At 68.2% G+C, this 57,671-nt stretch carries 47 protein-coding genes and 2 pseudogenes (1 of these 49 running past the window's edge); 18 read left to right on the forward strand and 31 right to left on the reverse strand.

Annotation, left to right across the window (positions count from 1 at the left end; translation table 11 throughout):
- From KY661_RS15750 to KY661_RS15825, 16 genes and pseudogenes are all read right to left on the reverse strand, one after another.
- Window positions 1-970 (reverse strand): tetratricopeptide repeat protein (locus KY661_RS15750; RefSeq protein WP_225410978.1); only part of this gene is annotated, 970 nt, incomplete at its 3' end.
- Between the two features lie 179 nt (window positions 971-1,149).
- A complete protein-coding gene (gene accC / locus KY661_RS15755; protein ID WP_075010561.1) occupies window positions 1,150-2,535 on the reverse strand; it encodes an acetyl-CoA carboxylase biotin carboxylase subunit in 1,386 nt (461 codons plus the stop codon).
- Window positions 2,536-2,591: 56 nt separating this feature from the next.
- Window positions 2,592-3,170, reverse strand: a complete 579-nt coding sequence (accB, locus tag KY661_RS15760; RefSeq protein WP_225410979.1) for an acetyl-CoA carboxylase biotin carboxyl carrier protein — start codon at window positions 3,168-3,170, stop codon at window positions 2,592-2,594.
- A gap of 30 nt (window positions 3,171-3,200) precedes the next feature.
- The gene (efp, locus tag KY661_RS15765) at window positions 3,201-3,779 is read right to left on the reverse strand and encodes an elongation factor P (RefSeq protein WP_075010559.1); all 579 of its coding nucleotides are present in this window, start codon (window positions 3,777-3,779) and stop codon (window positions 3,201-3,203) included.
- A 108-nt stretch (window positions 3,780-3,887) separates the two neighbouring features.
- Window positions 3,888-4,250, reverse strand: coding sequence for a roadblock/LC7 domain-containing protein (locus tag KY661_RS15770; protein WP_225410980.1), 363 nt, complete (start codon window positions 4,248-4,250; stop codon window positions 3,888-3,890).
- Between the two features lie 73 nt (window positions 4,251-4,323).
- Window positions 4,324-4,935 (reverse strand): hypothetical protein, encoded by a 612-nt coding sequence (locus tag KY661_RS15775; protein ID WP_225410981.1) that lies wholly within the window; start codon window positions 4,933-4,935, stop codon window positions 4,324-4,326.
- Window positions 4,936-4,965: 30 nt separating this feature from the next.
- Window positions 4,966-5,619: pseudogene (locus tag KY661_RS15780) on the reverse strand (type IV pilus secretin PilQ); the annotation flags it as partial.
- A gap of 243 nt (window positions 5,620-5,862) precedes the next feature.
- Complete coding sequence (locus tag KY661_RS15785) at window positions 5,863-6,510, reverse strand: hypothetical protein (protein WP_225410982.1); 648 nt, start codon at window positions 6,508-6,510, stop codon at window positions 5,863-5,865.
- 29 nt (window positions 6,511-6,539) lie between these two features.
- Window positions 6,540-9,227 (reverse strand): type IV pilus secretin PilQ, encoded by a 2,688-nt coding sequence (pilQ, locus tag KY661_RS15790; RefSeq protein WP_225410983.1) that lies wholly within the window; start codon window positions 9,225-9,227, stop codon window positions 6,540-6,542.
- 48 nt (window positions 9,228-9,275) lie between these two features.
- On the reverse strand, window positions 9,276-9,839 hold the full coding sequence (locus tag KY661_RS15795) for a pilus assembly protein PilP (protein ID WP_177241536.1): 564 nt from the start codon (window positions 9,837-9,839) through the stop codon (window positions 9,276-9,278).
- A 22-nt stretch (window positions 9,840-9,861) separates the two neighbouring features.
- The gene (gene pilO, locus KY661_RS15800) at window positions 9,862-10,491 is read right to left on the reverse strand and encodes a type IV pilus inner membrane component PilO (protein WP_075010554.1); all 630 of its coding nucleotides are present in this window, start codon (window positions 10,489-10,491) and stop codon (window positions 9,862-9,864) included.
- Between the two features lie 16 nt (window positions 10,492-10,507).
- Complete coding sequence (locus KY661_RS15805) at window positions 10,508-11,197, reverse strand: PilN domain-containing protein (protein WP_075010553.1); 690 nt, start codon at window positions 11,195-11,197, stop codon at window positions 10,508-10,510.
- 32 nt (window positions 11,198-11,229) lie between these two features.
- On the reverse strand, window positions 11,230-12,312 hold the full coding sequence (gene pilM / locus KY661_RS15810) for a type IV pilus assembly protein PilM (protein WP_075010552.1): 1,083 nt from the start codon (window positions 12,310-12,312) through the stop codon (window positions 11,230-11,232).
- A gap of 207 nt (window positions 12,313-12,519) precedes the next feature.
- Window positions 12,520-13,923, reverse strand: coding sequence for a sigma-54-dependent transcriptional regulator (locus KY661_RS15815; protein ID WP_225410984.1), 1,404 nt, complete (start codon window positions 13,921-13,923; stop codon window positions 12,520-12,522).
- A 49-nt stretch (window positions 13,924-13,972) separates the two neighbouring features.
- A complete protein-coding gene (locus tag KY661_RS15820; protein WP_225410985.1) occupies window positions 13,973-15,091 on the reverse strand; it encodes a sensor histidine kinase in 1,119 nt (372 codons plus the stop codon).
- A 16-nt stretch (window positions 15,092-15,107) separates the two neighbouring features.
- Entirely contained in the window at window positions 15,108-16,124 is a 1,017-nt protein-coding gene (locus KY661_RS15825; RefSeq protein WP_225410986.1) for a prepilin peptidase, read from the reverse strand.
- A gap of 220 nt (window positions 16,125-16,344) precedes the next feature.
- Here KY661_RS15825 and KY661_RS15830 point away from each other — a divergent pair, with 220 nt between their 5' ends.
- The 6 genes and pseudogenes from KY661_RS15830 to KY661_RS15850 all read left to right on the forward strand — a co-directional run bounded on the left by KY661_RS15830 (window position 16,345) and on the right by KY661_RS15850 (window position 20,464).
- Window positions 16,345-16,998, forward strand: coding sequence for a prepilin-type N-terminal cleavage/methylation domain-containing protein (locus tag KY661_RS15830; RefSeq protein WP_225410987.1), 654 nt, complete (start codon window positions 16,345-16,347; stop codon window positions 16,996-16,998).
- An 81-nt stretch (window positions 16,999-17,079) separates the two neighbouring features.
- Window positions 17,080-17,173, forward strand: a pseudogene (locus tag KY661_RS37725) (prepilin-type N-terminal cleavage/methylation domain-containing protein); the annotation flags it as partial.
- Entirely contained in the window at window positions 17,164-17,718 is a 555-nt protein-coding gene (locus KY661_RS15835) for a pilin (RefSeq protein WP_398577199.1), read from the forward strand. The pseudogene KY661_RS37725 and the gene KY661_RS15835, both read left to right, overlap by 10 nt.
- 81 nt (window positions 17,719-17,799) lie before the next feature.
- Window positions 17,800-18,729 (forward strand): pilus assembly protein, encoded by a 930-nt coding sequence (locus KY661_RS15840; protein ID WP_225410989.1) that lies wholly within the window; start codon window positions 17,800-17,802, stop codon window positions 18,727-18,729.
- Complete coding sequence (locus KY661_RS15845) at window positions 18,726-19,697, forward strand: ABC transporter ATP-binding protein (RefSeq protein WP_075010545.1); 972 nt, start codon at window positions 18,726-18,728, stop codon at window positions 19,695-19,697. Before KY661_RS15840 ends, KY661_RS15845 begins: the two co-directional genes overlap by 4 nt.
- A complete protein-coding gene (locus KY661_RS15850; protein WP_075010615.1) occupies window positions 19,697-20,464 on the forward strand; it encodes an ABC transporter permease in 768 nt (255 codons plus the stop codon). Before KY661_RS15845 ends, KY661_RS15850 begins: the two co-directional genes overlap by 1 nt.
- 44 nt (window positions 20,465-20,508) lie before the next feature.
- On the opposite strand, the gene KY661_RS15855 is transcribed toward KY661_RS15850, so the two are convergent.
- From KY661_RS15855 to KY661_RS15880, 6 genes are all read right to left on the reverse strand, one after another.
- Window positions 20,509-21,873 carry a sigma-54-dependent transcriptional regulator gene (locus KY661_RS15855; RefSeq protein ID WP_263437088.1) on the reverse strand — a complete coding sequence of 455 codons (1,365 nt, stop codon included), beginning with the start codon at window positions 21,871-21,873 and terminating at the stop codon, window positions 20,509-20,511.
- Window positions 21,874-21,883: 10 nt separating this feature from the next.
- A complete protein-coding gene (locus KY661_RS15860; RefSeq protein ID WP_225410991.1) occupies window positions 21,884-23,476 on the reverse strand; it encodes a two-component system sensor histidine kinase NtrB in 1,593 nt (530 codons plus the stop codon).
- 43 nt (window positions 23,477-23,519) lie between these two features.
- A complete protein-coding gene (locus KY661_RS15865; protein ID WP_225410992.1) occupies window positions 23,520-24,761 on the reverse strand; it encodes a type II secretion system F family protein in 1,242 nt (413 codons plus the stop codon).
- Window positions 24,762-24,814: 53 nt separating this feature from the next.
- Window positions 24,815-25,924 carry a type IV pilus twitching motility protein PilT gene (locus KY661_RS15870; RefSeq protein ID WP_075010543.1) on the reverse strand — a complete coding sequence of 370 codons (1,110 nt, stop codon included), beginning with the start codon at window positions 25,922-25,924 and terminating at the stop codon, window positions 24,815-24,817.
- Window positions 25,925-25,978: 54 nt separating this feature from the next.
- Entirely contained in the window at window positions 25,979-27,682 is a 1,704-nt protein-coding gene (gene pilB, locus KY661_RS15875; RefSeq protein WP_225410993.1) for a type IV-A pilus assembly ATPase PilB, read from the reverse strand.
- A 195-nt stretch (window positions 27,683-27,877) separates the two neighbouring features.
- Window positions 27,878-28,804: a bifunctional riboflavin kinase/FAD synthetase gene (locus KY661_RS15880; RefSeq protein WP_225410994.1), complete on the reverse strand. Its 927-nt coding sequence runs from the start codon at window positions 28,802-28,804 to the stop codon at window positions 27,878-27,880.
- Window positions 28,805-28,883: 79 nt separating this feature from the next.
- Here KY661_RS15880 and trmB point away from each other — a divergent pair, with 79 nt between their 5' ends.
- From trmB to KY661_RS15910, 6 genes are all read left to right on the forward strand, one after another.
- Window positions 28,884-29,504, forward strand: coding sequence for a tRNA (guanine(46)-N(7))-methyltransferase TrmB (trmB, locus tag KY661_RS15885; protein WP_225410995.1), 621 nt, complete (start codon window positions 28,884-28,886; stop codon window positions 29,502-29,504).
- Window positions 29,505-29,594: 90 nt separating this feature from the next.
- On the forward strand, window positions 29,595-30,635 hold the full coding sequence (locus tag KY661_RS15890) for a diguanylate cyclase (RefSeq protein WP_225410996.1): 1,041 nt from the start codon (window positions 29,595-29,597) through the stop codon (window positions 30,633-30,635).
- A gap of 47 nt (window positions 30,636-30,682) precedes the next feature.
- A complete protein-coding gene (locus KY661_RS15895; protein ID WP_225410997.1) occupies window positions 30,683-31,084 on the forward strand; it encodes a nuclear transport factor 2 family protein in 402 nt (133 codons plus the stop codon).
- A gap of 213 nt (window positions 31,085-31,297) precedes the next feature.
- Window positions 31,298-32,317: a hypothetical protein gene (locus tag KY661_RS15900; protein ID WP_225410998.1), complete on the forward strand. Its 1,020-nt coding sequence runs from the start codon at window positions 31,298-31,300 to the stop codon at window positions 32,315-32,317.
- An 8-nt stretch (window positions 32,318-32,325) separates the two neighbouring features.
- Window positions 32,326-32,754 (forward strand): cupredoxin domain-containing protein, encoded by a 429-nt coding sequence (locus KY661_RS15905; protein ID WP_225410999.1) that lies wholly within the window; start codon window positions 32,326-32,328, stop codon window positions 32,752-32,754.
- Between the two features lie 20 nt (window positions 32,755-32,774).
- Window positions 32,775-35,720: a helicase C-terminal domain-containing protein gene (locus tag KY661_RS15910; RefSeq protein WP_225411000.1), complete on the forward strand. Its 2,946-nt coding sequence runs from the start codon at window positions 32,775-32,777 to the stop codon at window positions 35,718-35,720.
- Between the two features lie 27 nt (window positions 35,721-35,747).
- Here KY661_RS15910 and KY661_RS15915 read toward each other — a convergent pair whose 3' ends face one another.
- Both KY661_RS15915 and KY661_RS15920 read right to left on the reverse strand, forming a co-directional pair.
- Window positions 35,748-36,476 carry a methyl-accepting chemotaxis protein gene (locus tag KY661_RS15915; protein ID WP_075010534.1) on the reverse strand — a complete coding sequence of 243 codons (729 nt, stop codon included), beginning with the start codon at window positions 36,474-36,476 and terminating at the stop codon, window positions 35,748-35,750.
- Window positions 36,477-36,479: 3 nt separating this feature from the next.
- Window positions 36,480-37,211 (reverse strand): HEAT repeat domain-containing protein, encoded by a 732-nt coding sequence (locus tag KY661_RS15920; protein ID WP_225411001.1) that lies wholly within the window; start codon window positions 37,209-37,211, stop codon window positions 36,480-36,482.
- A gap of 178 nt (window positions 37,212-37,389) precedes the next feature.
- Between KY661_RS15920 and alaS the strand changes: the two genes are divergently transcribed.
- Genes alaS through KY661_RS15945 form a run of 5 tightly spaced genes read left to right on the forward strand, consistent with a single transcriptional unit; the run spans window position 37,390 to window position 44,225 of the window.
- Complete coding sequence (gene alaS / locus KY661_RS15925) at window positions 37,390-40,083, forward strand: alanine--tRNA ligase (protein WP_225411002.1); 2,694 nt, start codon at window positions 37,390-37,392, stop codon at window positions 40,081-40,083.
- Window positions 40,080-40,718 carry a DUF4352 domain-containing protein gene (locus tag KY661_RS15930; RefSeq protein WP_225411003.1) on the forward strand — a complete coding sequence of 213 codons (639 nt, stop codon included), beginning with the start codon at window positions 40,080-40,082 and terminating at the stop codon, window positions 40,716-40,718. Before alaS ends, KY661_RS15930 begins: the two co-directional genes overlap by 4 nt.
- 21 nt (window positions 40,719-40,739) lie before the next feature.
- Entirely contained in the window at window positions 40,740-43,037 is a 2,298-nt protein-coding gene (locus tag KY661_RS15935; protein ID WP_225411004.1) for a TIGR02266 family protein, read from the forward strand.
- Window position 43,038: 1 nt separating this feature from the next.
- Window positions 43,039-44,037, forward strand: a complete 999-nt coding sequence (locus tag KY661_RS15940) for a coiled-coil domain-containing protein (protein ID WP_225411005.1) — start codon at window positions 43,039-43,041, stop codon at window positions 44,035-44,037.
- Window positions 44,034-44,225 carry a periplakin gene (locus KY661_RS15945; protein WP_225411006.1) on the forward strand — a complete coding sequence of 64 codons (192 nt, stop codon included), beginning with the start codon at window positions 44,034-44,036 and terminating at the stop codon, window positions 44,223-44,225. Before KY661_RS15940 ends, KY661_RS15945 begins: the two co-directional genes overlap by 4 nt.
- 61 nt (window positions 44,226-44,286) lie before the next feature.
- Here KY661_RS15945 and KY661_RS15950 read toward each other — a convergent pair whose 3' ends face one another.
- From KY661_RS15950 to KY661_RS15960, 3 genes are all read right to left on the reverse strand, one after another.
- Complete coding sequence (locus KY661_RS15950) at window positions 44,287-49,578, reverse strand: trifunctional serine/threonine-protein kinase/ATP-binding protein/sensor histidine kinase (protein WP_225411007.1); 5,292 nt, start codon at window positions 49,576-49,578, stop codon at window positions 44,287-44,289.
- A 215-nt stretch (window positions 49,579-49,793) separates the two neighbouring features.
- The gene (locus tag KY661_RS15955; RefSeq protein ID WP_225411008.1) at window positions 49,794-50,879 is read right to left on the reverse strand and encodes an aldo/keto reductase; all 1,086 of its coding nucleotides are present in this window, start codon (window positions 50,877-50,879) and stop codon (window positions 49,794-49,796) included.
- Window positions 50,880-50,934: 55 nt separating this feature from the next.
- On the reverse strand, window positions 50,935-51,771 hold the full coding sequence (locus KY661_RS15960) for a hypothetical protein (protein ID WP_225411009.1): 837 nt from the start codon (window positions 51,769-51,771) through the stop codon (window positions 50,935-50,937).
- A gap of 266 nt (window positions 51,772-52,037) precedes the next feature.
- Between KY661_RS15960 and KY661_RS15965 the strand changes: the two genes are divergently transcribed.
- Window positions 52,038-53,345 (forward strand): RCC1 domain-containing protein, encoded by a 1,308-nt coding sequence (locus KY661_RS15965; RefSeq protein ID WP_317987263.1) that lies wholly within the window; start codon window positions 52,038-52,040, stop codon window positions 53,343-53,345.
- Between the two features lie 304 nt (window positions 53,346-53,649).
- Here KY661_RS15965 and KY661_RS15970 read toward each other — a convergent pair whose 3' ends face one another.
- The 4 genes from KY661_RS15970 to KY661_RS15985 form a co-directional block, all read right to left on the reverse strand.
- The gene (locus tag KY661_RS15970; RefSeq protein WP_225411010.1) at window positions 53,650-54,405 is read right to left on the reverse strand and encodes a DUF5953 family protein; all 756 of its coding nucleotides are present in this window, start codon (window positions 54,403-54,405) and stop codon (window positions 53,650-53,652) included.
- A 4-nt stretch (window positions 54,406-54,409) separates the two neighbouring features.
- Window positions 54,410-54,985 carry a DUF6310 domain-containing protein gene (locus KY661_RS15975; protein ID WP_317987264.1) on the reverse strand — a complete coding sequence of 192 codons (576 nt, stop codon included), beginning with the start codon at window positions 54,983-54,985 and terminating at the stop codon, window positions 54,410-54,412.
- A 939-nt stretch (window positions 54,986-55,924) separates the two neighbouring features.
- Window positions 55,925-56,515 carry a hypothetical protein gene (locus KY661_RS15980; RefSeq protein ID WP_225411012.1) on the reverse strand — a complete coding sequence of 197 codons (591 nt, stop codon included), beginning with the start codon at window positions 56,513-56,515 and terminating at the stop codon, window positions 55,925-55,927.
- A gap of 24 nt (window positions 56,516-56,539) precedes the next feature.
- Window positions 56,540-57,671 carry the 3' portion of a glutamate--cysteine ligase gene (locus tag KY661_RS15985; protein WP_225411013.1) on the reverse strand. Its footprint extends 209 nt past the window's final position, so 1,132 of the gene's 1,341 nt are visible here — the last part of the coding sequence; its start codon lies beyond the right edge, outside the window; its stop codon occupies window positions 56,540-56,542.

Here is a 57,671-nt window from a genome sequence, read left to right on the forward strand (position 1 = left end):
CAGGCGCCGGGGTCGGCACGGGCGCGGGCGCGGCAGCGCGCGGGGGCGCACGGGCAGGCGCCGGGGCACGCGCGACGGCCGCGGCCTGGACACTCCTGGCGAGCAGCTCCGGATCCTGGGGATCCAGCTCGGCGATCTTGTCCCAGACGCCGTTGGCCTCCTGGGCGCTGCCATTGTCCTGATGGACCTTGGCCAGCTCCTTGTAGACGGAGATCGTCTTGGCGGTCTGCCCCAGGCCCTGGAACGCCTGGGCGAGCATGCTCAGCGTCTCGACGTCCCGGCCATCGGCCTTGAAGGCCACCTGGAGCTTGGCCAGGGCGCGCTTCTGGTCGCCCTTGGCGAGGTACCCGGAGGCCAGCTCCTTGGCGAGCGCGATGTTGTCGGGCTCCAGCGCGGACAGGCGCTCGGCCACGCGCTGGTAGTCATCCGCCCGGGCATTCTTCTTGAGGTACTCGGCAGCGCGGGTGAACTCCTGCACGGCCTCGGCCGTCATGTTCTCGCGCGCGTACAGCTCGGCCAGCTTGATCCTCGACGCCACGTTCTCGGGGTCGAGATCGACCATCCGCTTGAGCGTGTCGAGCGAGGCCTTGGTATCGCCCGCCTTGTCATAGTGATTGGCGACGATCTGGAAGTACGCCATCGCCTCGGACATCAGCCCGAGCTGCTGGTGGAGATCCGCCAGCTTCAGGTTCACGTCCAGCAGGTTCGGGTTGAGCTTGAGGACCTGCTTGTAGAGGGCGACGGCCTTCAGGAAGAAGCCATCCGAGGAGTAGCTCTCGGCGACCTTGGTGAAGAAGTGCGCGGCCTGAACGTTGTCGTTCTTCTTCTGGTACAGCTCGCCCATCTTCTGGAGGACCCGCACGTCCTTCGGGTCGGCCTCCAGGACCTTCTGGTACTCCTTGATGGCCTTGTCGTAGGCGCCCTTCGCGACGAGCTTCGCGGCGGCTTCGATGATCTTGTTCTTGTCCATCGAGCAGGGCTTCCGACCAGGCTAACCCCTTGAAACCACTTGGGGTTCCTGCACTCCAAGAGAATGAAAGGCGAGAGGAGAGGAGGCTATCGGAATCCTCCAACGCGGGTCAAGAAATCGAGCCTGCCTGCTCCAAGAAGGATCAGCAGGCTGCATGACGGGCGGGCAGGCAGGCACGCCTACGGTGTCTCCTCGATGGCCTTCTTGAGGCGGTGCGTGCCCGTCTCGCTCGCCAGGAGGCGCTCCACGAAGCGGGTGTCGTAGTTGCCCTCCTGGAAGGACTCCTCCGCCAGGGCGGCCCGGTGGAAAGGAATGTTGGTGCGGATGCCCTCCACCACGTACTCCGAGAGCGCCCGCTGCATCCGCCGGATGGCCGTGGGCCGGTCCTCGGCATGGACGATCAGCTTCGAGAGCAGGCTGTCGTAGTGCGGGAGCACCGTGTAGTTCTCGTACGCAGCGGAGTCTACCCGGACGCCGTAGCCCCCCGGGACGCTGTAGCCGGTAATCTTCCCGGGCCAGGGGGCGAAGGTGACCGGGTCCTCGGCGTTCACCCGGCACTCGATGGCCGCCCCGCGCATCTGGATGTCCTCCTGCTTGAAGCGCAGGGGGTGGCCATAGGCCATGCGGATCTGCTCGCGCACCAGGTCCACGCCCGTGACGAGCTCCGTCACCGGGTGTTCCACCTGGATGCGGGTGTTCATCTCCATGAAGTAGAACTGGCCGCGCTCATCCAGCAGGTACTCGATGGTGCCCACGTTGTTGTAGCGCAGCTTGCGCATCGCCTCGACGGAGACGCGCCCCATCTCCGCGCGCAGCTCCGGCGTGAGCGCCGGCGAGGGGCTCTCCTCGATGAGCTTCTGGTGCCGGCGCTGCACCGAGCACTCACGCTCACCCAGGTGGATGATGTTGCCGTGCTCGTCGGCGGCGATCTGGATCTCGATGTGGCGCGGCTTCTCCACGTACCGCTCGATGTAGAGATCGCCATTGTTGAAGCTGGCCACCGCCTCGGCCGCCGCGGTGGAGAACGCCTGCGCCAGCACGCTCGGCTCGCGGACGATCTTCATCCCCTTGCCGCCACCGCCCGCGGCCGCCTTGAGGATGACCGGAAAGCCGATCTCCTTGGCGAAGGCCTCCGCCTCCCGGGCGTCCTTCAGCACGTGGGGGCTGCCGGGCAGCAGCGGCATGCCCGCCTCGAGCGCGGCCTTGCGGGCCCGCACCTTGTTGCCCATGAGCCGGAGCATCTCCGGCCGGGGCCCGATGAAGCGAATCTTGCAGCTCTCGCACACCTCGGCGAACTCGGCGTTCTCCGAGAGGAAGCCGTAGCCCGGATGGATGGCGTCCGCCCGGGTGATTTCCGCCGCGGACAGCAGCTGGGGAATGTTGAGGTAGCTCTCCTTGGACGGCGGCGGCCCGATGCACACCGACTCGTCGGCGAAGCGCACGTGCAGCGCATTGCTATCCGCCGTGGAGTGCACCGCCACCGTGGCGATTCCCAGCTCCCGGCATGCACGGATGACCCGCAGGGCAATCTCCCCGCGATTGGCGATCAGCACTTTCTTGAACATGCTCAGGACTCCTCGCGGCTACGCAAGGACCGGCCCTCCGGGGCCGGTCCTGGGGGCTACGCTGGCTCGATGCGGAAGAGCGCTTGACCGAACTCGACGGGCTGCCCGTTCTCGACCAGGATCTCCGCCACCCGGCCCGCCGTCTCGGACTCGATCTCGTTCATCAACTTCATGGCCTCGACGATGCAGAGCACCTGGCCCTTCTTCACCACCGTGCCCACCTCCACGAAGGAGGGCTGGTCCGGGGCCGGGGTCCGGTAGAACGTCCCCACGAACGGGCTGGTGATGAGCTGGCCGGGCTTCTGCGCGGCCGCCGCAGGGGCGGCCGCCGCGGGCGCCGAAGCCTGGGCACGCGCGGGCGCGGACGACGGGTACTCCGCCGCGGGAACCGGGCTCACCGAGGGGCTCACCGGCGCCGCATGAACAATCGTGGGCGCGGGACCATGGCCCCGGCGGATGTACAGCCGCTCATCGCCCCGCTGCCACACCAACCGCGTCACGTCCGAGGCTTCCAGCATCTCCACGATCTGCCGGAGTGCCTCCACGTCCAGGGACGTCACCGCCCCTGCTTCTCGCTCCCCACCGGCAGGCGCGGCTCCACCCTCCGACCGGGACACCTTGCGCTTCGTCGCCATGAATCCCCTCCGTCCGGAACCGTGACCGGCTCAGCCCGCCGTGGCCACGCGCGTGAGGTACTTTCCATCACGCGTATCGATTTTCAGCACGTCGCCCTCGTTGATGAAGAGCGGAACGTTGACCGAGTAGCCCGTCTCCAGCTCCGCGGGCTTCAGCGCACCCGACACCGTGTCGCCGCGCACGCCCGGATCGCACTTGGTGACCTTCAGGTCCACCGAGTTGGGCAGCGTCACGCCGATGGCCTTGCCATTGTAGAAGAGCACCGAGGCGTTGATGTTCTCCTTCAGGAAGTTCTTGGACTCGCCGAGCACCTTCTCACTGAGGAAGGTCTGCTCGAAGCTCTTCGTGTCCATGAAGTAGTAGTCCTCGCCCTGGAGATACAGGTACTGCATCTCCTTCTCCTCGATGTCGGGCTTGCCCACCTTCTCACCGGACTTCAGGGTGGGCTGGAGAACCCGTCCCGTCAGCAGGCTGCGGATCGTCGTACGCACGAACGCGGAGCCCTTGCCGGGCTTGACGTGCTGGAACTCGACGATTTCGAACGGCTCGCCGTCGATCTCGATCTTGAGGCCCTTGCGGAACTCGGAGGTATCAATGACACCGGCCATGGGACAGCTCCTTCGGACTACTGAAAAAGTCCGGGGTGTCTAGCCGATGGCACTCCCCTTTGGAAAGGGGAAAGCAGTGGGGCAGCGCGTCGGCAGCCCGGCCGCCCCCTACAATTCGGCGCGGACCTTCGGCGCGGTGACCCGCAGCACGTAACGGCCCTTGCCGTAGTTCCCCTCGGCCCGGAGCGCCAGGATGAGGAAGTACTCCGGGGACACCATGCGGATGAGCGTCAGCACCTTGTCGCTGTTGACGCTCAGCTCCGTCACGGTGCCCGTCTTGAGCACCTCGGCGGCGTTCTTGAGCTGGGTGAGCAGGTTGGCGTACTCCACCCAGGCCCCTCCCAGCTCCAGCTCCGACGCATCATCCTTTTGATAGGTCTCGACCGAGATGCCGTCGAAGCCCATCACGCTGCACGCGAGGGCGCCATCGACCTGATTGACCACCGACTCCAGGTGTGCACGGAAGGACATGTCAGCAGACTTTCAGTGTTCGTGAACGGAGGAGGCCGCCCGGTTCAGGCGGCCTGCCCCCGGTGAAGGCCAATCAACACTGATTGGGGTTGGAACAGGCTCCGTCGCCAGCGGTCGGAGAGTTCTCGCAGACCCCGACGATCTGGATGGGATAGGTCGCCTCGTTCGACTCCACCGAGCCGCCCGCAGACGTCTTGCCCTTGAGCTTCACGGTCACGAACAGAGTGCTGCCCTCTTTCATGCCGGGGATCTCATCCTTGGGGGGGTTCTCTTGCCTTGGCACGCCTTTGATTTTCACCTTCGCGGCGTTGCCGATCACATCCAGGACGAGCACATTGCTGGCCCCTCCCACCGGAATGAAGAAGGAGATCGGCAGGCTCTCATCCTCGAAATTGATCGCGGGCTTCTGGTTCTCGGTCCGGTAGCTGAGGATGAGCTCTTCCCCATAGAAGTCATTGCGCTCACCGGACGCGCCGGTCTTGGCAGGCAGGGACGAGGCAATGTTGAAGCTCGTAATGAACGTGTCAGTGCCCACCACCAGGCGGCCGCTCAGCGGTACGGGCCCCGAGAGCGGGGCACAGTCGGGCCCCACCGGGGTTGTGCCCAGGATCATGATGGGCTCGTTCCCGTCGACACAAGCCGAGGCACCCATCGTGAGTGCCGCCATCAGCAACAAACGCTTCATCGAAGTGGACTCCATGAAGAGGGCTCCCATTTACAGCGACTGAGCAATGGTCTGCCGGTTGAGGATCCGGGGCGTAATGAAGATCAGCAACTCCTGCCGGTCGTCGCGCTCCGTGGTCTGCCGGAAGAAGAAGCCCAGCACTGGGATCTTCGAGAGGAAGGGGATCGACGCGGAGCTCGTACCACCCCGGCGCACGTAGATGCCGCCGATGACCGTCGTATCGCCGTCCTTGACGAGCACCTGCGTGTTGGCCTCCTTGCGCTGGATGGCAGGCTGGCCGTTGGCACCCGTGTTCGCCAGGTCCGGCTGGTTGTTCTGGGCAACGATGCTCATCAGGATGCTGCCGTCCTGGGTGATGTGCGGGGTGACTTCCAGCGACAGGCGCGCTTCCACGAAGGTCGTGTTCGCGCCGTTGGCGGAGGTCTGGCTGAAGGGAATGGACACACCCTGGCTGATGCGCGCGGTGTTGTTGTCGAGCGTCGTCACCTTGGGCGCGGAGATGGTCTTCACGAAACCATCGCTCTCTGCGGCGGACAGACGCAGGTTGAGTCCCAGCGCCCCACCGGCCGAGCCGAAGGTGAAGCCCAGCGCGCCACCCTGGCCCAGCGTCGTCGGCGCCGACAGGTTGACGGCGAAGCCCGGATCCCCGGAGAAGCCACCGGGGGCGCCGCCGCCCGCGGAGCCAAGCTGGGTGAGCAGGTTGGCGTACTCCACCCAGGCCCCGCCCAGCTCCAGCTCCGGCGCGTCATCCTTTTGATAGGTCTCGACCGAGATGCCGTCGAAGCCCATCACGCTGCACGCGAGGGCGCCATCGACCTGATTGACCACCGACTCCAGGTGTGCACGGAAGGACATGTCAGCAGACTTTCAGTGTTCGTGAACGGAAGAGGCCGCCCGGTTCAGGCGACCTGCCTCCAGGGGTGCCAATCAACACTGCTTGTCGTTAGAACAGAGTCCCACTCCACCGGAAGGAGTGCCCGCACATGTGTTGCTCTTCACGATCTCGATGGGATAGGTCGCCTCGTTCGACTCCACCGAGCTGCCCGCTGACGTCCTGCCCTTGAGCTTCACGGTCACGAACAGCGTGCTGCCAACCTTCATGTCGGGGACCTTACCCTTCGCGGCACTGGCGATCACATCCAGAGCAAGCACGCTGCTGCTCGCCCCCGACGCAATGAAGAAGGAGATTGGCATGCTCTCATCCTCGAAGATGAGCTTTTCCTCACGGCCACCGGCCTCCTCACCTTCCTCGGGCGCCTCACCTTCCTCGGGCTCCTCACCTTCCTCGGGCTCCTCACCTTCCTCGACCCGGTAGCTGAAGATCATTTCCTCCGCATAGAAATCATTGCGCTCACCGGACGTGCCAGCCTTGGCAGGCAGGGACGACACGATGTTGAAGCTCGTGAAATACGTACCAAAGCCTTGTTCCAAGCGACCTCTGACCGGGACGGGCCCCGAGAGCGGGGCACAGTCGGGCCCCACCGGGGTTGTGCCCAGGATCATGATGGGCTCGTTCCCATTGACACAGGCCGAGGCACCCATCGTGAGTGCCGCCATCAGCAACAAACGCTTCATCGAAGTGGATCCATGAAGAGGGCTCCCATTTACAGCGACTGAGCAATGGTCTGCCGGTTGAGGATCCGGGGCGTGATGAAGATCAGCAACTCCTGCCGGTCGTCACGCTCCGTGGTCTGCCGGAAGAAGAAGCCCAGCACTGGGATCTTCGAGAGGAAGGGGATCGACGCGGAGCTCGTACCACCCCGGCGCACGTAGATGCCGCCGATGACCGTCGTATCGCCGTCCTTGACGAGCACCTGCGTGTTGGCCTCCTTGCGCTGGATGGCAGGCTGGCCGTTGGCACCCGTGTTCGCCAGGTCCGGCTGGTTGTTCTGGGCAACGATGCTCATCAGGATGCTGCCGTCCTGGGTGATGTGCGGGGTGACTTCCAGCGACAGGCGCGCTTCCACGAAGGTCGTGTTCGCGCCGTTGGCGGAGGTCTGGCTGAAGGGAATGGACACACCCTGGCTGATGCGCGCGGTGTTGTTGTCGAGCGTCGTCACCTTGGGCGCGGAGATGGTCTTCACGAAGCCATCGCTCTCTGCGGCGGACAGACGCAGGTTGAGCCCCAGCGCTCCGCCGGCCGAGCCGAAGGTGAAGCCCAGCGCGCCACCCTGGCCCAGCGTCGTCGGCGCCGGCAGGTTGACGGCGAAGCCCGGATCTCCCGAGAAGCCACCGGGGGCGCCACCGCCCGCGGAGCCGAAGATGCCGAACGAGTTCGGGAAGACGAGGCCCGTGGCGTTGCCCGTGGCCGCGTTCGCCTGGCCCCGGCCACCCCACTGCACACCGATGGACCGGGTGAAGGAGGTCGTCGCCTCCACGATGCGGCTCTCGATCAGCACCTGCGGGGTCTGCGTGTCCAGGTTGCGCACGAGCGCCCGGGCCTTCTCGATGTTGGCGCGCACATCCTTCACGATGAGGACGTTGGTGCGGGCATCCACCGTCACCGAGCCCCGGTCCGACAGGATGTCCTTCACCCGCGCCTGCATGTCACCGGCCACGGCGTAGTTCACCGGGATGAGGTTGACGAGCAGGTCCTCCTGCTGCTGCATCGACTTGCGGCGCTCCTGCAGCAGCCGCGCCTCCTCCTCCAGCGTCTTCAGGGGGGCGATGCGGACGATGTTGCCGACCTCTTCCTTGCCCAGGCTCTTGGTGCGGAGGATGAGGTCCAACGCCTGATCCCAGGGCACGTTGCGCAGGCGGATCGTCACCTTGCCGCTCACGTCGTCGGCGACCACGATGTTCTTCTTGGAGATCTCCGCGATGACGCGCAGCAGGTTCTGGATCTCGATGTCCTTGAACTCGAAGGAGACCCGCTTGCCCCGGTAACGGGCCTGCTGGGGCGCGCCCTCGGCGGCGTAGGACGGGGCCTCGGCGGAGAAGCCCGCGGTGCGCTGGGACACGGCCACCTGCTCCGTCTTCACCCCCTGCACCGACAGGTTCCAGCTCAGCGTCCCCGAGCCCTGGGTCACCGACTCGTCAATGGCCCCATCGGCGGCCACCACCACGCGCACGCGGTGCCCGTCGCCGGGGACCGAGAAGGCGCTGATCATCTTCACCGGCGTCTCCAGCGCGCTGGTGTCCAGGCTGCGCTCCAGGCGGCGCGGAAGCTTCGCGTTCTCCAGCGTCAGCACCGCGCTGCGCGGATCCGGGCGGTCCACCTTCCACGTCACGGCGCTGGACAGCTTGAGCTGCACGCGGCCACCGGCGTCGCTCTCGTCGAAGGTGAGCTCCTTCACCTCGGCCACGGAGGCCTGGGCGGCCACCGGCGCCGAGGGGGCCGCCAGCAGGGGCGCGCTTTCGGCCACCCGCTCCTGGGGCTCTTGCGCGGCCGCAGGGGCCGGCTTGCGCGCGACCGCCGCGCCCAACACCACCTCCAGGCCGCGCGCGGCCCGGTCCACCCGGTAGGCCGGCATGCCCTGGCGGACATCCAGGACCAGGCGGACCTTCTCCGCGTGCGCACCCACGCGCACGCCCTTCAAGCTTCCGCCGCGCACGCGCGGGGCGCGGGCCTCCAGGCCCACCCCGTACACATCCACCGCCAGCCGCGGCGGATCCGCCAGCTCGAGCACCTCGTAGCGGGAGATCTCCCCGTCGGTGCGGATGGCCAGCGTGTCCCGGGCGAAGGTGATGCCGGTGATCGACCGGGCCGGATGGGCGACCTCACGCTCGTCGGCCTCGGCGGCCACCACGTTCTCGGCAAGCGCCGGGGCCTGGGGCTTGACCGGCTCCGCGGCGGGGGCGGGCGCGGGGGCTTGCGCCACGGCCGGGGCCGCCTGCGGGGCGGACGGCGCCGGGGCCACTTCGGCGGAGGCCTTCGGCTCCGAGGCCCCATCCACCGAGATGACGACGCGGTTGCCATCGGCGCGCACGTCGTACTGAGAGGCCTTGTCCAGGGCGACCAGGACGCGGCCCACGCTGGCGCGCTCGTCGGAGAATTGCGAGGCGACGATGCCCGTCACGGGCCCCGTGCCACTGTGGTGGCCCTTGATGCCGGTGGCGTCCGCCGAGGAGAGGTCCACCACCAGGCGCTCCGGCCCACTGAGCCGGAAGACCGTGAAGGTAGGGGGACGTGTCCCAGCAACGACCACCTGTGCTCCGGAACCTGTTTGAACGACCTTCAGGTCCCGAAGCGTGTTGAGTTCAGCGCCTTCGGCGTTGGCACCCGCGATGGCGGCCGACAGCACAGCCGCTATCACCCACTTGCCCCTCGTCACATCGCTCTTTCCGAGCATGCTACCCCTCTACAAGTTGTAATCGGGCCGAGCCGCCAGCCCGAAGTGCTACTCGCCCCAGTTTCTGCCCTGCATCAGGTCATACGCTGGGTCCCGCTTATTGTCCTGCTTGAGCTGGAGGCTCACCGGGTTGGGGATGACTTTCCCCTCCGTCGGGATGTACTCGGTCACCGTCACCGAGTCCCGGAGGATCTGCGTCACCCGTCCGCCCTGGCGGCCCATGCGCGCATTGCGCCGGACGATGTGGCCCCGGCCCACGGGGTCCTCCACCATGGCAATCGGATTGGCATCCCCGGTGACGACCGCCACCAGCTTGAGCTGGTCGAGATCAAACGCGCACAGCGGCTCGCTGCAGGCCGACACCTGCACGGTCTGCTGCGAAGGCCCCAGCTCCTCGAGGGGGCTGCGGAACGGATCCCGCTTGCCGACGGGGTTGTACGTATAAGTCACGGAGGACTCGACGACCGTCTCCTTCGGCGTCTCCGCCGCCGCGGCAGGCGCCGCCTTGGACGCGGTGGGCTTGGCGGCCTTGGGCGAGGCACTGCCTCCGCCACATGCCACCACCGTGAGCGCCAACGCAGCCGTGGTCATCTTGAACTTGAGAGTCTTCATCCTCTGGATCCTCGTTCTCGCCCTACTTCTTGGGCGACGCAACTTTCTTGCCCGTTTGCTTGGAATCGGCCGCTGCCTTCTGTTCCACGAACCGGAAGGTGGTGGCCACGAAGGAACTCTCGAGAATGACCTTCTCGTTCTTGATGGTCGGCTTATCGAGCTTGATGCCGTTCACGTTGACGATGCGGCGCATGTTCGCGATCTCCTGCATGAACATGGCGATCTCGTGGTAGTTGCCGCTCACCGTCATCTTGAGCGGAATCCGGGCGAAGAACTCGCCTCCGCCCACGGACTCCTTGCCCGGCTCCACGCGGGAGATCTCCAGGCCCGACTTCTTGCCGATGTCGTTGATCTGGGCGAGCAGCTCGTCCAGGTCGCGCTTCTCGGGCAGCTCCGTGAGGGCCTCGGCGAGCTTCTGATCCAGCACGTCGAGTTCACGCCGGCGCTCGTTGAGGTTCTGGGCGATCTCGCTCTTCTCGGCGAGGTCCAGATCGAGCTTCCGGCGCTGCTCCACCTGCTTCTTGATCTGGGCTTCGGTGGGCTGAACGAGCCCAAAGTAGTTGGCCACCGTGAGGAGCACCACCACACCGGCCAGGCCGCCGTACTTCACGCCCGCCGGGGCCTTCGCAATCTTGTCCAGGTACTGTTCCATGGATCGCTGGTCCTCTTCAGATGGCGTAGTTGGCCGTGAGCATGAGGTTGAACTTGACGGTGGTCAGCGGGCTCAGCTCGGTTCCGCCCACCTTCGACACCTGCTGCGTCGCGTCCTTCAGGTCGATGTTGGAGAAGAACGGCTTGATGGTGGCCACCGGGAACTCCTCGATGGTGGCATCCGGGGTGAGCAGCTCCACGCGCGACGTCTTGGCGTCCCGGCGCTGCTCCACCAGCCGGCCCATGCCCTTGGGCGTCCACACCATGCCGCCCAGGCTGCGCATGAACTCGGCCACCTCGTCGTGGCTCACCGCGCTGCCGACGATCTTCACCCCACCCTTCTCCTCGGAGAAGTTCTCCAGCCACAGCTTCTTGGGCATGGCCAGCGAGAGCGCGTCCAGCATGCGCACCGGCCCGGAGCGGCCGCGGCGCAGGTTGTCGAGCACCGCGAGCTTCTTCTCCACCTCGGCCTTGCGGTCGTTGATGGTGCTCACCTCACCGATGACCTTCTCCAGCTCGGTGATCTTCGTCTTCACGGCCGCGATACCGGTGGCGTTGGCGGAGACCTCGTCGGCCAGGCGCCCGTACCACATGTAGTTGCCCACGATGGCGGCCAGAATGACGGCGGCGAAGAGGACCAGGATCTGCCGGCCCATCTCCCGTTTCTTCGCCACCCGGACGGGCAGCAGGTTGATGCGGATCATCATATGCGTCGGTTCCTTCAGGGAGAGGGAGGGTATCAGCTCAGCTTGTCACCGGGCTTGCGCAGCGCCAGCCCCACCGCCACGGCTGCCACGGGGGCCACGTCCATGATGAACGCGGGGTCGAACTTGCGGTTGTCCACGTCGATCTTCCGGAACGGATTGAGGATCTCCACCGGCACGCCCACGCGGGCTTCGATGGTCTTGAACAGCGCGGGAATCTTCGCCGTTCCGCCCGACAGGAAAACCTTGCTGAAGTTCGCGTCCGCGGCGGTGCCCGCGTAGAAGTCCAGCGAGCGCTGGATTTCGCCGGCGACCTGCTCGGCCACGCTGAGCAGCACGCGCTCCACGTCCTGGGGCACCACGGCGTCCGCGTCCGTGCCGTTGCCGCCGAGCTTCAGCGCCTCCGCCTCCTCGTAGGAGACGTTGAGCTGCTTCTGGATCTCCTCGGTGAACTGGTTGCCGCCGATCGTCACGTCGCGCGTGAAGACGGTGATGCCGTTGGCGATGATGTTGATGTTCACCACCGAGGCGCCCGCGTTGATGAGCACCACGGTCTCCTTCTCCGGCACGTCGTAGTTCGTGGAGAACATGTTCTGGACGGCGAAGGCGTCCACGTCCACCACCACCGGCTGCAGCCCCGCCTCGGAGACCACCGTGGTGTAGTCGTTGATCATGTCCTTCTTGGCCGCCACCAGCAGCACATCCATCTGCCCGGTGGCGTCATTGGCGCCCGAGTCGAGGATCTGCGTGTCGATGTTCACGTCCTTCACGTCGAAGGGGATGTACTGCTCGGCCTCCCACTGGATGCTCTCCTCGAGCTCTTCCTGGCTCATGCGGGGCATCTGGATCTTCTTGATGATGACCGAGTGGCCGGAGACGCCGATGGCGACCTCCTTGGACTTCACCTTCAGCTCGTTCATCAGCTCCTGCACGGCCTGGACGATGGCCGTCGAGTTCATGAGCGCGCCATCGACGATGGCCTCGGGGGGCAGCGGCTTCATGCCGAAGCTCTGCAGCGCATAACCCACCTCGCCGCGCTTGCGCTGCTCCTTGAGGAGAATCATCTTCACCGAGGTCGATCCGATATCCAGACCGAGTGCCAGTTTGCCCTTCGCCATTCAGTACTCCCGTGCAGAGACGGCCAGCGTAGCACTGGCACGCAACCCCGCCTAAAAGTTGACCGGCGCCCGCCCGCTCCCCAGCCGCACGAGCGGTGGATCCGGGCCCTTCGTCCGCTCCCCTCGATGCCAGACAGCGCTGCCGGGGCCGATTTTCCGGCCTCGGGCGCTTCTCGTCAAATCCCCCCAGCACGCTCCGCCGCTTGCTTAGCCCTTTTCGGCCTCGGCATCCGGGTCGATTCCGTACTCCTTGATCTTGTACAGGAGCGCCCGATGGCTGATGTCCAGCACCTCGGCGGCCCGGGTCCGGTTTCCCCGGGTGCGGCGCAGGGCAGCCCGGATGTAGTTTTCCTCCAGCTCTCGCATGGCGCGCTTGAGCGACAGGTCGCTCCCAGGCTGTTGCCCGGGCACGGAGGCCTCCGTGGGTGAGGCATGCGCCCACAACCGCTCCGGCAGGCTGGAGGGCACCAGCTCCGCCCCCTCCACCAGGAGCACCGCGCGCTCCATGGCATTCTCCAGCTCGCGCACGTTGCCGGGCCAGGCGTAGGCGCACAGGAGCGCCTCGGCCTCGGGGCTGAAGCCCTGCACGGGCGGCTCGCGGTTGAACTCCCGGTTGAAGCGGGCGAGGAAGGCGCGCGCCAGCGGGAGGATGTCCTCGCGGCGCTCCCTCAAGGGCGGCACCCGCAGGTTCACCACGTTGAGGCGGTAGTAGAGGTCCTCCCGGAACTCCCCCCGCTCCACCAGCTTGCCCAGGTCCCTGAGGGTCGCGGCGATGACGCGCACGTCCACGGACTCCGGGCGGTTCTCGCCCACCGGGCGGATCTCTCCCTCCTGGAGCACGCGCAGCAGCTTCACCTGGGCCGGCAGGGGCAGCTCGCCCACCTCGTCCAGGAAGAGCGTGCCCCCGTCGGCCTCGCTGAACAGCCCCTGCTTCGCGGCCCGGGCATCGGTGAAGGCCCCCTTCGCATGGCCGAACAGCTCGCTCTCGATGAGCCCCGCGGGGATGGCCCCGCAGTTGACGGCGACGAAGGGCAGCGCCACCCGGCGGGAGCGCTCGTGGAGCGCCCGGGCGATGAGCTCCTTGCCCGTGCCGCTCTCCCCGGTGATGAGGACCGTGGTGTTCACCGGGGCGAGCCGGTCCACCTGGCGAAGCACCGCGCGCAGCCCCTCGCTCTCCCCGAGAATCCCGCCTGGCGGCACGGCGCCCGCGGTCCGCAGGCGCCGGTTCTCGCGCACCAGGCGCTCGCGCTCCTCCGCCTTGCGCAGGACGAAGACGATCTCCTCGGGCTTGAAGGGCTTCTGGACGTAGTCGTAGGCCCCCGCCCCCACCGCCTCGAGCGCCTGCTCCTGGGAGCCATAGGCGCTCATCACCAGCGCGGTGAGCCCCGGGTGCTCGGCGATCGCCTGGCGCAGCACCGACAGGCCATCCCGCCGGGGCATCCGCACATCGCACAGGAGCACGTCATAGCTGCGGGCGCTCAGCTCGCGCAGGGCCTCCTCGCCATCCGCCACGGCCCGCACCTCGTAGCCATGGTCGGTGAGCACCAGGGTGAGCACATGACGGATGGAGGGCTCGTCATCCGCGACGAGAATGGAGCGGAAAAGAGGCATGGGCACCGCGAATCATCCCCCAGCCTCCTGACGCAGGGTAGTTCCCGGCTCAGGCGGCCGTCAGCCGGAGCGTGAACCGGGCGCCCCCGCCCGGAGCGTTCTCCGCGGTGAGCTTGCCGCCCATGCCCTGCGCCAGGTGGAGCGACACGGCCAATCCCAGCCCCGTCCCCTTGCCTTCCTTGGTGGTGAAGAACGGCTCGAACAGGCGCGCCATCACCTCCGCCGTCAGGCCCGGCCCCGTGTCCTCCACCATCAGCCACACCTCGTTCGCCTCCCGGCCGGTGGAGACGCGCACCGCCCCCTGCCCGCCCATGGCCTGCGCGGCGTTCAGCAGCAGGTTGATGACAATCTGGGAGAGGGGGCCTGGATCCGCGCGCGCCAGCAGCCCGGGCGCCAGCGCGAAGCCCACCTCCACGCGCGACAGCTCGGGCCCGGCGCGGACCAGCCGCACGCAGGTCTCCACCACCTGGCCCAGGTCCACGGGCGCCAACGGGCCGGAGCGCGGACGTCCCAGGTCCAGCAGCCCCCGGACGATGCCATCGATGCGGTGGACCTCATGATCAATCCGGTCCAGGAAGTCCTTCAGCTCCGCGGTGGACGCGCGCATCCGGGCCAGCGAGAGGTAGCCGAGAATCCCCGCCAACGGGTTGCCCACCTCATGCGCCACGCCCGCGGCCAGCCGCCCCACGGTGGCCAGGCGCTCCGCGGACACCAGCTCCGTCTGGGCCCGCGACAGCCGGGCGTTGGCCTGCCGAAGCGCCTCCAGCTGCGAGCGCGTCAGCGCCTGCTCCCGGCGAAGCGCCTCCGCCATCCGGTTCAGCGCGCTCTGGATGCGCGACAGGAAGGGGCCGCCCTGGGAGATCGGCGTCAGGTCCAGCTCGAGCCGCTCCAGTTGTCCCACCGCCAGCTCCGTGGCCCGGAGCGGCCGGCCCACGGTGAACTCGAGCACGATGTACGCGAGGATGACCAGCACCAGCAGATCCAACCCGAGTGCGAAGGGCAGAAACCCCCGCACCCGGGACAGCACCGCGGCCTCTACCCCCTCGGAGGGCACCCACCGGCGCGCCACGTCCATCAGATGAAGCAACGTGGGCAGCAGGGTGAGCCACGACAGCCCCGTGGCCAGCGAGCCCAGGAGGAACGCCACGCTGGCGATGCGCCACTTCATGGCGCCCCGGGAGGCCTCACGGCAGGCCCCCCACCAGCAGCGCCAGGTTCGGGGGCAGCACCCGCGTCAGCCAGGGGCCCAGCAGGAGGATCTCCAGGCCCGCCAAGGCCAACCACGGACCGAAGGGGATGTTCGTCTTGCCCGGCACCCAGTCGATCTCCTCCCCCGCCTCGTCCTTCGGCTCATCGGGGATGGGCTGAAACAGCAGGCACACCGGCGCCCAGAGCAGGCGGCGCCACAGGGGAATCCCAGGCTTGAGGAACTCCCACGTCATCGTCAGCTCGGGCTCGGGCGCCTCCTGAGCTGGCTCCTGCGCGTTCCCCTGCCCCTCTGCCCGGGGACCGGCCCGCCCGGTGAGCACAATGAGCAGGATGCCCACCACCGCCCCCTGGAACGACGAGAGAAAGAGAATCCCCAGCAGCGACCGCCACGTCAGAAAGCCACCCAGCATCGCGACCAGGTACTTGTCGCCGCCGCCCAGCGCCTCCTTCCGCAGCAACTTCCAGCCCAGGTACTCCATCAGCCGGAAGACGAGGAACCCCACCGCCGCGCCCACGGCCGCATCGCGCAGGGCCTCCACGCCCAGCAGCCCGGCGAGCCCCACCCCCAGGACGATGCCCGGCACCGTGAGCGAGAACGGGAGGATCCAATGCTCCAGATCAATAAAGGTGAGCGGGATCAACAGCGTGATGAGCACGAGCCCCGAGAGCAGCTCCCAGGACAGGCCGAACCGGCGCCAACACGCCAGGAACAGCAGCCCGGTGGCCAGCTCCACCAAGGGGTAGCGGACGGAAATGGGCGCCGCGCACCCCCGGCACCGGCCCCGGAGCACCAGCCACGACACGAGCGGGATGTTGTCGTACCAGGTAAGCGTGTATCCACACTTCGGGCAGCGCGAGCGGGGACGGACGATGCTCTGGCCCGCGGGGACGCGGGCGATGACGACATTCAGGAAACTGCCAACGCACAGGCCCAGGACGAAGAGCCAGCTCGCCAGCAGCGCGGAAGGAAAAGGGGTCAGCTCCAGGTCCATGATGAGGCCCGCGAGGCTAGCCGCTCCCGCGCAGGTGCCCAAATTCGTCGCCGAGTGCCAAATTTTGTCGATCCGCCGGGCCCCTTTTCGTCTCCACGGCCCCGCCCTTCCGAGGGGCGCAGGGCATTTGGCCCCCCCTAGCGTGGATGGCGCGACCTTTGCTATGACTTGAACCCGTCGTTCACCCCCAGTCCTCGCCGACTGTAAGGAGCATCAGATCATGACCCAGACCCGTCGCAACCGTGGCTTCACCCTCATCGAGCTGATGATCGTGGTTGCCATCATCGGCATCCTGGCCGCCATCGCGATCCCGAACTTCATCCGGTTCCAGGCCCGCGCCCGCCAGTCCGAGGTGAACACCAACCTCAAGAGCCTCTTCACGGGTCTGCGCACCCAGCAGAAGAAGCCGCCCACCAGCATCCGCGCCACCGGCTTCGCCCCCGAGCGCGGCAACCGCTACACCTACATGATCGGTGACTGCGCGGCCACCGAGGACCGTACGGCCATCGACGCCGAGCAGCACAACGACGACACCTGCATCGGCGCCGACGTGTTCAAGTTCGGCGACGGCTTCCCGGCCCTCGGCAAGTTCGAGGCCGTTCCGCTGTCCACCGCGACCTGGAACAAGAAGGGCACGGACAACGGCCTGACCATGGCCCCCGGCGTCTACGGCGACAACGCCAGCTGGGACTTCCTGGCCTACGCCGCGGGTGACGTGGACAACACCATCGACACCGACGGCGCCGACAGCTGGTCGATCGCCTCCGCGGACGGCTCGCTCCAGTCCGTGTGCCCCCAGGTCACCGAGGATGAGACCGTCGCCGCCGGCGAGCCGTTCAACATCTTCAACGACGTGAACTGCGGCGCTCCGTAATCGCGCTTCACATCGCAAGTGCCTGAAACAGGCTGGGATGAGCGTTCATCCCAGCCTGTTCGTATTTTGGGAGGTACTCACGTGACCCGGCGTTCCCAGAACGGTTTCACGCTCATCGAGTTGATGATCGTGGTGGCCATCATCGGCATCCTCGCCGCCATCGCCATCCCGAGCTTTCTCCGCTTCCAGGCCCGTGCCCGGCAGTCCGAGGTCAATGCCAACCTGAAGTCGCTGTTCACCGGCATGAGGACCCTGGCCAAGCGGCCGCAATCTCACATCCGTGTCCCCGGCTTCGCCCCCGAGCGCGGCAACCGCTACAGCTATTACATGGCGGCCACCTGCACCACGGCCGAGATCCGCGACGCGGTGGATACAGAGCCGCACAACACCGACGATTGCATCCAGACGGACCGGTTCAAGTTCGGCATGGAGATGCAGGGTCTGCCCGAAAGGGTCATCCCCTCTTCCTTCGAGTGGTCCACCCGCGCGACCGCCCATGGCATGGGCGCCCAGGCCGGCCTCTACGGGACGGGCCTCGAGTGGGACTTCATCGCTTACGCAGCCGGAGATGTGGACAGCACGTTCACGGACTCCTCGGACACCTGGCTCATCTCCTCGTCGGATGGGAAGCTCCAGCAGATGTGCCCGGCCGTGGAGGAGCCCCTCACCAACGCCGCGGGCGAGCCGTTCAATGTCAACAATGACGTGGACTGCGATTAGGCAGACCAGGGCCTGGCCTGCCCTTCCTCTTCAAACCGCTCCCGCCATCCCCGGTTCGCGGTTAAGGTGCAGGCCACGGCAATGAAGTCCTTCCTCTCCCTGGCACTCTTCGGCGTGGGGCTTGGCGCGGTGGCCCTGTTGTCCGAGCCGCCGCGAGCGCTCCCTCGGGGGCCTTATCAGGCGCCCCTGCTTCCCCGGCTCGAGATGCTGCGCGTCATTGGAGCGGGGCAGCGCTCGCTCGTGACCGACTACTACTGGCTGCAGGCCATCCAGGCCGCGGGCAAGGGTGGGCAAAGCCTCGAGGCCACGCGCTACCTGGACCTCTTCTATTACGCGGACCTGGTCACGGACCTGGATCCCCAGTTCCTGAAGGTCTACCTGTACGCGGGCAACACCATCCCCACCAACCTGGGCCGGGAGACGTGGGTGAACACCGCGGAGGCGCGGAAGATCCTCGAAAAAGGGGTGAAGCACTTCCCCAACGACTCCAACCTGCGCCTGTTCCTGGCCTACAACCTGAGCTACTTCCACAACGAGCATGCCGCCGCGGCGGAGCACCTGCGCATCGCCGCCACGCTGCCCGACGCGAACCGGTACATCCCGGAGATGGCCTCGCGCCTGCTGGCCTTCAACCGCCGCTTCGATGCCGCCCTGGCGCTGGTGGAGTCCTTCCGGGATGCCGAACAGGATCCCGAGATGCGCCAGATGTTCGAGGAGCGCCTCCAGGAAATCTACCTGGAGCGGGTCCTCATGCAGGTGGATGACGCCATCAAGGCCTTCCAGAGCCGGGAGCAGCGTCCGCCCCAGTCCGTCAGCGAGCTGGTGGCCCGGGGAGACCTGCCCCGCGTGCCGCAGGATCCAATGGGCGGCGTCATTTATATCGGCCAGGATGGGCGCAGCGCCTCGACCTCCAGCACCCTGCGCCTGGAGCCCATCGACTACCGCAAGAAGGCCCTTGAGCGGGAAAAGGCCAAAGCAGCCGCCAACCAGGAAGCACCGGACACCCCATGAGCGCCCCCGAGACGCTGGCCATCGAGACCCGGGACCTGTCGAAGACGTACCGGCTGGGATTCTGGATGAACAAACGGGTGCTGGCCCTTCAAGGGCTCACCCTCAACATCCAGCCTGGACAGGTGTACGGGCTGCTCGGCCCCAACGGGGCCGGCAAGTCCACCACCATCAAGATCCTCATGAACCTCGTCCAGGCGACGAGCGGCTCGGCCTCCATCTTCGGGCATCCGCCCGAGTCCAAGGAGGCCCGCCGCCATGTCGGCTTCCTGCCCGAGAACCCCGCGCCGTACGAGTACCTGACGGGCGAGGAGTTCGTGCGGCTGGCCGGCCAGCTCGTGGGGCTGAGCGGCCAGGAGCTGGACCAGCGTGTGAAGGAGGTGCTGGGCGCGGTGGGCATGTCCCGGACCGCGGGCCTGCAAATCCGCCGCTACTCCAAGGGCATGGTCCAGCGCGTGGGGCTGGCCCAGGCCATCGTCGGCCGCCCCAAGCTTCTGGTGCTGGACGAGCCCACCAGCGGGTTGGATCCGGTGGGCCGGCGCGAGATTCGAGACCTCATCCTCCAGGAGCGCGAGCGCGGCACCACGGTGCTCTTCTGCACCCACATCATCCCGGACGTGGAGGCGCTCTGTAACCGGGTCGCGGTGCTCGTCAATGGCCGGCTGGCCCGGGAGGGCAGCGTGCAGGAGCTGCTCACCACGCAGGTGCCGGTGGTGGAGCTCACCATCGAGGGGCTGGGCCTGGAGGCCGTGCGCAACCTGGGCCACCCGCTCGAGCAGGCGCAGGATTTGACCAATCGCGTCCTCGTCCGGGCCAGCAACACGCACGTGCAGCCCCTGCTCAAGAGCGTGCTGGATGCGGGCGGCCGCGTCACTCAGCTCCAGTCGGCCCGCTTCTCGCTGGAGGACCTGTTCCTCCAGGCGATGAGCGAGGCGCGGCATGGGACCGTGGGAGGAGAAATCACATCATGATGCGGCCGTTCCTCGCCCTCACGCTCAATGGCTTCCGGGAGGCCCGCCGCAACCGGGTGACCGTGGTGGTCGGCGCCTTCGCGTTCGGCCTGCTGGTGGCCTCCACGCTGCTCACCAACCTGAGCGTCTCCACGTTCGACCGGGTGCTCACCGACGTGGGCCTGGGCGTCATGAGCATCGTCCTGGTGCTGCTCTCCATCTTCCTGTCCAGCGGCATGCTGAGCCGGGAGATCGAACGCAAGACGCTCTTTCTCATCGTCTCCAAGCCCATCTCCCGCAGCCTGTTTCTCACCGCCCGCTTCGCGGGGAACATGCTGACGCTGGGGGTGCTGCTGCTGGCCATGGGGGTGCTCTTCTTCGGGCAGGTGGCCCTCTACGGCACGCTCATCACCCAGGCCCAGTTCGTGGCCATTGGCATGCTCTTCTTCGAGCTGCTGGTGCTCAGCAGCATCGGCTTCGCGATGTCCAGCTTCTCCAGCCAGATGGTGTCCGCCACGGTGACGGTGGGCGCGTACTTCGCGGGGCACCTCAGCGGGGACATCTATGAGCTGTCGAGCAAGGCGGAGAGCAGCGCCTTCCAATGGCTGGGCAAGGCCGTCTACTACGCGCTGCCCAACCTCTCGCGGCTCAACTACCGCGTCCAGGCCACCTACGAGCTGCCCACGCCCCTGGGCGAGCTCCTCCCGTCCATGCTGTACGCGGTGGCCTACGCCACGGTGATGATCGTCATCGCGGTCTTCCTCTTCACGCGCCGCGACTTCAAGTAGCCGTTTCGGGGGAGCCCCAGGGCTCCCCCTGGCAGCGGCCGGGCCTACCCGCCGGCCGGCTCGCCGCCATCCTCGCGCTCCGACAGGCCGTGCTTGGCCAGCCGGTACCGGAAGGAACGGAAGCTCAGGCCCAGCAGCTCCGCCGCCCGCGTCTTCACCCCTTCCGAGCGCTGGAGCGCCGCCACGAGGTACCGCCGCTCCGCCTCGTCCAGGTGGCGCTCGAGCGAGAAGCCCACGGGCAGGGTCACCTCGCCCACCACCTGCGGCTCCGGCTCCCGCTCGCCCCTCAGCGCGGAGGGCAAGGTGTCCGGCCCCAGCGTGTCACTGTCGGCGAGCGTGGCCGCGCGCTCCACGATGTTCTGCAGCTGGCGCACGTTGCCCGGGAAGGCGTACCGCTCCAGCACCTGCACCGTCTCGGCGGAGAACTCCAGGTTGGGCCGCCCCAGCTCCTCGCGCATCTTCGCCAGGAAGTGCCTCGCCAGCAGGGAGATGTCGCCCTGCCGCTCCCGGAGCGGGGGCAAGTCCACGGTGATGACGTTGAGCCGGTAGAGCAGATCCTCCCGGAAGCGCCCCGCCTTCACCTCGGCCTCCAGCCGCTTGTTGGTGGCGGCCACCACCCGCGCCTGGAAGGGCACCTCGGTGGAGCTGCCCACGGGCTTCACCCGCCGCTCCTGCAACACGCGCAGCAGCTTCACCTGCGTGGCGAGCGGCACCTCGCCAATCTCGTCGAGGAACACCGTGCCCTCGCCCGCCGAGACGAGGATGCCGGAGCGGTCCGCCTGGGCTCCCGTGAAGGCCCCCTTCACGTGGCCAAACAGCTCGCTCTCCAGGACGCCCTCGTTGAGCGCCGCGCAGTTGACGGGCAGGAAGGGGGCCCCCGCCCGGGTGCTGCGCAGGTGGAGCGCCCGCGCCACCAGCTCCTTGCCCGTTCCACTCTCGCCGGTGATGAGGACGGTGGTCCGGCTGGGGGCCACCTTCTCCACCAGCCCCCACACCGACTTCATCGCCTGGCTCTCGCCCACCCACAGCCCGCCCCGGCCCCCGCTCAGGGAGCGGCGCAGTTGCCGGTTCTCCTCGCGCAGCCCGCGCTTCTCCAGGGCCTTCTGGACGAGCAGCTTGAGCTCCTCGTTGTCGAACGGCTTGCAGATGTAGTCGTAGGCGCCCGCCCGCATGGCCTCCACCGCGGCCGCGGGCGTCCCGAAGGCGGTGATGAGGACCACCTCGGGCGGGGCGGAGAGGGCCCGGGCTGCCTTGAGCACGTTCAAGCCACTGCCCTGCCCCAGCTTCATGTCGGAGATGACCACGTCCACCCCGCTGCCGCCCAGCGTCTCGATGGCCGTCTTCTCATTGCCCGCGAGGCTGACGCGGTACCCCACCCGTGTCAGCAGTACCTCGAGGTACTCGCGCATCGACAGCTCGTCATCCACCACCAGCACGTGCACCTTGCATCTCCTCGTCCGCCGCCAGCGGCAGCTCGACTGTGAATTCCGTCCCCGTCTTTGGCGAGGACGTCACGTGAAGATTGCCCTCGTGGGCCCTCACGATGGAATAGGCCGTAGCAAGCCCCAGGCCAGTGCCTCCGCTGCGCGTCGTGAAGAACGGCTCGAAGATGCGCCCCAGGTGCGCCTCCGGGATGGCGCCCGCCGAGTCCCAGACGGACAGCAGCGCCTTGTGGCCCGCCCCCACCGACAAGGAGACCCGCGTCTGGCCCTCCGCGCCCACGGCCTCGAACGCATTGCGCAGCAGGTTGATCAGCACCTGGCGCAGCTGATCCGGATCCACCAGCGCCAGGACCGGCTGCAGTACCAGGCTCAGGTGGACGCCCCGGCGCTGCGGGTCCGCCTGGAGCATCTCCACCGTCTCGCGGATGAGCTCCTCCAGGGCGATGGCCCGCCGCTGGGGAGGCGGCGGGCGGGCGAAGCGCAGGAACTCCTCCACCAGCCGCGACAGCCGGTCCGACTCGCGCAGCAGGATGTTGGTGAGCCGGACCACGCTGGGGTCCTCCGCCCCATCCTGGGCCAGCATCTGCGCCGAGCCGCGCATGGCCGCCAGCGGGTTGCGAATCTCGTGGGCGAGCTGCGCCGCCAGCGTGCCCAGCGCCGCGAGCCGGTCGGCCCGCCGCAGCTCGTCCTCCGCGCGCCGAAGCGCCGTCAAGTCCTGGAAGACGATGAGCCGTGAGGACTGGCCCGCCCCCTCCAGCGGGGCGAGCGTGAGCCCGAGAATGCGCGGCCCCCGGGGCGTCTCCACCTTCAGCTCGGCCCGGGGCACCCGCTCCAGCCCCCGGAGGCCCGGCAGCAGGGTCTCCACGGGCATCGCCCTCGCGGTGGCGTCGTCCAGGCCCAGGATGCTCAGGGCCGCCCGGTTGATGAAGGTGATGTGCCCCGCCGCCTCGCACGTCAGCAGCCCCGACGGGGTGCTGTCGAGAATCTGCCCGTGCAGCGTGGACAGCCGCCGCAGATCCGCCTGGCTCGCGGACAGCCGCCCTCCCGCCGCCAGGAGCTGGCGGCTCAGGTAGCCGGCCAGCGCGGCGATGAGGAAGTGCGCCAGCACGTTGCTGGCGAAGTGGAAGCCCGTGCGCGCCAGGATGGCGGACGAGGCCGGGGCCCCGAGCCGCAGCAGGTAACTCAGCACCAGCGCGCCGTAGATCCCCGAGCACGCGGCGGCCGTCACGAACGCCCCCCTCTGGGACAGGAGGATGGAGGCGCTGATGACCGCCAGCGAGTAGGTGAAGACGAACGGCGAGTCGGCCCCGCCCGTCAGCGAGATGAGGGCGGAGGCGATGAGGATGTCGCCCACCACCTGCACCGCCGCGGCGGACTTGCCCACCCGTCCGCGCCGCAGCCACAGCCCGTAGATGAGGGTGAGGACATAGACCAGGCCGATGACCGCGAAGGCCAGCGAGTCCCTGCGTGACAGCTCCTGCGGGGGCGCCGCCAGCAGCCGCAGGGCGGTGACGCCCAGCAGCAGCGTGGTCGCGACTGTCCGGAAGATGGACAGCCACGTCAGCCGCACCCGCAGGTCATGCTCGCCCGGTGAAGGGACGGGCCCCGCGGCCCTACTTGATGGCACCGGCGATCGAGAAGATGGGCAGGTACATGGCGATGAGGAAGCCACCCACCACGCCGCCCAGGAACACCATGAGCAACGGTTCAATCATCGCCGTGAGGCCCGCGACGGCCGCATCCACCTCGTCGTCGTAGAAGTCGGCGATCTTGTTGAGCATCGCGTCCATGGCGCCCGTGGCCTCACCCACGCCGATCATCTGCACCACCATGGAGGGGAACACGCCCGTCTCCAGGAGCGGCCCGGCGATGTTCTTGCCCTCGGCGATCTTCCCGCGCACGTAGTAGATGGCCTCTTCGATGGTGCGGTTACCGGCCGTCTTCGCCGTCACGTCCAGCGCGTCGAGGATGGGCACGCCCGAGGAGATCATCGTTCCCAGGGTGCGGGTGAAGCGCGCCACGGCCACCTTGCGGATGACGGAGCCAAACAGCGGCGCCATGAGGATCATCTTGTCCATCACCTTGCGCCCCTTGGGGTGGCGGTAGGTGTAGACGACCGAGAAGATGAAGGCGGCGATGCCGGCCACCATGTGGAGGATCCACGCCTGGAGCCAGTTGGACATGTCCACCACGAACTGGGTAGGTCCCGGCAGCTCCGAGCCGAAGTCCTTGAACATCTTCTCGAAGACGGGCGTCACCTTGAGCAGCAGCAGCGCCGTCACGCCGATGGCCACGCAGATAACGACCGAGGGGTAGGTCATCGCGCTCTTGACCTTGCCCTTGAGCTTCTCGGCCTTCTCGCGGTAGGTCGCGAGCCGGTTGAGGATGGTGTCGAGGATACCGCCCACCTCGCCCGCGGCGCACAGCTGCACGAAGAGTTCGTCGAAGACCTTGGGGTGGTCCTTCAGTGCGTCCGCGAAGGTGGAGCCCTGCTCGACCTTGCCCTTGATGGCGAAGACGACCTTCTTGAAGGCCGGGTTCTCCATCTGGCTGCCCAGGATGTCCAGACACTGCACCAGGGGCAGACCGGCATCGATCATCGTGGCGAACTGCCGCGTGAAGATGAGGATGTCCTTGCCGGTGACGCCACTGCCCAGGGAGAGGTTGATCTCCATGGGCTTCTTCTTGACCTTGACGGGGTTGAGCCCCAGGGACTTCAGGCGGGCGTTGACCGCCTCGGCGTCCCCCGCCTCCATCTCTCCCTTCTTGGTCTCCCCACCCTTGGTTTTCGCCTCCCAGAGCCACTGGGTGGTCTTCTTGACCGGTGCAGACTTCTGCAATGCTGGTGCAGCCATGCGTATCCTCCGCGGGGAGACGGCAGTCTACCGCGCGTCAAAAATTGCCATAACTAACGGCCAGGGGCTCCGCCGCCTGGCCGCTGCACGCCGCCCGGAGCACTGCCCGCCAGGATGTTGCGCAGCTCCTCGGGATCGCTCGAGCGGCCCATCGCCTCTTCCTGGCTGATGAGCCGGCGCGCCAGGAGCGCCGCCAGGGCCTGGTTGAAGGTCTGCATGCCGTACTTCGCCTGGCCCACCTGCATGGAGGAGTAGACCTGGTGCACCTTGTCCTCGCGGATGAGGTTGCGGATGGCGGGCGTGGGAATCATGACCTCCAGGGCCAGCACGCGGCCGGGGCTGCCCTGCTTGGCGACCAGCGCCTGGCTCATCACGCCTTCGAGCACGAAGGACATCTGCGCGCGCACCTGCGGCTGCTGGTACGGGGGGAACACGTCCAGCACGCGGTTGATGGTCTGCACCGCGCTGTTGGTGTGCAGGGTGGCGTAGCAGGTGTGGCCCGTCTCGGCGATGGTGAGCGCGGCCTCGATGGTCTCCAGGTCGCGCAGCTCGCCCACCAGCACCACGTCCGGATCCTGACGCAGGATGTAGCGCAGCGCCGTCTTGAAGTTGCGCGTGTCGGCGCCCACCTCGCGCTGGTTGACGAGGCAGTTCTTGTGCGGGTGCAGGTACTCGATCGGATCCTCGATCGTCATGATGTGCTCATGACGGTCGCTGTTGATCTTGTCGATCATCGACGCCAGCGTGGTGGACTTGCCCGAGCCGGTGGGACCGGTGACGAGGATGAGGCCGCGCGGACGCTTGATGAGCTCCGCCACCACCTGGGGCAGGCCCAGCTCATTGAAGGTGAGGATCTTGAAGGGAATGGTCCGGAAGGCCGCGGCCACCGCGCCACGCTGCATGAAGATGTTGGCGCGGAAGCGCGACAACCCCTTCACGCCGAAGGACAGGTCCAGCTCGTTGTCCTCCTCGAACTTGTGCTTCTGGGCATCCGTGAGGATGGAGTAGCACAGCTGCTTGGTCTCCACCGGTGTGAGGGGCGCGGTCTTCAGAGGCACCAGCTCGCCGTCCACCCGGAGCTGCGGCGGAGAGCCAGTGGTGATGTGGAGGTCGGAAGCGCCCTTCTCGACCATCGCCTTGAGAAGCTGGTGCAGGTTGGCCACGGTAAGGAATCCTTCGGGATGCGGTGAGAGACTGCGGAAGCGGTGGGAGGAGGGTTAGAAGCGGTCCGGGGCGGTGTTTCCCACCACCTCTTCGAGGGTGGTGACGCCGTCCATCAGCTTGGCCAGGGCGGACATGCGCAGCGAGCTCATGCCCAGGCGGATCGCCTCCTGCTTGAGCTCATTGGTGGAGGCGCCATTGATGACCAGCTCCTTGAGGCCGTCCCAGAAGGGCATGACCTCGTACACAGCCACACGGCCGCGGTAGCCACGGTCGTTGCACTCGCGGCAGCCGACCTTCTCGTAGACGGTGAAGGTGCCCATCTTCTCCGCGGGAATGCCCGCTTCGATGAGGGCCGCCTCGTCCACGCTGGCCGCCGGGCGCTTGCAGTCCTTGCACAGGCGGCGGCACAGACGCTGGGCGAGAATCAGGTTGAGAGAGGCCGTCACGAGGAACGGCTCGATGCCCATGTTCAGCAGACGGCTGACGGTACCCGGCGCGTCGTTGGTGTGCAGCGTGGAGAGCACCAGGTGGCCGGTGAGCGCGGCCTTGACGGCGATTTCGCCCGTCTCGAAGTCGCGGATCTCACCGATCATGATGATGTCCGGGTCCTGCCGGAGGAACGAGCGCAGCGAGGCGGCGAAGTTCAGGCCGATGTCCTCGTGCATCTGCACCTGGTTGATGCCGGCGAAGTTGAACTCGACCGGGTCCTCGGCGGTGGAGATGTTGGTGTCGATCTGATTGAGCGACGCGAGCGCCGAGTACAGCGTCGTCGTCTTGCCGGAGCCGGTGGGGCCCGTGACGAGCACCATGCCGTAGGGCCGGTCGATGGCTTCCTTGAACCAGGCCAGCGGCTGCGGATCGAAGCCGAGCTTCGTCATGTCCAGCTGGAGGTTGGACTTGTCCAGGAGGCGCATGACGATCTTCTCGCCGAACAGCGTGGGGCACACGCTGACGCGGAAGTCCATCTCCTTGCCCTGGCCGAGCTTGATCTTGATGCGGCCGTCCTGCGGCAGGCGGCGCTCGGAGATGTCCAGCTCTGCCATGATCTTCAGACGGCTGGTGATGGCGTTGCGCAGCCGCATGGGCGGGCGCATGACTTCGTAGAGCGAGCCGTCGATCCGGAAGCGGACCCGGAAGTCCTTCTCGTAGGGCTCCACGTGGATATCGGACGCGCGCTTCTTGATGGCGTCCATGAGGATGAGGTTCACGAGCTTCACCACGGGCGCGTCGTCCGCGGCCCGGGCCATCTCCTCGATGTTCTCGTCCTCTTCCTTGGAGACCTCGATGTCGTCGGCGGACACCTCCCCGACGATGTCGTCCAGCGAGGGCCCCTTCTCCGCGTAGTACCGCTCGATGGCCTCGCGGATGGAGATCTCCGAGGCCACCACCGACTCGATGTTGTAGCCGGTGAGGAACTTCAGGTCGTCCACCGCGTAGATGTTGGACGGATCGCACATCGCCACGATGAGCGAGGGGCCCGCGCGGTTCACGGGGAGGACCAGGTGCTTCTCGGCGACCTCCTTCGGGACCAGCTTGATGATCTCCGGGTCGACGTCGAAGTCCTTCAGGTTGATGGCGGGCACGCCGTACTGCTTGGAGAGGAAGTCCGTGAGCTTGGACTCCTCGATGGCGCCCGTCTTGATGAGCGCGGTGCCAATGCGCGTGCCGTTCTTCTGCTGCTCCTCCTGGGCTTTGCGCAGGGCCTGGACAGTGATGAGGTTCTCACGGACCAGCAATTCACCAAGACGACCGGACATTCAGGAGCCTCGTGCGATGAGAAAGGACGAGCGGGGCCTCCCGGAGCGCGCGGCGCTGGCGGAAGGCAGTCTTAAAGAGGGGGACCTACGGGAGAAAATCCGTGAAGGATTAGATGGAATGGAGCCGTGGCCTGTCAAGGTAACCGCCCAATTCGTTCAGGTGGGCCAAACCATTGAATGGACACGGGAAATTCCTCAGATGTCTGCCCGGGCAATCACCGTGCGAGCAGCCTCGACGTCCCGCTTGATCTGCCCGGTCAGCTCTGCCACGGAGCCAAAACGCTGCTCGGCGCGGAGCCGCTCCAGGAACTGGACGCGCAGTTCCTTGCCGTAGAGGTCGCCGCTGAAATCCAGCAGGTGCGCCTCGATGGTCACCTCGGAGCCCCCGAAGGTGGGCTTCACGCCGATGTTGGCCGCCCCGGGGCGCCAGAGGTGGGCAGGCTCGTCCTTCAGGCGCACGCGGATGGCGTAGACGCCCGGCGCGGGCCGCAGCTCGTTCTGGGTGTCCACGTTGGCGGTGGGAAACCCGATGCCCCGGCCCCGCCCGGCCCCCGTCACCACCATGCCGTCGAGATCAAACGGCCGCCCCAGGAGCCGCTGCGCCGCGCCCACGCGCCCCTCCAGGATGTACTCGCGCACCCGGCTGGAGGAGGCCACGACGCCATCCACGGTGACCGGGGCCACCTTGTGCACCTGGGCCCCGCGGCGCTGCGCCGCCTGCACCAGGGTGTCCACCGTGCCCGAGCGCTTGGCGCCGTAGGTGAAGTCACTGCCCACCACCAGGTGCTTGACGCCGAGCGTGTCCAGCAGCGCCTCCTCGAAGGCCTCGGCGGGGGTGCGCGCGTAGTCCCGGGAGAAGGGCTGCACCACCGCGGCGCTCAGGCCGCAGGCCTCGAAGAGCTCCAGCTTGCGCGGCAGCTGGGTGATGAGCTTGGGGGCCAGCTCCGGCTGGAGCACCTTGCCCGGGTGGGGCTGGAAGGTGAACGCCGCGGCGGCCACGCCGTGGCGGCGCGCCTCCGCGAACAGGGCCTGGTGGCCCACATGCACCCCATCGAAATTGCCCAACGCGAGCGCCCCGCCAGCCAGCTCCCGCGCCTCCGCCACCGAGTGGAAGACCTTCATGGCCCCCGGTATACCCCCATCCCCGCGCTTTTGCCCTGTTCAACACCCGCTGCCTCGTGCATAGAGCGCGGCCCACGCCATGGCCCGTCCCCGCCTGCTGCCCGACCCGGTCGGGCTGAAGCTCATGAACCTGGAAGCGCCTCCGGACTGGGATGCCGAGTTCGGCTTCCCGGGGCCCCTGGAGCTGGAGATCGGCTCCGGCGCGGGCGGCCACGCCCTGGAGTACTGCCGCCGCAACCCCGGCGTGCGCTACGTGGCCTTCGAGTGGCGCAAGAAGTACGCCCGCGACACCCAGGCCCGCGGGGAGAAGATGGGGCTGAAGAACCTGCGCGTGCTCGAGGCCGATGCCCGCGCGGTGGTGCCCCGCCTGTTCGCCGCGGGCTCGCTGGCCGCCATCCACCTGCAGTTCCCGGATCCCTGGTGGAAGCGCGCCCACTTCAAGCGCGCCATCATCCTGCCCGAGTTCGCCCGGGTGCTGCTGGACAAGCTCGCCCCCGGGGGCCGGTTCGACATGCGCACGGACGTGGAGGACCGGGGGCAGGCCATGCTCTCCATCCTGGAGGAGGTGGGCTTCCGCAACCCGCTGGGCCCGGGCGTCTTCCACCCGTACGAGCCCGAGGAAGTGCCCTCCACCCGGGAGCGCCGCTACCTCCAGAGCGGCGAGCCCGTGTACCGGGGCCGGCTGGTCAAGCCTGGCTGAGTGCCCGGCAAGAAGGGAGACTTGGCATCTCCGGCTTCTCCAGTGAGAATTGGAAGGCTTGCGCGGCAGGAGGGTTCTCCCACGGTGGGGATGACGCCGGACAGTTCCAACAAGAGGACGCCTGAGGGCAGCCGCCGCGCTGGGAGCGAGGGCGTCGGCCGCACCGTGCTCATCGTGGACGATGACCCCGCGCACGTGCAGCACGTGCGTGAGGGGCTGGCCCCCCAGGGCTACCGCTTCCGGGAGGCGCGCGACGGCGCCCAGGCGCTGTCAGCCATCCGCGAGCACCGGCCGGACCTCATCCTCATGGATGTGGAGATGCCGGGGCTGGGCGGGGTGGAGGTGTGCCGCATCGTCAAGGCCAACGCGGGCGAGGGCGGCTTCGGCTTCATCCCCGTCATCCTCATGACGGCGCGCCAGGCGGCCGGCAAGGTGGAGGGGCTGGAGCTGGGGGCGGATGACTACCTGGTCAAGCCCTTCGACATGCTGGAGCTGTCCGCGCGGGTGAAGTCCATGCTGCGCCTCAAGGCGCTCCAGGACGCGCTCATCGAGAAGAACCGCGAGCTGGACCGGGCCAACAAGGAGCTGGCCCGCAAGCGCGAGGAGCTGCTGACGCTCAGCCGCACCGACCCCCTCACCGGCCTGTCCAACCGCCGCTACTTCGAGGAGCGGCTGGGCGAGGAGTTCGCCCGGGCCCGGCGCTATCGCTCGGCCCTGTCGCTGGTGATGCTGGACATCGACCACTTCAAGCGCATCAACGACACGTACGGCCACCCCTTCGGCGACGAGGTGCTGCGCGCCGTGGCCCTGGCGTCCCGGGCCCGGCTGCGGGAGGTGGACCTGCTGGCCCGCTACGGAGGAGAGGAGCTCATCGCCCTGCTGCCGGAGACCCCGCCCGCCGATGCGCTGCGGGCGTGCGAGCGGGTGCGCGAGGCCATCGAGACGCTCAGCCTGGAGTACCGCGCGAGCGACGGGACGCAGCAGACGGTGCGCTGCACGGCCTCCCTGGGGCTCGCCTCCCTGCCCAGCGCAGGCCTGCAGACGGCCGAGGACCTGATGCGCGCGGCGGACGAGAGCCTCTACCGGGCCAAGGAAGGGGGCCGGAACCGTGTTCGCCAGCATGAGGAGTGACACCATGCCGCTTTGCGCGCGGCCCGCTTTGGCCTAGATCTCCCGCCATGCGACCGTCCGCGATGTCCCTGTTGCTCCTGGCCGTGCTGGCCCTCACCGGTTGTGGCCAGAGCACCCCCGTGACGGCCTACAAGGCCTTCCACGCCCAGGTACAGAAGCGCGACTACAAGAAGGCCTACGCGGCCCTCTCCCGGGACACCCGGGAGCGGATCGCCAGCCAGGCCCAGGCCGTCCAGCAGGCCTCGGGGGGCGCGGTGAAGGCCGAGCCCTACGAGCTGTTCTTCTCGAATTCCGCGTTGCCGCCGGATGTCACCGAGGCCACGGTCCTCCAGGAGGAGGGCGACCGGGCAACCGTGCGCGTGCTTTTTTCAGGTCAAACTCGCGAGGTCCGGCTGGTCCGGGAGGACTCCGAGTGGAAGATTGATTTATCAGATTCCATCAAGCCATGAGCCAGGATGCTCCCCTGACCCTTGGCTATCAGGTAACGTGAAACCGTGAACGATCGGAAGCCACGGCGGATAGCTCCCGCAGTCGAGGTCATCCGGCGCCCTGCAGCCACCCCGCAGAGTGCCCCCTCGTCGACGCAAACCGCCGGCGTCAGTCCCAGTCCCTCCCCTCGCCCCGTCACGCCGCGCGCGGCCCCGGTCACCCCAAGCGCCCCCGTGGCGCCGAGTGCCCCCGTCACGCCCAGCATGGCGGTGGCGCCCAGCGCGCCCGTCACGCCCAGCGCGCCCGTCACGCCCAGCGCGCCCGTCACGCCCAGCGCGACGGTAACGCCGAGCGCCTCGCCGAGCCCCCGGCCCACCGTGCCCGTGCCCCGGGGGCCCGTGGCACCCCGTGCGCCGGGAGCGGCCCCCGGGTTCCCGCCCCGGCCCATGGGGGGCAGGCCGCCCATGCGCTCGGGCCCTCCCCGCCCGCCGCCCACCCCCGAGCAGATCCTGGCCCTGGCCCAGCGTGAGCACGTGCCGGCCCGCATCGCCAAGGGCGAGCTGGAAGGGAAGATGAAGTGCCGCATCTGGCGCAAGCTCCACGCCGAGGAGGCCAAGCGCTTCGATCAGGTGTACGCGCTCATGGGCCAGCACCCCGGCCTGTCGCTCGGCGATGGGTTCGGCGTCGTCCAGAGTGGGATGACCGTGGCCGAGTTCATGGCCCGCAAGGAGCGCACCCAGCGCAAGGCGGCCATCAAGCAGGCCCGGGGCGAGGTGGACAACGAGGCCATCTCCGCCTTCCTCGCCGCGCTCGTGGCCTCCAAGCCCGAGATGGCCGTGGTGCTCGCCGAGCGCACCGTGCTCGACGTGCTCGTGTCCGAGGAGCCCATCTCCTTCGCCTTCGAGCGGACCGGGCGGATGGAGAAGCTCCAGGTGGTGCTGCTCACGCGCCGCAGCGAGTGGGAGAAGCTGCTGCCCACCCTCGAGCGCGACTCCAAGCTGACCCAGAAGCCCGCCAACGTGGCGCGCCAGCCCGACAAGCGCCCCTACTCGGATCCGCGCCCTTTCCTTCCGCAGGTGGGCCAGAAGGTGCGGCTGGTGCTGCGCAACGGCATTACGCTGACCCAGCCCCTGCTCAAGGCAGGGCGGTTTGACCTGCTCCTGGGCCAGCCGGGCAACGAGCTCTTCGTGCCCCTCCATGCCATCCTGCGCTTCGAGCCGGCCGCCCAGGAGCCCGAGCCCGAGACGCCATGAGGCCGTCGATGCACTTCTTCTCCAAGCTCATCAAGCCCCTGCTGGCGCTGGCCGCCGCGGGGCTGATGCTCCAGGCCACCCAGGGGTGCTCCTCGGAGGCCAAGGCCCCGGCCGCCGCCGCTGCCCCTGCCGCCGCTCCGGCCCCGAAGCCCCGCGCGCCCGGCGAGGGCCCCCGCGTCATCCCCCTGGACGTCACGGAGAAGGGCTACGAGCCCAGCCCCATCACGCTCAACAAGGGTGAGCCCGTGAAGCTGGTGGTGACCCGGAAGACGGACCACACCTGCGCCACCGAAATCATCATGAAGGACTACGGCATCAACACGCCGCTGCCCCTCGGTGAGCCGGTGGAGATCGCCTTCACGCCCACCCAGGCTGGTACCCTGACCTATGGCTGCGCCATGGGGCAGATGATCAGCGGCACCTTCCTGGTCCAGTAAGGTCAAGCCGGGCGCGTCTCATGAGCCGCGCTGCGGACCTGTTCACACGGCACGTCTTCCTGGATCTCGAAACCACGGGGCTCGACCCGCGCGTGGACGAAGTCATTGAGCTGGGGGCGCTCTTCTTCGAGCACGGCCAGGAGGTGCGCCGCCTCACCCGGCTGTATGCCCCCTCCCGGCCCCTGCCCCTCACCATCCGCCGGCTCACGGGCATCGACGATGCGATGCTCGCCGGCAAGCCCCGCTTCGGCAGCGACCTGGAGGAGCTGCGCGAGGCGCTCACCGGCTGGACGGTGGTGGCGCACAACGCCCCCTTCGAGAAGGGCTTCCTGCCGAGGCTGCTGGGCCCCATCCGCGCCCCGGTGCTCGACTCGTGCGAGCTGCTGCACTACCTGCACCCGGAGCTGTCCAGCCACTCGCTGGAGGCGATGATGCGCTGGGCGGGGCTCAAGCCGCGCAGCACCCACCGCGCGGAGACGGACTGCGAGGCCACCGCCGCGGTGCTGATGCATGCCCTGGGCGAGTGCATCCGGACCGGCCGGGCCGATGACGTCTCGGACCTGCTCGCCATCCTGGACCCCCAGGCGCGGGGCGGCTTGCGGCTCGCCCAGGTGGAGGCGGGCGAGGCCGTGGCGGAGGCCGCCCCGGAGGAGCGCCCCCTGCTCGCGCTCTTGCACCGCCTGTGGGATGCGTGCCGGACGACGGCCGTGGCGCTGACGCTGGAGCGCACCGGAGGCTTCCTGCGGGGCCAGCCCGAGCGCCTGCGCGCCGGAGGGGCCCAGGCGCCCGCCGAGCCCGAGGAGGGCACGCCCGTGCAGCCGGTGCGGGCCGAGGAGGTGCAGGCCCTGCTGGGGCCGGGCGGCGCGCTGGAGCGCTCGGTGGAGGGCTTCGCCAGCCGGCCCGCGCAGCTCGACATGGCGCAGGCGGTGGCCCGCACGCTGTCGGAAGGGGGCCGGCTCGCGGTGGAGGCGGGCACCGGCACGGGCAAGTCCCTGGCCTACCTGGCCCCGGCGGCGCTGTTCGCCGCGCGCAATGGGCGGAAAGTCGGCGTGGCCCCGCACACGAAGACGCTGCAGGACCAGCTCATCGACAAGGACTTGCCCCGGCTGCACCGCGCCACGGGCGGCGCCTTCGGCTACGCGCTGCTCAAGGGCCAGACGAACTACCTCTGCCGCCGGCGCGCGCTGGATGCCACGCTGGCCGAGCCGGGCATGCGGCACGAGGCCCGGGCGCCCCGCGCCTACCTGCGGGCCTTCCTGCGCCGCAGCCCGGATGGGGACCTGGACAAGCTGAGCCACTGGTTCCGCGAGCGCTTCCCGGTGCTGGGCGCGCTGGTGCCCTCGGTCCGCTCCGAGGCCTCCACCACGCTGGGCGAGAAGTGCCCGCACCACCGCCGCTGCTACTACCACTCGGCGGTGGCCCAGGCGCGCGCCGCCGACGTGCTCGTCATCAACCAGTCCCTCGCCTTCGCCTGGCCCCAGCGCTACCCGAAGCTGGACCACCTGGTGCTGGACGAGGCGCACGAGGTGGAGGACGTGGCCACCACCGCGCTCACGCGGGAGCTGTCGGACACCGCCTTCGCCCGGCTCACCGAGCGGCTCCATGGCCGGGACGGGCGGCATGGCTTCTTCGCGGAGCTGCGGCGGGCCCTGGCCAGCACGCGCCGGGCCGAGGCCAAGGTGTTGATGGGCGAGGTGGAGTCCGCGCTCCACGCCGTGCTCGCCGTGGCCAGGGACTTGGGCGAGCGGGTGACGGCCCTGTGCGAGCCCGCGGCCTCCCCCTCCGAGGACTCGGACGAGACAGCCTATGCGCCGGAGCTCCGGGTGACGGCGGCCGTGCGGGCCTGGCCCACCTGGGCCCCCGTGCACGAGGGCTTGCAGGACATGGGCGAGGTCCTGAAGGAGCTTCACAAGCTGCTCGCGGTGCGCACCCTGGAGCTGCTCCCGGAGCTGGCGGCGAAGCAACCCGCGGTGGAGCGGGAGCTGTCCGGGGCGGTCTCCGAGCTGGCCGAGCTGACGGTGCTGGCGGAGGAGCTCTCCGGCGAGCCCTCCCGGAGCCGGTGCTACGCGGCCACGGCGGAGCCCCGGCGGAGCCGCTGGAGCCTGGGGGCTCAGCCGGTGGACATCTCCACCTTCGTCTCGACGGAGTTCGCCGCGCAGAAGCGGGCCCTGGTGCTCACCTCCGCCACGCTGAGCACGGGGCCCGAGAGCCCCTTCGTCCTCAAGCGGCTGGGGCTGCTGGCCCGCGGCGAGGTGCCCCCACCCCAGCTCCTGCGCGCCCCCTCCCCGTTCCAGCTCCGGAAGCAGGCGCTGGTGGTGCTGGTGACGGATGCGCCCCGCGCCCACGAGGAGCCGTTCATCGAGTGGGCCGCCCTGCGCATCTCGGGGCTCGCCCAGGTCATGGGCGGCCGGGTGCTGGGCCTGTTCGCCTCCACCCGGCGCATGGAGCGCATCGCCCGGGACGTGCAGACGCGGTTGGACCCGTGGGGCATCGAGGTGATGCGGCAGACGCGGGGGCACGGCCGCTCCCTGGCGGCCCGCCAGGAGCGGGACTCGGGCACGGTGCTCCTGGGGACCAAGAGCTTCTGGCAGGGGGTGGACATCCCCGGCCGGGGCGTGGGGTGCGTCTTCATCGACAAGCTGCCGCTGGAGCCCGCCTCCCGGCCCCTGGTGGCCGCCCGGGAGGAGACGCTGGCCCGCGGCGGCAGCGAGTACCTGGGCTTCCTCCAGTACCGGATGCCCCGGGCGCTGCTGCTGCTCCGGCAGGGCGTCGGGCGGCTCATCCGCGCCCACGCCGACCGGGGGGTGGTGGTGATCGCCGACCCGGGCCACCCGAGCTACCGCCAGCACCTGCTCGACGCGCTGGCCGGTTACCGGGTGGAGGCGCTGCCCTGGGCCCTGGCCCGGCGCAAGCTGCACACGGAGCTCCAGGAGATGGGGCTCACCGTGGAGCGCCCCCGCTCCTGAAGCCCCTGTCCCGGGGGGCGCTGGGGCCTACAGCCGGGAGCGGAACCGGCTCTCCAGGCCCTTGAGGTCCTCCACCCAGTCGCCCTGGATGCCCTGCTGCTTCGCGCGCTCCAGCGCGTGCTGAAGCACCAGCGCATCGTCCTCCTGCTGCTTGCGCAGCCCGGCGATCATGTTCCGCGTCGCATCGAAGATGTCCTTCAGCTCGTCCTTCTCGCGCAGGCCGTAGGGCGGCGGGCGGAACTGCCCCGCGGACACCTCGGCCACCATGCGCCGGATGCGCATCAGGGGCCCGGCCACCCGGTGCGTCAGCACGATGGTCGTCAGGGAGATGATGACGATGAAGCCGATGAGGCACCCCACGAAGACGAGCCACATGAGCTGCTGGCGGCGCACCAGCGCCGCGCCCTGCGCGGCCACCGCGGCGCGCTCCGCCTCGTAGCGCTCGTCAATGGCCTTGGAGGTGGCCTGGAGCTGGGCCACGAAGACGGGATCCCCCATCTTCTGGAGCAGTTCGTTGGAGAGCGTGGCGTTGGACAGCTCGCGGCTCGCCTGGGCGGCGAGCGAGCGGGCATTCAGCGAGGCGCTGGCCTCATTCACCAGCGCCTGGGCGCTCTGGAAGAGGAAGGCGCCCAAGAGCGCGGCCAGCACCATCGACACGGAGACCAGGTAGATGGCGAACTTGAACTGAACGCGCGGCTCGATGAGGAAGTTGCGCCACCGGCGCTTCTTGCTGGGATCCTGGGGGTACTTGGACATGACTCAAGTGCTCCACTCGAAGGTTGATGCGACTTCCTCGACGGCCTTGGGCACCAGCGCCTTGAGGAGTTCCGCGGGTTCGGCGCCGGCCGCCTGCACGTCCACCTGCCCGAGCAGTGCCAGATCCGGATAGCTGAGACAGATGAGGGCGATGCGCAGGCCCCCGTTCTCGGTGGCCTGGATCTCCGCGCTGAGCCGGTACCCGGAGATACCGTGCTTCTGGAGAACCCCCTGGGCGGCCTTCTTCGGCTCCTTCTTGGGCGCGAGCTTCGCCCCCCGCAGGACGAGCCGGCGCTTCAGACGCTCCTCCGTGGCCTTCATCAGCTCCGGAGACAGCTTGCCCGTCGCGTCCTTCACGCCCTCCAGGGCCACGTACAGGCGCGGCGCACGGGACTGGAAGTCCTCCAGCGTCTTGATGGCATCCCGGATGGCCCCCAGGGTGGCCGCGTCCTCTTCCTGGTGTGCCTTGAGGCACTCCAGCCCGGCATCCTCTTTCAAGGTGGCGAGCCCCTTGGCGGCGGCCGCCCGCACCACCTCACTGGCGTCCTTGAGCCCGGCGCACAGGGGCCCCACGGCCTCCGGCTCCTCCGTGGCCCCGAGCACCAGCGCCGCCTGGGAGCGAACACGTGGGTCCTTGCCCTTCTCCAACTGCCGGCTCAGGAACGCCACGCGCGAATCCACCTGCGCGAGCGCAGGCAGGGACCACAGCAAGAGCGCGATGAAAAGAAACCGCATGGGTATGCACCACTCTAGCTTGCTTGACTGCACTCGCGGTGAGGAACGCCGAGACTTCCCTACCCTTCCCGCCCCGAGGTAGCCCCCGTTCCTACCTTCACGCTTGACCGCTGGCCCCTCAAGGACGGGGGGGCCAAGAACTCCTGCGCAGCGGGCTCTTGTGGCATATACCCACACCATGCCTTCCGCCCTTACCGCCTCCCAAATCCGCGAGGCGTTCCTCAAGTTCTTCGAGGAGCGCGGCCACCGCCGGGTGGCCTCCTCCCCGCTGGTCCCCCAGAACGACCCGACCCTGCTCTTCACCAACGCCGGCATGGTGCAGTTCAAGGACGTCTTCACCGGCCGCGAGAAGCGCGACTCCTCCCGGGCGACCACCTCCCAGAAGTGCGTGCGCGCGGGCGGCAAGCACAACGATCTCGACAACGTGGGCTACACCGCCCGCCACCATACGTTCTTCGAGATGCTCGGCAACTTCTCCTTCGGCGACTACTTCAAGGCCGAGGCCATCGCCTTCGCCTGGGAGTTCGTGACGAAGACGCTGGGGCTGCCCACCGAGCGCCTGGCCGTCACCGTCTTCAACGGCGAGCAGGGCGTGCCCTGGGACGAGGAGGCCTTCGAGCTGTGGGCGAAGCAGGGGGTCTCGCGCGACCGCATCCTGAAGCTCGGCTACAAGGACAACTTCTGGGCCATGGGCGACACGGGGCCGTGCGGCCCGTGCTCGGAGATCCACTTCCACCAGGGCGACGACATCCCCTGCGCCGAGGTGGCCGCGGGCAAGCCGTGCCAGGGCGTGGCGTGTGACTGCGACCGGTGGCTGGAGATCTGGAACCTGGTGTTCATGCAGTTCGAGCGCAAGGAGAAGGACGCGCCGCTCATCCCCCTGCCCAAGCCGTCCATCGACACGGGCGCGGGGCTGGAGCGCATCGCCTCGGTCGTCCAGGGCAAGCGCTCCAACTACGACACGGACCTGTTCCAGGGCATCCTCTCGCGCGTGAGCGAGCTGGTGGGCAAGCCCTACACCCAGGAGGGCGGCGCCTCCATGCGCGTCATCGCGGACCACAGCCGCGCGGCCGCCTTCCTCATCTCCGACGGCGTGCAGCCCTCCAACGAGGGCCGCGGCTACGTGCTGCGCCGGATCATGCGCCGGGCCATCCGCCACGGCTCGCTGCTGGGCCTGAGCGAGCTGTTCTTCTTCAAGGTCGTGGACCGCGTCATCGAGCTGATGAGCGACGCCTACCCCGAGCTGCGCGAGGGCCGCACGTTCGTGCTGGAGGTCTGCCGCCACGAGGAGGAGACGTTCCGCCGCACGCTCGACCGCGGCATGAAGCTCATCGACGAGGGCATCGCCAAGCTCCAGCACTCCGGCGAGAAGAAGCTCTCGGGCGCCGAGGTCTTCTACCTGCACGGCACCTACGGCTTCCCGTGGGATTTGACGCAGATCATCCTGCGCGAGCGCGGCTACGACGCGGACCTGGACGGCTTCTGGAAGGAGATGGAGAAGGAGGCCGACAAGAACAAGTTCGGCGGCTCCGGCGACAAGGCGGTCAACTCCATCTACCAGACGCTCTCCGAGCGCCTGGGCCCCTCCGAGTTCCTCGGCTACGAGGGCGAGGGCCACGAGGGCGAGGGCTCCGTGCGCGCCATCCTCAAGGACGGGCACGAGGTGGGCCAGGCCACCGCGGGCGAGACGGTGGAGCTGGTGCTGGACCGCACCCCGTTCTACGGCGAGTCCGGCGGCCAGCAGGGTGACTCGGGGCAAATCACCGGCCATGGCGGCAAGGCCGTGGCACAGGTGCAGGACGTGCAGCGCCCCGTGCCGGGCCTCATCGTCCACCACGTGCAGGTGAAGGAGGGCACCTTCCAGGTGGGCGAGATGGTGCAGGCTGGCGTGGACAACCAGCGGCGCAAGTCCATCCGCGCCAACCACTCGGCCACGCACCTGCTGCACAAGGCGCTCAAGATGGTGCTGGGCGACCACGTGAAGCAGGCCGGCTCCGTGGTGGCCCCGGACTTCCTGCGCTTCGACTTCTCGCACTTCTCGGTGCCCAGCCCCGAGCAGCTCGAGCAGGTGGAGGACATCGTCAACACGTGGGTCCGGGAGAACACCGAGGCCCAGACGCGCATCATGAAGCTGGACGAGGCGAAGAAGTCCGGCGCGGTGGCCATGTTCGGTGAGAAGTACGGCGAGACGGTGCGCGTCGTCACCGTGCACCCGCAGTCCACCGAGCTGTGCGGCGGCACGCACGTGCGGCGCAGCGGCGACATCGGGCTGTTCAAGATTCTCAGCGAGGGCGGCATCGCCTCGGGCGTGCGGCGCATCACCGCCGTGACGGGCCTGGGCGCGCTGCAGTACCTGCGCGAGACCGAGCGCGAGCTGCGCCGCGCGGCCGACCTGCTCAAGACGAGCCCCAAGGAGCTGTCCAAGCGCGTGGAGGCCACCCAGAAGCGCGTGAAGGAGCTGGAGCGCAAGGTCGAGGAGGTGGCCGTCAAGGCCCAGACGGCGTCCAACAAGGACGTGCTGGAGCAGGCGCGCGAGGTGAACGGCATGAAGGTGCTGGCCATCCGCGTGGACCCGGCCGACGACAAGGTCTACCGCGGGCTGGCCGACCAGCTCCGGGACCGGATCCGCTCGGGCGTGGTGGCCATCGGCGGCGAGAAGGACGGCAAGGCGCTCATCCTCGTGGCCGTGACCAAGGACGTGGTGGAGAAGGGCTTCAGCGCCGGCAACCTCGTGCGCGAGATGGCCAAGGAAGTGGGCGGCAAGGGCGGCGGCAAGGCGGACATGGCGCAGGCCGGCGGTCCGGATGCGTCCAAGCTGCCCGCGGCGCTCGACAAGCTCTACGAGCTGACGAAGGGCCCAGGCGCGGCATGAGGGTGCGCTCCCGCCTCGCCCCGCTCTTCCTGACGGCGGCCCTCGTGGGGGGCTGTCCGAAGGAGGAGGCTCCACCTTCCGAGGACCGCACGCTCTCCAAGCTGCGGGCCGAGGTGGACCGCGTGGGGCGCGGTGGGACGCCGTCCGGGCCTCGGGGAACGCCGTCCGCCCCCGAGGATCCCAACGCGGCCCTGGCGGGCCTGGCCTCGGGCCAGGAGTACGCCCAGAAGCAGAAGCTCTTTCCCCCCGAGCCGAACGAGACCGTGCACGTGGGCTCGGTGGCCGTGAAGCTCCTGGGCATGGAGGCCTCGCACGGCGTCCAGGGCTCCGGGAAGGTCGCGCTCACCACCGAGGACCTGTTCCTCCGCGTTCAGCTCATCACCCAGAACGTGGGGCCCGCGGCCACCTCCCTGTCCCTGGACCCGGTGAAGCTGGTGGACCCGGCGGGCCAGATTTACGCCGTGGCCCGGGATGTTCAGATCGTCGCCGGGACGCGGCCGTTGCAGCGGACCTGGAGCCCGGACGAGCGCTCCGAAGTCATCCTCTTCTTCGAAGTTCCACCCTCGGCCCTGGGTGCTGGACTGACGCTGGTGCTTCCCTCCCCCAGCGGAGATGTCCGCCTCGCGCTCCAGTGAACTCTCCGTGAGGCGGCAACGGTGACGGTCGCGCCCAAGCTCATCCCGCTGCGCATCCGCCTTCCGTACACCACGGACGAGGAGTTCATCGACAAGTACGGCGCCAACGTGGCGCGCGGCGGGGTGTTCATCGCCACCCGGGCGCCCAAGGAAGAGGGCACCGCGCTGGCCTTCGAGTTCGTCCTCGCCGGGGGCGCGCGCCTGCTGCGCGGCGAGGGAATCGTCGTGAAGGCGCAGCTGGACGAGGGCGGCGGGCGCTCGGGGATGACGGTGCGCTTCACGAAGCTGGATGCCCCCAGCAAGGCCCTGCTGGACCGGGTGGTGGCCCGGCGCAACGGTGAGCCCCTCCCTTCGCCCGAGGTCAGCGCGCCCGCCGAGGAGCCTCCCCAGGCTCCGCCTCCCCCAGCGGCCCCTGGGGCGCCCCCACCCGGGTTGATCCGCAAGGCCACGGTCCCGGCGGCGGTTTCCCGTCCGCCGGCCCCCGTCGAACCGCCGCCAGAGCCCACGATGTCCTTCCGGCCGGTGGCGCCAACGCCTGCACCGTTCCAGGCGCCCGCGCCTCCTCCAGCGCAGGCGCCCGTCCGCGAAGTCCTTCCCGCCCCCGCGCCTCCGCCTTCAGCGCCCACACCGGAAGCACCTCCCGCCGGCACGCCTCTTGCGCCCGAGCCCCTTCGCAAGGGACCCGAATTCCGGAGCCGCCGCCGGAGCGTGCTCGAAGTGCCCGACCGCCTTCCGGTCACCCCTGCCGGACCCGAGGTGGTGCTGGGCATTGATCTCGGGACGGCACAGTCCCGGGTCGCGGTGTTCCACGAAGGGGAGGCCCAGCTCATCCCCGTGGGGGACACCGGAGCCTGGGCGGTTCCCTCGATGATGGGGGTGAACGCAGCGGGGCACCTGCTCGCCGGAGAGGCCGCGCAGGCCGAGGCCACCCGTGCCCCCCGCCATGCCGCCACCGGCCTCAAGCGCCTGCTCGGGCTGCGCGCCAGCTCGCCCCGGCTCCGCGGCTTCGTGGGGCTGCCCCTGACCCTCGCGGCCGATGCCTCCGGTGACGCGAGCGTCGAGCTCCAGGGCCGCGTCCTCTCCCTGGGCGAGTTCGCCACCCACCTGCTCGGAGAGCTCAGGGCCACCGCCAGCGCGTTCCTGGGCCGGGACGTCACGCGCGCGGTGCTGTGCGTTCCAGCCTACTTCGATGCCCGGCAGCGCGCTGTCCTGCGCGAGGCGGCCGAGCGCGCGGGGCTGACCGTCCCTCGCATGCTCAATGCCCCCGTGGCGGCGACGCTCGCCTACGGCCATGGCCGGGGCCTGGCGCGCAAGCGCGTCCTCGTGGTGGATCTCGGCGGCGGCGGCCTCGAAGTCTCCGTCATCCAGGTCACGGGAGATGACCTGGAGGTCGTCACCACCGGCTGGGACGCGACGCTGGGCGGCATGGACTTCGACGCGCGCATCGCGGAGGCCCTGCTCGGGGAGCTGCGCGACCGGGGTTTGCCCCTGCCCGAGCACCCGCTCGACTGGAACCCCCTGCGCGCCGCCGCCGAGACCGCCAAGGTGGCCCTCAGTGAGCAGGAGGAGACGTCCGTTCCGCTGGCGCCCGGCGTCACGGCCAGCCTGAGCCGGGAGCGCCTCGAAGCGCTCACCGCGGACCTCGCGCACCGCGTGACGGAGGTCACCCGGCAGGTGCTGGAGTCGAGCGCCCTGACGCCCCAGGGCCTGGATGCCGTGGTGCTCGTGGGAGGCCAGAGCCGGGCGCCCCTGGTCCGCCGGCGGCTGGAGGAGAGCCTGGGCGTGCCGGTCCGCGCGGATGTGGACCCGCTGAGCGCCGCCGCCCAGGGCGCGGCGTTGCTGGGGCGCTCCTTGCTGGAGATCGAATCCGGCAAGCCGGGGGCCACCCTCTCGGATGTCCTCTCGGTTCCCCTGGGCGTGGCGGACCAGGGCGGCGCCTTCCGCCGGGTCTTCGAGCGCAACACCCGGCTGCCCGCGGACAAGACGCTCGTGCTTCCCGTCACGCCCGGGCCGCTGACCCTGGCGCTCTTCCAGGGCACCTCCCTGCTCGCGCTGGAGAACGAGTACCTGGGAGAGCTCAGCTTCCAGCTCGAGCGCGCGGGAGAGGCGGAGTTTCACTTCTCGCTCTCCCAGGACGGCATCCTCTCCTTGGAGACCACCCTGCCCGGCGCGAAGCGGCAACCCGCCCCGCTGGCCTCCGGGGACCTGGACGATGCGGGAAAGGAGGCGCTCTTCGCCCGCTCGCCGCTGCCCAGCGAGCCCGAGGCGCGCCCCAGTGGCCTTTTCTCCGGGCTGAAGAAGCTCTTCGGGAAGCGCTGACATGAGCGGAACCCGTGAGCTGCGCACCCGGTTGGAAGCCGCCCAGGCGGAGCTTCAGCGCTCCAAGGCCCACCTCGAGAAGCTGCGCAGGTACCACGAACGGGAGCGGGACGCGCTCCAGCAGGAGCTGGAAGCGGCACGGCGAGAGGTGGCGGCGCTCCAGCGCCGTCACGAAGAAGCCCTGCAAGCCCAAGCGCAGCGGAAGGCCGAGGCGCTACAGCAGGCAGTGCTCCTCCCAGCGCCCCCGCCCGTGCCGCCCTCCGTGCTCGTCGCGCTCGTCCGGCGTCCCGAGCCGTTGGAGCCGGCCGTGCCCGCCCTGTCTCGGCTGACCGGATTGCCTCCCGCCGATGTGCGGCTGCGGGTCGCCATGCCCCTGCCCTGCGTCATGGCGCGCGCGTCCGTTGCCGAGGCGGAGGCGATGCGCCAGGCGCTCCACGCCGAGGGCTTCCTGGCGGTGAGCCGTGAAATCCCCCCCCCTTCCGCCGGAGGGGGGATGACCGTGCGCCGCTTCACGCTGGAGGCGCAGGCCCTTCACCTGGAGGATGCCCGGGGCCGGCGCGAGCAACTGCCCTATGACAGCCTGAAGCTGCTGGTCCGGGGCCGGCGGCTCACCCTCTCGGTGGAGAAACAACTGGAGTGGACCCTTCCAGAAGGCCAACCCCTGGTCGGCCGAAGGGGCTTCTCCGCCCAGGAGCTGAAGGTGCAGGAGGTCAAAAAGGAAGAGCACAGCCAGTTCCTGTGGGTCTACGTCGAAGGGCTCCGGGTGGTCTTCACCCAGGGCACCCAGTTCCAGGGCCTGGGCGCACGCCGGGGGGCCTCCCTGCACGAGAGCCTGCACAATCTGACGGGCGAGCTGCATCAACGCGCGCCGCAGGCCGTCCTGGACGATCGGCTCCTGGCCCTGCCCCGCTTCAGCCTGCCCCTGGTCCATGAAGCGCGAGGCCAGGAACTCTTCGCGGAGCTGCTCTTCCAGGCGGTGAAGCAGCGGGTGTGGCCATGAGCGACGCCCAGGAGCTTCGCGACAAGCTAGGCGCGGTCAAGAAGGAGCTTCAGCAGGTCCGGGCCGAGATGGACCACCAGCGGGCACGGCATGCGCGCGAGCAGAAGGCCCTCCAACTCGCCCTGGAGAAAACGCGGCAGGAGGCAGCCCGGCTGCGCGCGCGCATCGAGCCGTTGGAGACGCCTTAGTTCGTACACGTTCGCCGTGCCCCGTCCTGGCGTACCGGACGGCATCCGGCGGTGCTCGGCCTCAAGAGAGCGGAAACTCAAGCGTGGCCACGGCGCCCTTGCCCGCGCCCTCACTCTCCAGCGTGAGGTGGCCCCCCAGCATCTGCGCCGCCAGCGCGCTCGAGTGCAAGCCGAAGCCGTGGCCGTCATGACGCGTGGTGAAGCCGTGCGTGAAGAGCTTCTCCCGTATCTCCGGTGTGATGCCCCTGCCATCATCCTCTATCTGGATACGTACCCGGTTGCCCTCCACCACCAATCGCACACACATGTTGCGCTTTCCCTCGGGCACCCCGTCCAGCGCGTGCTTCGCGTTGCTGATGAGGTTGATGAGAATCTGCAACACCTTGTGCTTGTCCACCTTCAGCGTGGGGACCGGAGCGATCTGGCGCTGGACGGCCACCCCGTGACGATTGAGCGCCGCCATCTGGATGCGCAGGGCATCCTCGATGAGCTGGGCCAGGCTGCACTCCTCCGTCAGCAGCGACGTCCTGGCATACGTCTGCTGCACATGGACGATGGCACGGATGTGCGCGATGTGCCGGCTCATCGCGTCGATGTCTTCCACCAGGCGCGTCTGCTCTCCGATGAGCTCTTCAGCCAGCGCGGCCAGATACCCCGGCAGTTTGCCACCGCGCGCCCCTGGGGCCAGGAAGTCCGCCAAGCCCTCGCGGTGCTTCAGGAGCAGGGCGGTGGCCTGCTTCAACCGGCCGACGCGTGAGGAGCCGACCGCGTGCTGCATCATCTCGAGGTTGATGACGGCGCTGGTGAGCACGTTGCCCACGTTGTGCAGCACGTTGGAGGCCACCTCGGCCATTCCGACCGCGCGCGCGGTGTCCACCAGCCGGGCCTGGGCCTGCGTGAGCTCGCGCGTGCGTTCGTTCACCCGCTGCTCAAGCGCATCGTTCGCCTCCCGCAGCTCCGCCCTGGCACGCTCCACGTCCGCATAGAGCCGTGCATTCTCAATGGAGATGGCCGCCTGCGAGGCAATGTGTCCGAGCAACGCCAGACGCGCGGGACTGAAGGCGTTGGTGGCCAGGCTGTTCTCCAGATACAGCGCTCCGGAGAACTGCTCCTGGCGCATCAACGGCAGGCACAGCACCGAGCGCGCCTTGCTGCGCGTCAGATACGCATCGGACGAGAACGGGTGGGGCTTGGAGGCATCCCCAATGAGCACCGCCTCATGGGTGCGCCGGACATAGGTGAGGATCGTCCACGGCAACGCCTGCATCGAGTCCTGCCCTGGCGGGGCAAAGGGATTGCCCGGCAAAGCGCTGGAGGTGGCCGCCACCGAGAGCGCATCCCCGCCCGGCAGCAGCAGGGCGCCTCGCTGAGCGCCTGCATTCTCGATGGCTGCCTGGAGCAGCGTGGTCACCAGCCGCTCCAGGACAATCTCACCCGAGATGGCTTGCTGGGTCTTGACCACCGTGAGGGCGTCGATCTGGGCCGACTCCGTGCTGCTGGTACTGCTGCCGTCGGCCGGCACCGGAGCCTCGGTGTGCGGCCACTGAGCATCCAGGTGCTGAACCTTGCCCCGGGCGCCCCATCGCAGATACGCCGCCCGGGCCTCGCGCGCGAACGCATGTGAGACGATGGATGCCTTCCGCGTGCGCCAGAATTTTGCCGCCAGCTCGCTGGCCAGCGCCACACATTGGGTGGCACCGCGCTCTCTCGCCGCGCAGATGGCCTCCTCGTAAGCACACGTTGCCTCATCCCCCCTCCCCTCGAGACGGGCCAGCTCACCGGCCACCATCCGCTCCAACGCGCGGAAGTTTTCGGCGCACTGCTCCGCCCACTCCACGAGCTGCTGATGATGGCCCCGGATGGCCTGGAGGGACTGCTGCTGCTGCTCGGGGGCTTCCTCGTCAAAGCACGCGGCCAGGGTCAGGGCGCTGAAGAAGTGGTAATCCTTGATGAGGATGGAGCCCATCATGGATCCCAGCAGCCCGGCAGCCCGGCCGGCGGCTTCGCGTGCTTCGCCCCAAGAGCCGCACATGAAGCGCGATTGGAGTTTGACAATCCAGTACATGCACCGCAGGGGGGGCATGCGCCCGGAGGTCAGCCTGGCCTCGAAGGCCTGCTCATCGAAGCCCTCTCCGTTCAGGGTACCGAAGGAGAGCGAGTGTCCGCGCAACTGCTGCACGTAGCGCTGGTAGATGAGCAGCATGTCCTGGCAATCCTGAAACCCGGCCTTGTGCAGGAACTCACCGCGCGAGACCGACTCCTGGTGGATGTCCGCCAGGGCATGCCCCAAAACCAGACGATTCCCCAGGGTCGAAACGCTGAAAAAACTCGCGGACTGAAAGTCTCCGAGCTGGAGCGCGTGGTGGAGCCCACTGAGGGCGATCTCCTGCACGGCGGAGAAAGGCTGGGTCCAGTAGCTGATGTTCTCCAGGCTGGAGAGCACCTGCGCGCGGCAGGTGGCCATGTTGTGCCGCTCGACGAGGCCGTAGGCGAGCCTCCCCAGGGCAGCGCCTTCCTGATACCGCTTGAACATGAAGCCGGTCAGCACCCCGAACCAACCCAGTCCTCTCATCGCCGTTTCCGTGAAACCGTGGCGAAACGTGAGGGAGACCATCCGGCTCAGGACGATGATGAGCAATCGGGGGCCGGAGAAGTAGGCCGACGTGAAGGCGGTGGAGAGCGCATCCATCACCATCTTCATGTCCGGGTCCGTCATGGGCGGCAGGTCAATGAGGCTCTCGATGGAGCGATCCCCCAGCAGCGTCCATACCTCCTCGTGGGCCGCCAGGACCTCATTCCAGGCGGGGTTCTGTGACATGGGCATGCCCAGCTTCGCCAAGCACTCCAGCATGCAGGCAGTCCCCTCCTGAATCTCGCCAGAGACCAGACAGCTGGTGCTCTTCAGGCAGTAGGCGGCGGTGGTGTCCGCACGTGTCCGTGCCTGTAAAAGGAGCTCCTCCGCCAGTTGGCGCGCCCCGGAGGCATTGCCGCACTGGAGCTCGCACTTCGCCCGGGAGGAAAGCACTGTGAAGGCCAGCTCGTAATCCGTCTCCCATGGGTTGCCTGGGATGAGCGCGAAAGCGGCCGTGAGGTAGGTGATGGCAGGCAGGGGCGCCATTGCGGCAGCGGCCTTCCTGCCCGCTTCAGCGTTCAGCCGCGCGGCGAGGTGGCGCTCCCCGGGCTCATCCATCAGCTCCGCCCCAACGTTGAGCTGGCTCACGACGTCGAAGACCGCCTCGCCCACCTGTTCGGGTGGCAGGCTCTTCAGCAGCAACCGGCCGATGCGCAGGTGGACGGACCTGCCTTCCGCCTGGGAGATGAGCGCGTGGGCCGCCTGCTGGATGCGGTCATGGAGGAAGCGGTACTTCTCCGGCCCCGTGCGCGTCAGCATGCCTTCCTGGAGCGCGGACTCGAGCCCTTGCTCCACGTCTCCCACCTCCTCCAGGCCCGCCAGGGTTCTCAGCATCTGGAGTGAGAAGTCATTGCCCACGCACGCCGCCAGCCTCAACAGGTGCTGCGTCCCGGAAGGCAGCTGGCGCAGCTTGCCCACCATGAAGTCGACGACATTGTCCGAGTAGCCCTTGGCCTGAACGCTTGCGGCATCCCACCGCCAGCCCCCCCCTGGCTCGCGCACCAGCAGGCCGTCTTGGTTCAACGTCACCATCCACTGGAGGAGGAAGAAAGGGTTGCCGCCGGTCTTCTCGTGCACCAAGACAGACAGGGGGATGGCCATGTCCTCCCTCACCCCCGGGAGCGTATCGCCAATCAGCTGCTCGACCTGTGTCAGGCTCAAGGGCTCCAGGCCTATCCGGGTGATCCGTGCACCGGCCTTGCTCACCTCATTCAACACCAGCGTCAGCGGATGAGAGGGGCTCACCTCGTTGTCGCGGTAGGCGCCGATCCACTGCACGGTGAGGAAGTCCGGCTGGGACAACACCTGTTGGATGAGCTGAAGGCTCGCCAGGTCTGCCCACTGCAAATCATCGAGGAAGATCACCAGCGGGTGTTCGGGAGTGGCGAACACCTGCAGGAACTGGCGGATCACCCGGTGGAAGCGGTACTGCGTCTCACGGGGAGGCAGCGCCTGGAGCGGTGGCTGCTTGCCCACCAACACCTCCAGCTGAGGCACCAAGTCCACGAGCGCCTGGCCATCGCCCTCCCACGCCTGATTCAGCCGCTCACGCCACTTCGCCACTTCCGCGTCCGCTCCCGCCAGGAGCTGCTGCATCAGCCCCCGGATGGCCTGCGCCAGGGTCGCGTAGGGAATGTCCCGTTGGAACTGATCGAACTTCCCGCTCAGGAAGAACCCGCGCCGCTGCACCACCGGCCTGTGCAGCTCATGCACCACCGAGGACTTGCCGATGCCGGAGTAGCCACTGACCAGGAAGAGTTCCGGCTTGCCGCTCGAGATGACGCGCTCGAAGCCCTGGATCAGCGTGGAGACCTGCGCTTCCCGCCCATAGAGCCGCTGCGGCAGCTGGAACTGGTGAGGGGTATCGTGCGCGCCGGGAGTGAATCCTTCCAACGTGTCCTGGAGCAATCCTTCGCGGCACTGCTCGAGGTCAGCCTTCAAGCCCTCGGCGCTTTGGTAACGCTCCTCGGCCACCTTGGCCAGCAGCTTCTCCACAATGGCCGTCAAGGCTTGCGGCACGCTGGGGTTGAGCTCGTGCAGCGGCCTCGGAATCTGAGCCATGTGTGCGTGGAACCACTCGAGCGCATCACGCCCTTGGAAAGGCCGCTGGCCCGTGAGCAGCTCATAGAGCGTCACGCCGAGTGAGTAGAAATCCGTCCGATAGTCCACCGCCCGGTTCATCCGCCCCGTCTGCTCGGGCGACATGTACGCAAGCGTTCCCTCGATCAGGTGAGCAGGCGCGGCATCCAGATGCTCAATCTTTTGCAGCGTGGCAGCCCCGAAGTCGATGAGCCGCGCCTCGCCGGAGGGTTCGAGGATGAGGTTCGAGGGCTTGATGTCCTTGTGGATGACATTGCGGCAGTGAATCTCCGCCAGGGCCGAGGCCAGGGAGATGGCCACAGCGAGGCACCGGGGGACCCCCAGCGGCCGAGCCACGAACTCAGACAAGGGCTCGCCCTGAATCTTCTCCAACAGGAGCACTGGCCGCTCGCGGATGAGTTCACAGGCATAGGGCTTGGCCACGCCGCGCACATCCCGGAGCCGCTGCAGGATTCCAAATTCCCGGCGGTAGCGTTCGCGCTCGCTGGGACCTGGCGTGGGCGCCATGGGCGTCTTGAGGATGACGGGCAAGCCATCGGCCTCACGCACCGCGTGGAAGAGCACATTCGAGCCAGTCGCTCGGATGGTGCCAAGAACCTTGTAGCCGGGAATGTCCAACATGGTTGGGGGTCCTCAGCAAGCGAGCGGCACCTGCGATGACGTGACCGAGTCAACGGGTGAGGTCAGCACCTGAAGCGTATCCATTCAAGGGGCCCCTGTGCTGAGGAGACAGGGCCGCCTTCTGTCCCGGCAAGCCCAGCCCCCTCCTTCGGAATGGGTCCCCCTGGACCCCCTGACTCGAACGTCCAGCGGACCTTCGCTCCGGAGGGGCTCCCTTACCAGCGCTCCTTGTCGGAGGGGGGCGCCATGGGGAAGGGCGGCGCGGTGATGCCGTTCACCGTGAGGCCCGGGTGCATGATCATGGGCGCGTTCGGGAGGAGGCCGGCCGGGAAGTTGAGCGCCGGTTGGGAGACCTCGTCCAGGGCCGCCACCTGCCGCGGCGTCAGCGTCAGGTCCAGCGCGGCCAGGTTGTCGTCGAGCTGCTCCAGCGTGCGCGCACCGATGATGGTCGAGGCGACACCGGGCCGGCTTTGCACCCACGCCAGAGCCACGCGCGCCACGGTGGAGTTCAGCTCCTGGGCCACCTTCTGCAACACCTCGACGATGGCGTAGGCCTTCTCGCCGAGGTTGCCCTCCACCCACATGCCGCGGTCGGACTTCACCTTGCCCGCGTTCTGGCGCGTGTACTTGCCGCTGAGCACTCCGCCCTTGAGCGGCGACCACGGGGTGATGCCCAACCCCAGCTCCCGTGCCATCGGGGTCAGCTCGCCCTCCACGGTACGCTCCAGCAGCGAGTACTCGATCTGCAAGGCGATCAGGGGCGACCAGCCCTTGAACTGCGCCAGGAGCTGCGCCTGCGCCACCTTCCACGCCGGCGTATCCGAGAAACCGATGTAGCGGACCTTGCCCACCCGCACCAGGTCGTCCAGCGCCCGCATCGTCTCCTCGATGGGCGTATTCGCGTCATAGAGGTGCATCCAGTACAGGTCGATGTAATCCGTCTGCAGCCGGCGCAGGGACTCATCGCACGCCGCCATCAGGGACTTGCGCCCCGTGCCACCGCCGTTGGGGTCTTCCGGGAAGAGGTTGCTGAAGAACTTGGTGGCGATGACGACGCGGTGGCGCTTGCCCGGAGCCTTGCCGAGGTGGTCGCCAATGATCTTCTCCGAGTGGCCGCGCGTGTACTGGTTCGCGGTATCGAGGAAGTTGCCCCCGCGCTCGATGAACCGGTCCATGAGGCCATTGGAGGTCTCGACGCTGCTGCCCCAGCCAAGATCTTCGCCGAACGTCATGGTACCGAGGCAGAAGGGGCTGACGCGCAGGCCAGAGTGGCCGAGGGTGAGGTAACTGTTGAGGGCCAATGGGTGCTCCAGGCAAAGGGAGAAAAAAGGCACGTTGCGTAACGCCCCGTAGGTCCTACCAGCCCGGCGGAGCCACCGCACCGGCGGGAAGCGGGTCCAGGAATGCACTCCTGGCCAGATCGAGGTAACTGCCTCCATGGCCGTAGTACTGGTCGTGCCCGGAGTCCAGAACCACTGCCCCGGAGTAGATGTCCCAGTACGGATCCGACGTGCCCGGCCGGGCCGCGTACATCAAGTCCCTCGCGGGGTAATAGGTGTGGCCACTGGCATGCTCGTTGGGCGCGGCATCGGCCACGAAGCCCAGCCCATGCAGCGTCTCATGGAGCATGGCGTATTCGATATACCCAGGCACCGTGCTGGAACCTCCCACGGGGTTGGACGCGCACGGGGCCGGGCTGCCCGGGAGACCATTGAGGTAGAGCGCGACCACCTTGCCGATGAGCAGGGGAGGCCACGAGGCCCCACCACAGGCCCACTCACTGGTGCCACCGTAGTAGACGGCGTACAGCTTCCGGGCGTTATTGATGACGCCCATGGCCACCAGCTCCCGCTCGATTCTGTCGCGCACGAAGGCATAACCGGTGTTGATGTCGCCCGTGTTTCCCGTGCCCTTCATCTGGGCATCGGTTTTCGACAAGCGCACGAATTGGATGTCCAACGCGGACTGAGACACGTCATAGCGCAGGGAAGCGCCGTTCATCGTTTGAGCGATGAACCAGTTGTATTGCGCCTGCACGGACCGGCAGATGGCACCGTTGGTGTCGAGCGCCCGGTCCCATCCGTCCGAGGGCAGCACGTAGAGGAACTTCACCTTGTAATCCGCGGTGCTGTCGGCCCGGTCGGCCGTGGCGCGGGCCGCAGGACAGGAAAACGCCGCCAAGCGTTCCGTCACCTCCTCCAGGCGCTGTGGAGAATGGGGCTCACCCGCATCACAACCAGCACCACTCAGTAACAGGGACAGCACACTGGCTCTCAGAATGCGCATCTTCAATCCTACCGGCGTCGCCATGGAATTCGCTCCTGTCCGAGAAAAACGGTTATAGTCGCTAAAAAGGATTCCTGTAAGTCGATGGTATCTCGTTGGCTAACGAGTAGCCGCGTATCGCGCGTCAGGACCAAGGAGCCCGGATGCAGCGCAGTCAAGGATGGATGAGGAAGATGCTGAGCGTATGGCTTGGGCTTTGGCTGGCCGTTGGCTGCGGGCAGGCCACGGCTGAGACAGATGAGCAGGCCTTGCGTCTTTCGCCTCTCTGGGGCTCTCAGGCGAGGTCCCGTTTCACCGCAGGGACTGCTCATTCCTTGGCGGTGCGTCCAGACGGCACCGTGTGGGCCTGGGGGTCCAACTCCTACGGCCAGTTGGGGACTGGCACCACGAGCCACCACCCAGTGCCTGTGGCGGTGCCAGGCCTGAGCGGGGTGGTGGCCGTGGCGTCGAGCCTCTACCACTCGCTGGCGGTGCGCTCGGACGGCACCGTGTGGGCCTGGGGGTACAACGCCTACGGCCAGGTGGGGGATGGCACCACGAGCCGGCGCCCAGTGCCTGTGGCGGTGCCAGGCCTGAGCGGGGTGGTGGCCGTGGCGGCGGGCCACTACCACTCGCTGGCGGTGCGCTCGGACGGCACGGTGTGGGCCTGGGGGACCAACGGAAGCGGCCAGTTGGGGGATGGCACCACGAGTGACCGCACAGCGCCTGTGGCGGTGCAAGGCCTGAGCGGGGTGGTGGCCGTGGCGGCGGGCCACTCCTACTCGCTGGCGGTGCGCTCGGACGGCACGGTGTGGGCCTGGGGGGCTAACGGAAACGGCCAGTTGGGGGATGGCACCCGGAGCCGACGCTTGGTGCCTGTGGCGGTGCCAGGCCTGAGCGGGGTGGTGGCCGTGGCGGCGGGCCAATCCCACTCGCTGGCAGTGCGCTCGGACGGCACCGTGTGGGCCTGGGGGTACAACTACTACGGCCAGGTGGGGGATGGCACCACGCTCCAACGCACGGTGCCAGGGGCGGTGCCAGGCCTGAGTGGGGTGGTGGCCGTAGCTGCGGGCTACTCCCACTCGCTGGCGGTGCGCTCGGACGGCACGGTGTGGGCCTGGGGGGACAACGCCTACGGCCAGGTGGGGGATGGCACCCGGAGCCGAAGCTTGGTGCCAGTGGCGGCGCAAGGCCTGAGCGGGGTGGTGACCGTGGCGGCGGGCTCCAAGCACTCGCTGGCGGTGCGCTCGGACGACACCGTGTGGGCCTGGGGGGACAACGAAAGCGGGCAGTTGGGAGATGAAACCACGAGCCAACGCTCGGTGCCTGTGGCGGTGCCAGGCCTGAGCGGGGGGGAGGCCATGGCGGCGGGCTCCAAGCACTCGCTGATGGTGCGCTCGGACGGCACCCTGTGGGGGTGGGGATCCAACGGATTCGGCCAGATTGGCGATGGCGGACCTACCGACTGCGCATACACGCCCGTTCTCTCCTCTCTCTATTGAAGGGGTGACGGCGGAGGATGGGCTCTGCAAGGCCCGCCTCGCGGGCCGCCGCGCGTCCGCCAATGCCCAGCTTCATCACCTCCGCTGGGGGGGCGGCCGATGGGCTTGCCGCTCCTTCAGCCCTGGCGGCGGACGCGGGCCAGCCCTGCCTTGGTGCGCTCGACCAGGATGCGCCGCTCTTCCTGTGCCATCCAGCCGGCCATGGCCGTTGGCGCCTCGCGCAGGGGCCTACCCATATCAAGCCAGGGCTCACGGATGCTGCCTACCATCGCCGCCCCCGCGCAGGGCGCCCCGAGATAGGGGGTCAAGGCTTCGAGCGCCCACCGATCTCCGGGAAGCGCTCATAAGCCCGCAGGAGCGCCTCCAGGTGGGCGGGGTTGTCGAGATCGAGCGGTGCCTCCGTGAGCTGCACAACCCACCCACCCGTCGCAGTGCGCCGCGCCCGCGCGAACAGCCCGGCGTCGCGATCAGGGTCCGGGAACCCAATGACTCGTGCGGCAGCCGCCGACCAGTAGTTCAACCACCCGAGGTGATGCGGTATCGCGGGTGCACGGATGTAGTCTGGGAACCTGAGCGCTGGCAGCCCGCGGGGCGGAACTCCAGGCTTACGCACCGGATCGATCGTCTGCCGCGAAATCTCCACGGTCGCGTTGAAGGGTGTGGCGTGCCCCCAGTACGCGCGTGCGCCTTCCCCTATGGCCATCAGCACATCCGCTGCCGCAGCGAGGCCGGCTCCATGCGATGGCAGCGACGCATGCACTTCAAAGTGCGGCGGGTTCCCTGCGGCAAGGCCCTGCGGGTTTTCCAGCCCAAAAAGAGTCACAGGGTGGTTGTCGTCATCGTCACAAAGGAACGGAAACCCTCCGTCTGTTCTGTCAGACGCGACCCACTCATCGCGATGAGGTAGCGGGAGGAGGCCGTTCTTCTCCGAAGTTGTCCACCCCAAGCGCAATCCAGGAAGCGCACGCTCCATTCCGTGAACGATGGAAAGCGGGCGCTCATCATCGTCTACGAGCGCAGGCGCGTATACGCTGGCAGCAATGTCATTGTGAGCAACCACCCTATCAGCACCAGTCCATCACAACGATGGCGAGAGTTCTATCCAGGCTCTCCAGTGCTGCCTTGTGTGCGGCGCTTTTGACGCCAACGACGAAGTTATAGCCGCAAGCATTGGCGAGCATGGCCTCGCGCCGTATCTCAGGCAATTTCACTTTGGCGAAGAACGCTTGCGAGCGAGGCGAGTGTATATCAAAATTATCAGTCTTGACTTCCCACAGCGTGCGTGTGGCAAGAACCAGTGCATCAAAGTGTTTGCCGTTGACGAATACATTCAGACCAGGGAAGTTGTTGCCTGCAATTCTGTCGGCGCACTCGTTATGCGGCTCGTTTCCTCCACGGGATGGCCCCGGAATGGGCTTGCACTCTGGGCGGCGCACTCGCTCAACAGTCGCGGGCGGCAGCGGGGGGAAGATGTCCCCGGAATCGGAGCCCTCCGGCTTCGGCTTTCTGCTTACGGAGAGTTCCTTAACGGGCCGCGTTTGAGTCGCGGCCTTCGCACGCTCACGCGATGCCCGCCGTTCATAAGCATCCAATTCCTCTTCGATGACGGCAGCCACCACCACAACGCCAGCGACAATCACGGCTCCTACGATGATCTCCGGTGCCGCTAAGATGCAGAGCCCCGCCCCTACGGCTGCTGCACCCGTCGAGGCGACAGCACATCTTCCTGTGACATCGCGAAACTGGATCCTGTCACGGTCGAGCGCGTGAAAGCATTTCTCCGCTAGGACAGGCCATCGGTTGGATGCCTCTCGCACTACGCATCGCCCGTCATCCGTCCATGGCAGCATCGCCGCTCTCTGAAGATTGTCGATCCTTGTGCTCTTGGCCGTCGGCTCTTTCGGGCTCAGCTCCATCGTGGCGCAGGCTGCTGGCAGGAGCAGGAGTGCAAGGCAGTTTCGGAGAAGCACGGCCACGTCCTTGCGAAGGGGTTTCCGCCCGCCACGCTCGATAAAGAGGATGCTCAGAGCGCGCCCGAGTTTGGCAGCGCGCCCCCCTGAAGCGCCAGAGCCGAGGTTCAGCTCAGCGGTACACCTTGCCGCCCCACAGGAGGTACCCCCAACAAGCGGCAAGCGGTCAGCGGCAACGGGGCCAGTGGGCAGGATGCACGCGGCGAGCGGCTCGTTCTCCGAGCCACCTGGGCGGCCCTGCATCCAGTCCAAATCCAGTGTGCGCCCGGCTCCTACTGCGATGTCGCGGCAGTTCCCCTCGTGGCCGACCCTGACATGGACGCTCGGCCGGTGAGAGCGGCCATTCGTCAACCACCTTCTTTTGTGAGCTGGGTTGAACGCGCCACTCCTCGAAGCGGCTGCTACCGACTGGTTGGTACCGTGAAGCGGCTGCTACCGACTGGTTGGTACCGTGAAGCGGCTGCTGCCGACTGGTTGGTACCGTGAAGCGGCTGCTGCCGACTGGTTGGTACCGTGAAGCGGCTGCTACCGACTGGTTGGTACCGTGAAGCGGCTGCTACCGACTGATTTGCGCACAAGCTATCGATCGTCAGGGCCATCGCCACCGCGTCAGCCTGGCTTGCCGTACCCCAGGATTTCGTCCTCCTCGAACTCCACCACCCAGCCGCCCGGCAAGGCCATGGCGGAGAGCAGCTCGGAGCGCCGGCGCAGCAGTTCGAACACCGGGAACTGCTCGGGCGGCACGGTGCTCAGCGCCCCTGGGGGCATGATGAGCCAACCAGAGTCCCCCACCTCGGGGGCCAGCGCACGCGCCAGCGCCACCCGCTCGCTCTTCTCCCAGCCCGGCACCGCCGTCACCGTGTCGGTGAAGCGGGGGAAGCGCGGCTCGGCGTCCACCCCTTGCGCCGTCTCCAGCATGCTGCCCTGCACCTGCAGCGTCACCGTGACGTCATCGCGCCAGGCATTCAGCGGGTCCCCGTCGAAGTCGGGCTCGGTCACCACCAGGGCTCCGCCCCGCGGATCCAGCCGGATGGAGGACCAGCCGAAGCGCAGCGTCCGCCCGGGAATCAGCCCCCCGGCCGGCAGCTTCGCGAGCACCTCCATCACCCACTCGCCCTGCTCCTCCGCGCCGTCCGCGCACGTCAGCACCACGTGCACGCCGTGAAGGTTCCGCTCCAGCCGCGCCAACCCCATGGTCATCCCTCGTTCCCGCCACCGCGGGGGTTAGAGCGTGAAGCGTGACAGCAGCGCCTCGGGCCGGGGGTCCTTCTCCCAGGCCTCCAGCACCGCCACGGCGGGAGAGCGGCCCGAGGCGGCCACCTGCTCCAGCGGCGCCAGCAACGGCGCATCCTCGGGGTCCAGGCGCTGCAAGCCCCGGCGCGCAATCGCCACCATCTCCCCGGCGAGCCGGTGCAGTTCCTGCCCGTTCAGGCGCCCCGCGAGCCCCTCCCGGCGCGACGTCTCGTGGAAGGCCCGGTGCTCGGCGAGGCTCAGCTTCGGCAGCAGCCGCTCGGCCTCCTCCATCGCCGCCGGGTCGTACAGCAGCCCGCGCCACAGCGCGCCCAGCGCCCCGGTCATCTCCGCCGAGGCACAATCGGCCCCACGCACCTCCATGACCTTCTTGAGGCGCACCTCCGGGAAGAGCGTGGACAGGTGGTCGGTCCAGTCCCCCATGTCCGGCGGCTGCCCCTCGAAGCCCTCCTTCAGGAGCTGGCGGAAGGAGAGCTTCGGGTAGAGGTACTGCCCGCGCCGGCGCAGGAAGAGCAGCGGCGCGTCCAGCGCCCACTCCACATACGCCCGGTAGGAGAAGGAGCCATCGAAGAAGGCCGGGATGTAGCCACAGCGGGTGGGGTCCACCTCGTCCCAGACGCGGCTGCGGTAGGACATGAACCCCGAGGGCTTGCCCTCGACAATGGGGCTGTTGGCGTAGAGCGCCACCATCAGGGGCGACAGCCGGGCCACCAGCACCGTCTTGCGAACACAGTCCGCCTCGTCCGCCCAGTCGAAGGAGGCCTGGCCCGTGCAGGTCATCAACATCATGTTCAGCGCCAGCCGGCCCCGCTCCGGCAGGGTGCGCCGCATCATCTTGTAGCGCGTCTTGGGCATCCACGGCGTGTCCGCCGTCGTGCCGAAGGGCCGGTACCCCAGCGCCACCAGCTGCAACCCCAGCTCGCCCCCGGCGGCCTTCACCTCGGCGAGGTGCCGCAGGTTCTCCGCGTGGGCCTCGCGCGCGGTGCGGAACGGGCTGCCCGACAGCTCGAGCTGGCCCCCCGGCTCCAGGGAGATGGTCTCGATGCCCCGCTGGAGCGCGATGACGGGCGCATCCGGCGTCTCCCGGAACAGGTTGTAGCCCCCC

Origin of the sequence: Allostigmatella hybrida, assembly GCF_020103775.1 — a bacterium.
Classification (GTDB): Bacteria; Myxococcota; Myxococcia; order Myxococcales; family Myxococcaceae; genus Hyalangium; species Hyalangium aurantiaca.

Bases quoted from the DNA above. Each gene is read 5' to 3' on its own strand.
- accC (WP_075010561.1), bottom strand. From the start codon at position 2,535: ATGTTCAAGAAAGTGCTGATCGCCAATCGCGGGGAGATTGCCCTGCGG.
- accB (WP_225410979.1), bottom strand. From the start codon at position 3,170: ATGGCGACGAAGCGCAAGGTGTCCCGGTCGGAGGGTGGAGCCGCGCCT.
- efp (WP_075010559.1), bottom strand. From the start codon at position 3,779: ATGGCCGGTGTCATTGATACCTCCGAGTTCCGCAAGGGCCTCAAGATC.
- KY661_RS15770 (WP_225410980.1), bottom strand. From the start codon at position 4,250: ATGTCCTTCCGTGCACACCTGGAGTCGGTGGTCAATCAGGTCGATGGC.
- KY661_RS15775 (WP_225410981.1), bottom strand. From the start codon at position 4,935: ATGAAGCGTTTGTTGCTGATGGCGGCACTCACGATGGGTGCCTCGGCT.
- KY661_RS15785 (WP_225410982.1), bottom strand. From the start codon at position 6,510: ATGAAGCGTTTGTTGCTGATGGCGGCACTCACGATGGGTGCCTCGGCC.
- pilQ (WP_225410983.1), bottom strand. From the start codon at position 9,227: ATGCTCGGAAAGAGCGATGTGACGAGGGGCAAGTGGGTGATAGCGGCT.
- KY661_RS15795 (WP_177241536.1), bottom strand. From the start codon at position 9,839: ATGAAGACTCTCAAGTTCAAGATGACCACGGCTGCGTTGGCGCTCACG.
- pilO (WP_075010554.1), bottom strand. From the start codon at position 10,491: ATGGAACAGTACCTGGACAAGATTGCGAAGGCCCCGGCGGGCGTGAAG.
- KY661_RS15805 (WP_075010553.1), bottom strand. From the start codon at position 11,197: ATGATGATCCGCATCAACCTGCTGCCCGTCCGGGTGGCGAAGAAACGG.
- pilM (WP_075010552.1), bottom strand. From the start codon at position 12,312: ATGGCGAAGGGCAAACTGGCACTCGGTCTGGATATCGGATCGACCTCG.
- KY661_RS15815 (WP_225410984.1), bottom strand. From the start codon at position 13,923: ATGCCTCTTTTCCGCTCCATTCTCGTCGCGGATGACGAGCCCTCCATC.
- KY661_RS15820 (WP_225410985.1), bottom strand. From the start codon at position 15,091: ATGAAGTGGCGCATCGCCAGCGTGGCGTTCCTCCTGGGCTCGCTGGCC.
- KY661_RS15825 (WP_225410986.1), bottom strand. From the start codon at position 16,124: ATGGACCTGGAGCTGACCCCTTTTCCTTCCGCGCTGCTGGCGAGCTGG.
- KY661_RS15830 (WP_225410987.1), top strand. From the start codon at position 16,345: ATGACCCAGACCCGTCGCAACCGTGGCTTCACCCTCATCGAGCTGATG.
- KY661_RS15840 (WP_225410989.1), top strand. From the start codon at position 17,800: ATGAAGTCCTTCCTCTCCCTGGCACTCTTCGGCGTGGGGCTTGGCGCG.
- KY661_RS15845 (WP_075010545.1), top strand. From the start codon at position 18,726: ATGAGCGCCCCCGAGACGCTGGCCATCGAGACCCGGGACCTGTCGAAG.
- KY661_RS15850 (WP_075010615.1), top strand. From the start codon at position 19,697: ATGCGGCCGTTCCTCGCCCTCACGCTCAATGGCTTCCGGGAGGCCCGC.
- KY661_RS15855 (WP_263437088.1), bottom strand. From the start codon at position 21,873: ATGCGCGAGTACCTCGAGGTACTGCTGACACGGGTGGGGTACCGCGTC.
- KY661_RS15865 (WP_225410992.1), bottom strand. From the start codon at position 24,761: ATGGCTGCACCAGCATTGCAGAAGTCTGCACCGGTCAAGAAGACCACC.
- pilB (WP_225410993.1), bottom strand. From the start codon at position 27,682: ATGTCCGGTCGTCTTGGTGAATTGCTGGTCCGTGAGAACCTCATCACT.
- KY661_RS15880 (WP_225410994.1), bottom strand. From the start codon at position 28,804: ATGAAGGTCTTCCACTCGGTGGCGGAGGCGCGGGAGCTGGCTGGCGGG.
- trmB (WP_225410995.1), top strand. From the start codon at position 28,884: ATGGCCCGTCCCCGCCTGCTGCCCGACCCGGTCGGGCTGAAGCTCATG.
- KY661_RS15890 (WP_225410996.1), top strand. From the start codon at position 29,595: ATGACGCCGGACAGTTCCAACAAGAGGACGCCTGAGGGCAGCCGCCGC.
- KY661_RS15895 (WP_225410997.1), top strand. From the start codon at position 30,683: ATGCGACCGTCCGCGATGTCCCTGTTGCTCCTGGCCGTGCTGGCCCTC.
- KY661_RS15905 (WP_225410999.1), top strand. From the start codon at position 32,326: ATGCACTTCTTCTCCAAGCTCATCAAGCCCCTGCTGGCGCTGGCCGCC.
- KY661_RS15910 (WP_225411000.1), top strand. From the start codon at position 32,775: ATGAGCCGCGCTGCGGACCTGTTCACACGGCACGTCTTCCTGGATCTC.
- KY661_RS15915 (WP_075010534.1), bottom strand. From the start codon at position 36,476: ATGTCCAAGTACCCCCAGGATCCCAGCAAGAAGCGCCGGTGGCGCAAC.
- KY661_RS15920 (WP_225411001.1), bottom strand. From the start codon at position 37,211: ATGCGGTTTCTTTTCATCGCGCTCTTGCTGTGGTCCCTGCCTGCGCTC.
- alaS (WP_225411002.1), top strand. From the start codon at position 37,390: ATGCCTTCCGCCCTTACCGCCTCCCAAATCCGCGAGGCGTTCCTCAAG.
- KY661_RS15930 (WP_225411003.1), top strand. From the start codon at position 40,080: ATGAGGGTGCGCTCCCGCCTCGCCCCGCTCTTCCTGACGGCGGCCCTC.
- KY661_RS15940 (WP_225411005.1), top strand. From the start codon at position 43,039: ATGAGCGGAACCCGTGAGCTGCGCACCCGGTTGGAAGCCGCCCAGGCG.
- KY661_RS15945 (WP_225411006.1), top strand. From the start codon at position 44,034: ATGAGCGACGCCCAGGAGCTTCGCGACAAGCTAGGCGCGGTCAAGAAG.
- KY661_RS15950 (WP_225411007.1), bottom strand. From the start codon at position 49,578: ATGTTGGACATTCCCGGCTACAAGGTTCTTGGCACCATCCGAGCGACT.
- KY661_RS15965 (WP_317987263.1), top strand. From the start codon at position 52,038: ATGCTGAGCGTATGGCTTGGGCTTTGGCTGGCCGTTGGCTGCGGGCAG.
- KY661_RS15980 (WP_225411012.1), bottom strand. From the start codon at position 56,515: ATGACCATGGGGTTGGCGCGGCTGGAGCGGAACCTTCACGGCGTGCAC.